This is a genomic window from Rhizobium etli CFN 42, from assembly GCF_000092045.1.
GTDB lineage: Bacteria > Pseudomonadota > Alphaproteobacteria > Rhizobiales > Rhizobiaceae > Rhizobium > Rhizobium etli.
In genome coordinates this window covers 3977501-4033161 of record NC_007761.1, presented here as the reverse complement: position 1 = coordinate 4033161, position 55661 = coordinate 3977501, and the positions used below count along the sequence as shown (strand labels likewise).

Annotated in this window: 56 protein-coding genes and 1 tRNA gene (1 of these 57 cut by a window edge); 29 read left to right on the top strand and 28 right to left on the bottom strand. The window is 61.4% G+C overall.

Going from position 1 to position 55661, the window contains the following annotated elements; all coding sequences use genetic code 11:
- Positions 1-278: the 5' portion of a DUF2125 domain-containing protein gene (locus RHE_RS19465; RefSeq protein WP_011427006.1), read on the bottom strand. 739 nt of this gene lie to the left of the window's left edge; only the first 278 of its 1017 coding nucleotides appear in the window; the start codon lies at positions 276-278; its stop codon lies off the left edge, out of view.
- 50 nt (positions 279-328) lie between these two features.
- On the opposite strand from RHE_RS19465, the gene RHE_RS19460 reads away from it, so the two are divergent.
- Positions 329-859, top strand: a complete 531-nt coding sequence (locus RHE_RS19460) for a gamma-glutamylcyclotransferase (RefSeq protein WP_041678768.1) — start codon at positions 329-331, stop codon at positions 857-859.
- Here the strand turns inward: RHE_RS19460 and RHE_RS19455 are convergent, their stop codons facing one another.
- The 4 genes from RHE_RS19455 to ftsE form a co-directional block, all read right to left on the bottom strand.
- The gene (locus tag RHE_RS19455; protein WP_011427004.1) at positions 860-1657 is read right to left on the bottom strand and encodes a lysophospholipid acyltransferase family protein; all 798 of its coding nucleotides are present in this window, start codon (positions 1655-1657) and stop codon (positions 860-862) included.
- 198 nt (positions 1658-1855) lie between these two features.
- Complete coding sequence (locus RHE_RS19450) at positions 1856-2572, bottom strand: YdcF family protein (protein ID WP_187331699.1); 717 nt, start codon at positions 2570-2572, stop codon at positions 1856-1858.
- A gap of 63 nt (positions 2573-2635) precedes the next feature.
- Positions 2636-3655 (bottom strand): cell division protein FtsX, encoded by a 1020-nt coding sequence (locus RHE_RS19445; RefSeq protein ID WP_041678767.1) that lies wholly within the window; start codon positions 3653-3655, stop codon positions 2636-2638.
- Positions 3648-4307, bottom strand: a complete 660-nt coding sequence (ftsE, locus tag RHE_RS19440; RefSeq protein ID WP_041678766.1) for a cell division ATP-binding protein FtsE — start codon at positions 4305-4307, stop codon at positions 3648-3650. Before ftsE ends, RHE_RS19445 begins: the two co-directional genes overlap by 8 nt.
- A gap of 206 nt (positions 4308-4513) precedes the next feature.
- On the opposite strand from ftsE, the gene RHE_RS19435 reads away from it, so the two are divergent.
- The 3 genes from RHE_RS19435 to RHE_RS19425 all read left to right on the top strand — a co-directional run bounded on the left by RHE_RS19435 (position 4514) and on the right by RHE_RS19425 (position 6333).
- Positions 4514-5167 carry a membrane protein gene (locus RHE_RS19435; protein ID WP_011427000.1) on the top strand — a complete coding sequence of 218 codons (654 nt, stop codon included), beginning with the start codon at positions 4514-4516 and terminating at the stop codon, positions 5165-5167.
- Between the two features lie 129 nt (positions 5168-5296).
- Positions 5297-5839, top strand: a complete 543-nt coding sequence (gene hpt / locus RHE_RS19430; RefSeq protein WP_011426999.1) for a hypoxanthine phosphoribosyltransferase — start codon at positions 5297-5299, stop codon at positions 5837-5839.
- A 134-nt stretch (positions 5840-5973) separates the two neighbouring features.
- Positions 5974-6333, top strand: a complete 360-nt coding sequence (locus tag RHE_RS19425) for a response regulator (RefSeq protein ID WP_010028815.1) — start codon at positions 5974-5976, stop codon at positions 6331-6333.
- A 33-nt stretch (positions 6334-6366) separates the two neighbouring features.
- Here RHE_RS19425 and RHE_RS19420 read toward each other — a convergent pair whose 3' ends face one another.
- The 4 genes from RHE_RS19420 to argH all read right to left on the bottom strand — a co-directional run bounded on the left by RHE_RS19420 (position 6367) and on the right by argH (position 12326).
- Entirely contained in the window at positions 6367-9027 is a 2661-nt protein-coding gene (locus tag RHE_RS19420; RefSeq protein WP_011426998.1) for a TIGR02302 family protein, read from the bottom strand.
- Between the two features lie 268 nt (positions 9028-9295).
- Complete coding sequence (lysA, locus tag RHE_RS19415; RefSeq protein ID WP_011426997.1) at positions 9296-10564, bottom strand: diaminopimelate decarboxylase; 1269 nt, start codon at positions 10562-10564, stop codon at positions 9296-9298.
- 12 nt (positions 10565-10576) lie between these two features.
- On the bottom strand, positions 10577-10771 hold the full coding sequence (gene lptM, locus RHE_RS19410) for an LPS translocon maturation chaperone LptM (RefSeq protein WP_003582619.1): 195 nt from the start codon (positions 10769-10771) through the stop codon (positions 10577-10579).
- A 151-nt stretch (positions 10772-10922) separates the two neighbouring features.
- Positions 10923-12326 (bottom strand): argininosuccinate lyase, encoded by a 1404-nt coding sequence (argH, locus tag RHE_RS19405; RefSeq protein WP_011426996.1) that lies wholly within the window; start codon positions 12324-12326, stop codon positions 10923-10925.
- Between the two features lie 24 nt (positions 12327-12350).
- Here argH and tlpA point away from each other — a divergent pair, with 24 nt between their 5' ends.
- Positions 12351-13013: a thiol:disulfide interchange protein TlpA gene (tlpA, locus tag RHE_RS19400; RefSeq protein WP_011426995.1), complete on the top strand. Its 663-nt coding sequence runs from the start codon at positions 12351-12353 to the stop codon at positions 13011-13013.
- A gap of 177 nt (positions 13014-13190) precedes the next feature.
- Here tlpA and RHE_RS19395 read toward each other — a convergent pair whose 3' ends face one another.
- The 7 genes from RHE_RS19395 to RHE_RS19365 all read right to left on the bottom strand — a co-directional run bounded on the left by RHE_RS19395 (position 13191) and on the right by RHE_RS19365 (position 18782).
- A complete protein-coding gene (locus RHE_RS19395; protein ID WP_011426994.1) occupies positions 13191-14072 on the bottom strand; it encodes a 3-hydroxybutyryl-CoA dehydrogenase in 882 nt (293 codons plus the stop codon).
- Between the two features lie 147 nt (positions 14073-14219).
- A complete protein-coding gene (locus RHE_RS19390; protein ID WP_011426993.1) occupies positions 14220-15149 on the bottom strand; it encodes an electron transfer flavoprotein subunit alpha/FixB family protein in 930 nt (309 codons plus the stop codon).
- Between the two features lie 25 nt (positions 15150-15174).
- A complete protein-coding gene (locus RHE_RS19385; protein ID WP_011426992.1) occupies positions 15175-15924 on the bottom strand; it encodes an electron transfer flavoprotein subunit beta/FixA family protein in 750 nt (249 codons plus the stop codon).
- Positions 15925-16108: 184 nt separating this feature from the next.
- The gene (locus RHE_RS19380) at positions 16109-16891 is read right to left on the bottom strand and encodes a rhomboid family intramembrane serine protease (RefSeq protein WP_011426991.1); all 783 of its coding nucleotides are present in this window, start codon (positions 16889-16891) and stop codon (positions 16109-16111) included.
- Between the two features lie 32 nt (positions 16892-16923).
- Complete coding sequence (locus RHE_RS19375) at positions 16924-17502, bottom strand: cob(I)yrinic acid a,c-diamide adenosyltransferase (RefSeq protein ID WP_011426990.1); 579 nt, start codon at positions 17500-17502, stop codon at positions 16924-16926.
- A gap of 228 nt (positions 17503-17730) precedes the next feature.
- Positions 17731-17934 (bottom strand): twin transmembrane helix small protein, encoded by a 204-nt coding sequence (locus RHE_RS19370; RefSeq protein ID WP_011426989.1) that lies wholly within the window; start codon positions 17932-17934, stop codon positions 17731-17733.
- A 14-nt stretch (positions 17935-17948) separates the two neighbouring features.
- Positions 17949-18782, bottom strand: coding sequence for an SDR family oxidoreductase (locus RHE_RS19365; RefSeq protein ID WP_011426988.1), 834 nt, complete (start codon positions 18780-18782; stop codon positions 17949-17951).
- 75 nt (positions 18783-18857) lie between these two features.
- On the opposite strand from RHE_RS19365, the gene RHE_RS19360 reads away from it, so the two are divergent.
- Positions 18858-19781 carry a YihY/virulence factor BrkB family protein gene (locus tag RHE_RS19360; protein WP_011426987.1) on the top strand — a complete coding sequence of 308 codons (924 nt, stop codon included), beginning with the start codon at positions 18858-18860 and terminating at the stop codon, positions 19779-19781.
- On the opposite strand, the gene gluQRS is transcribed toward RHE_RS19360, so the two are convergent.
- Positions 19746-20627, bottom strand: a complete 882-nt coding sequence (gluQRS, locus tag RHE_RS19355; RefSeq protein WP_011426986.1) for a tRNA glutamyl-Q(34) synthetase GluQRS — start codon at positions 20625-20627, stop codon at positions 19746-19748. The genes RHE_RS19360 and gluQRS overlap by 36 nt on opposite strands.
- On the opposite strand from gluQRS, the gene RHE_RS19350 reads away from it, so the two are divergent.
- Entirely contained in the window at positions 20626-21318 is a 693-nt protein-coding gene (locus tag RHE_RS19350) for a DNA-3-methyladenine glycosylase family protein (protein ID WP_011426985.1), read from the top strand. The two genes, gluQRS and RHE_RS19350, sit on opposite strands and share 2 nt — an antisense overlap.
- A gap of 111 nt (positions 21319-21429) precedes the next feature.
- Positions 21430-21987, top strand: a complete 558-nt coding sequence (locus tag RHE_RS19345) for an HNH endonuclease (protein ID WP_011426984.1) — start codon at positions 21430-21432, stop codon at positions 21985-21987.
- 10 nt (positions 21988-21997) lie between these two features.
- Here RHE_RS19345 and RHE_RS19340 read toward each other — a convergent pair whose 3' ends face one another.
- Entirely contained in the window at positions 21998-22513 is a 516-nt protein-coding gene (locus RHE_RS19340) for a disulfide bond formation protein B (protein ID WP_011426983.1), read from the bottom strand.
- A gap of 22 nt (positions 22514-22535) precedes the next feature.
- Positions 22536-23132, bottom strand: coding sequence for a YqaA family protein (locus tag RHE_RS19335; protein WP_011426982.1), 597 nt, complete (start codon positions 23130-23132; stop codon positions 22536-22538).
- A 196-nt stretch (positions 23133-23328) separates the two neighbouring features.
- Here RHE_RS19335 and RHE_RS19330 point away from each other — a divergent pair, with 196 nt between their 5' ends.
- Positions 23329-23619, top strand: coding sequence for a hypothetical protein (locus tag RHE_RS19330; RefSeq protein WP_011426981.1), 291 nt, complete (start codon positions 23329-23331; stop codon positions 23617-23619).
- Positions 23620-23646: 27 nt separating this feature from the next.
- On the opposite strand, the gene RHE_RS19325 is transcribed toward RHE_RS19330, so the two are convergent.
- On the bottom strand, positions 23647-25392 hold the full coding sequence (locus RHE_RS19325) for a cation:proton antiporter domain-containing protein (protein WP_011426980.1): 1746 nt from the start codon (positions 25390-25392) through the stop codon (positions 23647-23649).
- A 209-nt stretch (positions 25393-25601) separates the two neighbouring features.
- Here RHE_RS19325 and RHE_RS19320 point away from each other — a divergent pair, with 209 nt between their 5' ends.
- Entirely contained in the window at positions 25602-25883 is a 282-nt protein-coding gene (locus RHE_RS19320; RefSeq protein ID WP_042119051.1) for a hypothetical protein, read from the top strand.
- Between the two features lie 167 nt (positions 25884-26050).
- A complete protein-coding gene (locus RHE_RS19315) occupies positions 26051-26338 on the top strand; it encodes a hypothetical protein (RefSeq protein WP_011426978.1) in 288 nt (95 codons plus the stop codon).
- A gap of 203 nt (positions 26339-26541) precedes the next feature.
- Here RHE_RS19315 and RHE_RS19310 read toward each other — a convergent pair.
- Positions 26542-26626: transfer RNA gene (locus RHE_RS19310), tRNA-Leu, on the bottom strand.
- Between the two features lie 124 nt (positions 26627-26750).
- Entirely contained in the window at positions 26751-28046 is a 1296-nt protein-coding gene (locus RHE_RS19305) for an MFS transporter (protein WP_011426977.1), read from the bottom strand.
- 126 nt (positions 28047-28172) lie between these two features.
- On the opposite strand from RHE_RS19305, the gene RHE_RS19300 reads away from it, so the two are divergent.
- A complete protein-coding gene (locus tag RHE_RS19300; protein ID WP_011426976.1) occupies positions 28173-28751 on the top strand; it encodes a TetR/AcrR family transcriptional regulator in 579 nt (192 codons plus the stop codon).
- Positions 28752-28818: 67 nt separating this feature from the next.
- On the opposite strand, the gene RHE_RS19295 is transcribed toward RHE_RS19300, so the two are convergent.
- Positions 28819-29799: an aldo/keto reductase gene (locus tag RHE_RS19295; RefSeq protein ID WP_011426975.1), complete on the bottom strand. Its 981-nt coding sequence runs from the start codon at positions 29797-29799 to the stop codon at positions 28819-28821.
- A 196-nt stretch (positions 29800-29995) separates the two neighbouring features.
- Between RHE_RS19295 and RHE_RS19290 the strand changes: the two genes are divergently transcribed.
- On the top strand, positions 29996-31648 hold the full coding sequence (locus tag RHE_RS19290; RefSeq protein ID WP_011426974.1) for an AMP-binding protein: 1653 nt from the start codon (positions 29996-29998) through the stop codon (positions 31646-31648).
- On the opposite strand, the gene RHE_RS19285 is transcribed toward RHE_RS19290, so the two are convergent.
- The 3 genes from RHE_RS19285 to secA form a co-directional block, all read right to left on the bottom strand.
- Positions 31623-32900, bottom strand: coding sequence for a GNAT family N-acetyltransferase (locus RHE_RS19285; RefSeq protein ID WP_011426973.1), 1278 nt, complete (start codon positions 32898-32900; stop codon positions 31623-31625). The two genes, RHE_RS19290 and RHE_RS19285, sit on opposite strands and share 26 nt — an antisense overlap.
- Positions 32901-34316, bottom strand: a complete 1416-nt coding sequence (locus RHE_RS19280; protein WP_042119049.1) for a lipopolysaccharide biosynthesis protein — start codon at positions 34314-34316, stop codon at positions 32901-32903.
- A gap of 177 nt (positions 34317-34493) precedes the next feature.
- Positions 34494-37208 (bottom strand): preprotein translocase subunit SecA, encoded by a 2715-nt coding sequence (secA, locus tag RHE_RS19275; protein WP_011426971.1) that lies wholly within the window; start codon positions 37206-37208, stop codon positions 34494-34496.
- Positions 37209-37454: 246 nt separating this feature from the next.
- Between secA and RHE_RS19270 the strand changes: the two genes are divergently transcribed.
- The 6 genes from RHE_RS19270 (at position 37455) to RHE_RS19245 (ending at position 41678) form a co-directional block, all read left to right on the top strand.
- Entirely contained in the window at positions 37455-38336 is an 882-nt protein-coding gene (locus tag RHE_RS19270) for a peptidylprolyl isomerase (RefSeq protein ID WP_011426970.1), read from the top strand.
- Positions 38337-38449: 113 nt separating this feature from the next.
- Positions 38450-39691: a bifunctional glutamate N-acetyltransferase/amino-acid acetyltransferase ArgJ gene (gene argJ / locus RHE_RS19265; RefSeq protein WP_011426969.1), complete on the top strand. Its 1242-nt coding sequence runs from the start codon at positions 38450-38452 to the stop codon at positions 39689-39691.
- Positions 39672-40478, top strand: coding sequence for a GNAT family N-acetyltransferase (locus tag RHE_RS19260; RefSeq protein ID WP_011426968.1), 807 nt, complete (start codon positions 39672-39674; stop codon positions 40476-40478). The genes argJ and RHE_RS19260 overlap by 20 nt, the downstream gene beginning before the upstream one ends.
- Complete coding sequence (gene mutT / locus RHE_RS19255; RefSeq protein WP_011426967.1) at positions 40475-40888, top strand: 8-oxo-dGTP diphosphatase MutT; 414 nt, start codon at positions 40475-40477, stop codon at positions 40886-40888. Before RHE_RS19260 ends, mutT begins: the two co-directional genes overlap by 4 nt.
- A gap of 222 nt (positions 40889-41110) precedes the next feature.
- Positions 41111-41428 carry a hypothetical protein gene (locus tag RHE_RS19250; RefSeq protein ID WP_011426966.1) on the top strand — a complete coding sequence of 106 codons (318 nt, stop codon included), beginning with the start codon at positions 41111-41113 and terminating at the stop codon, positions 41426-41428.
- A gap of 82 nt (positions 41429-41510) precedes the next feature.
- A complete protein-coding gene (locus RHE_RS19245; RefSeq protein ID WP_020922387.1) occupies positions 41511-41678 on the top strand; it encodes a Flp family type IVb pilin in 168 nt (55 codons plus the stop codon).
- Positions 41679-41693: 15 nt separating this feature from the next.
- Here the strand turns inward: RHE_RS19245 and RHE_RS19240 are convergent, their stop codons facing one another.
- Positions 41694-42578 (bottom strand): methyltransferase domain-containing protein, encoded by an 885-nt coding sequence (locus tag RHE_RS19240; RefSeq protein WP_011426965.1) that lies wholly within the window; start codon positions 42576-42578, stop codon positions 41694-41696.
- A 76-nt stretch (positions 42579-42654) separates the two neighbouring features.
- On the opposite strand from RHE_RS19240, the gene RHE_RS19235 reads away from it, so the two are divergent.
- Genes RHE_RS19235 through RHE_RS19220 form a run of 4 tightly spaced genes read left to right on the top strand, consistent with a single transcriptional unit; the run spans position 42655 to position 45013 of the window.
- Positions 42655-43431, top strand: coding sequence for a ComF family protein (locus RHE_RS19235; protein ID WP_011426964.1), 777 nt, complete (start codon positions 42655-42657; stop codon positions 43429-43431).
- A gap of 31 nt (positions 43432-43462) precedes the next feature.
- Positions 43463-43720: a glutaredoxin 3 gene (gene grxC, locus RHE_RS19230; protein ID WP_042119047.1), complete on the top strand. Its 258-nt coding sequence runs from the start codon at positions 43463-43465 to the stop codon at positions 43718-43720.
- A gap of 10 nt (positions 43721-43730) precedes the next feature.
- Positions 43731-44588 (top strand): carbon-nitrogen hydrolase family protein, encoded by an 858-nt coding sequence (locus tag RHE_RS19225; protein WP_011426962.1) that lies wholly within the window; start codon positions 43731-43733, stop codon positions 44586-44588.
- Positions 44585-45013 carry a DUF1178 family protein gene (locus RHE_RS19220; RefSeq protein ID WP_011426961.1) on the top strand — a complete coding sequence of 143 codons (429 nt, stop codon included), beginning with the start codon at positions 44585-44587 and terminating at the stop codon, positions 45011-45013. Before RHE_RS19225 ends, RHE_RS19220 begins: the two co-directional genes overlap by 4 nt.
- Before the next feature lie 57 nt (positions 45014-45070).
- Here RHE_RS19220 and ubiG read toward each other — a convergent pair whose 3' ends face one another.
- Positions 45071-45817: a bifunctional 2-polyprenyl-6-hydroxyphenol methylase/3-demethylubiquinol 3-O-methyltransferase UbiG gene (ubiG, locus tag RHE_RS19215; protein ID WP_011426960.1), complete on the bottom strand. Its 747-nt coding sequence runs from the start codon at positions 45815-45817 to the stop codon at positions 45071-45073.
- 296 nt (positions 45818-46113) lie between these two features.
- Here ubiG and RHE_RS19210 point away from each other — a divergent pair, with 296 nt between their 5' ends.
- The 6 genes from RHE_RS19210 to clpB all read left to right on the top strand — a co-directional run bounded on the left by RHE_RS19210 (position 46114) and on the right by clpB (position 55634).
- Positions 46114-47388: an aspartate kinase gene (locus RHE_RS19210; RefSeq protein WP_011426959.1), complete on the top strand. Its 1275-nt coding sequence runs from the start codon at positions 46114-46116 to the stop codon at positions 47386-47388.
- An 89-nt stretch (positions 47389-47477) separates the two neighbouring features.
- Positions 47478-49745 (top strand): phosphoenolpyruvate--protein phosphotransferase, encoded by a 2268-nt coding sequence (gene ptsP / locus RHE_RS19205; RefSeq protein WP_011426958.1) that lies wholly within the window; start codon positions 47478-47480, stop codon positions 49743-49745.
- A 28-nt stretch (positions 49746-49773) separates the two neighbouring features.
- Positions 49774-50853 carry a peptide chain release factor 1 gene (gene prfA, locus RHE_RS19200; RefSeq protein WP_020922380.1) on the top strand — a complete coding sequence of 360 codons (1080 nt, stop codon included), beginning with the start codon at positions 49774-49776 and terminating at the stop codon, positions 50851-50853.
- Positions 50850-51710, top strand: coding sequence for a peptide chain release factor N(5)-glutamine methyltransferase (prmC, locus tag RHE_RS19195; protein WP_011426956.1), 861 nt, complete (start codon positions 50850-50852; stop codon positions 51708-51710). Before prfA ends, prmC begins: the two co-directional genes overlap by 4 nt.
- 343 nt (positions 51711-52053) lie before the next feature.
- Complete coding sequence (locus tag RHE_RS19190; protein WP_011426955.1) at positions 52054-52782, top strand: DUF4167 domain-containing protein; 729 nt, start codon at positions 52054-52056, stop codon at positions 52780-52782.
- A 251-nt stretch (positions 52783-53033) separates the two neighbouring features.
- Complete coding sequence (gene clpB / locus RHE_RS19185) at positions 53034-55634, top strand: ATP-dependent chaperone ClpB (RefSeq protein ID WP_011426954.1); 2601 nt, start codon at positions 53034-53036, stop codon at positions 55632-55634.
- Positions 55635-55661: the final 27 nt, after the last annotated feature.

Below are 55661 nucleotides of genomic sequence, written 5' to 3'. Positions count from 1 at the left end.
GCGGAGACGCCGTTGACATTGTCGTCGACATCGATCTTGGAGCAGAACAGACCAATGCGGAAGGGATAGCCGCGGAATTCGATATCGGAGCATTCGCCGGTGACGCCTGCCTGATCGCGCGGCGTGATTGCTTTCAGCACCGTCGTTTTCAAAGCCGATGCGGCATAGAACCAGCCACCGGTATAAAGCGCGATCACCAGGAGGATGCCTCCGCCCAGCAACCAGAATTTCTTGCTGTTGGGGGTTTGGCTGCTGCCGGATCGGCTTGACGCTGCCATGATGTTCTCCAATGGTGAATCGCAAATGTGATTCCGGTCTGGCGTGCGATATGGACGAATTTTGGGTGTTTGGCTACGGCTCACTGATGTGGAATCCGGGCTTCGAGTTCCTGGAGCGGGTAGAAGCTCTGGTGCATGGTTATAGGCGTTCGCTGTGCGTCCGATCCTTCGTCCATCGCGGCACGCGCGACAATCCCGGCCTGGTTCTCGGCCTTGACAGGGGTGGAGCTTGCCGCGGCATGGCGTTCCGTATTTCGGCGCACAAATGGGACGAGGTGATCGATTATCTCCGCGCCCGCGAACTTGTCACCAATGTCTATCTGGAGCGCCGGGTTCGGCTGCAGTTTGCCGGCGGTCGCCGAACGGAAGCGGTTACCTACATCGCTGATCGCGACCACGAGCAATATGCCGGCACGCTCGATGCGCTTGCGGCCGCGCGGGTAGTGAACGAGGCCAGGGGGCAGTCAGGCCCGAACGACGCCTATGTCTTTAACACGCTTGCGCACCTGAGACAGATGGGCATTCGCGACCCCTGGCTGGAGCAGGTCGGCAACGAGGTAGAGCGGCTGCGGGCCGGCTGATCAGGCCGTCGCCGCCTTCACTTTGCGCAGCTCGGTCAGCCGAGCGACCGCCGTTGGCGGCAAAGGCAGATGCGGATTGCGCTCGACGGTATCGATGAGGAGCTCGTCGCTCGCCCGCTCCGTGACCTCGATCAGATGAGCGAAGAAGGCATCCGGATCCATTCCCGGCATGATCGGCGGCAGAATCCTGACCTTGAAATGGCCGGGATAGCGGCGGATGCTCCGTCGCGGCCAGAAGAGGCCGGGATGCATCGCAACCGGCACGACCGGAATGCCAAGATCGCGGTACATGCGGGCGATGCCGTATTTATAAACCGGCTCCGCACCCGGAGGGCGGCGGGTGCCCTCAGGATAGATGATCAGCTGGCGGCCGGTCGAAAGCTCTTCCCTGGTGCGTTTCAGCACTTCTACCATCACCTTGCCGCGGGCGCCGCGGTCGACCGGGATCATGCGCTGCTTCTTCGCATACCAGCCAAAGAGCGGAATCCACATCAGCTCGCGCTTCAGGATATAGACCGGGTCCTTGAGGTTGGGCAGCAGTGCATAGGTGTCCCAGAAGGACTGGTGCTTCGGCGCCAGGATAAAACTGCCCTCAGGCAAGTTCTGCAACCCCTCGATCTCGAAGGTCGTGCCGACGATCATGCGCATCAGCCAATGATTGGAGCGCGCCCAATTCTTTGGAATTGCATAGGCCGTAAGCCGCGGCACCACGAAATAATAGGGCGAGAGCACGATCATCCGAATGATGAGATTGGTGTAGAAGATCGTGTTGAAGAGGACGGAACGCAGGGCGATCATGAAATTATCCCGAGGCATGCTCATGCGACCGGCCTACACGATATTGACCGTCATAAAAAGCGTTTGATGCCGCCCCAGAACAGGATTCAGATTTTAGGCCGAACCTAGAATCTGAATCCTGTTCTGAATTAAAGAGTTAGAGCATGATGTCGTCCGAAAGCCGCTCACACATTTCAGCATCAATGCTCAAGCAAAAGTTCAGTCTGAGGCGGATACGCTTGCCGAGCGCAGTCCGGTGTGACGGCCGAAACCGGTGATGTTGCGGGCGCCTGTTAACAGAACTTTTGCATATTCGGCGAGCATGACGCGCATTGCGTTGGGATCGGTAAACCAGTTGCGGGTCTTCAAATCCGAATTGACCACCGGGTAGGGGATGAATTCGATGTCCGGATCGACATAGGAGAGTTCTGCGAGGCTGCGCGGCATATGATAATTGTTGGTGACGACGAGAACGCTTCTGTATCCCTTGGCGTGGATCCAGTTGGAGGTTTCCTCTGCGTTGCCGATCGTGTCTATTGCATCATGGCCGATATCGACGCAGCAGGAGAAAAGATCGGCCGAGCCTTGCGTCATCTTGCGAATCTGCGCCGGCGTCGTCGTCGGATGGACGCCGGAGATCAGCAGTCGTTTGCCCGCTCCCTTCTGCAGCAGCTCCACGGCCTGGTCGATGCGCTGGTAGCCGCCTGTCAGCACGACGATCGCGTCCGCCTTCGGCTCGACCGGCGGCTTGAGCGTTGTCACGGAATCGGCAAACCGCAGGAAGCCGCCGAACACCAGGGCGATCGCCAGAACGCAGCCAAAGCCGCCCCAGCGGAGCAGGCGGCGGATCGGACCGCGCCGCGGCGGCAAGCCGACCGGATGATCAAGCTCCGGGTCCTGCCGAATCGGGTTGCGTGTCGTATCGCCCATCGTCATGAATCGTGATTATACGCTGATTGCGGCGCGGAACAGACGCTTTCACGATAAAACGGCATGGCATCAACTTGCGATGCCGTCTGTGCGTGTCGGGTCCGAACGCAATGTATCGATTTCATAGATCGTCCGCATGACGGTCAGCCGCGCCGTGACGGTCGTCAAGAGCGCGATGACGATCATCGTCGCGAAGATGCCCGCATAGCCGAGAACGCCAACGGAGAAGGTGCCGAACAGCGCCGTCGCCTGATCCGTTTCTGGCGTTGCCAGCGTGCGGCTCTGCCAGAAGCCGGCGGTGGCGAAGAAAAGAGCGGCAAGCGCGCTGCCGATCGCCGAGCCCTTGAGGCTGATCTTCAGGAAATGCTTCTGAAATTCGGTGGCGACGAAGGAGCTCTCCGCTCCGACAAAATGCAGCACTTCGACAATGTGGCGGTTGCCCGACAGCGCGCCGCGCGTGGCGAAGACGACAGTGAGCACCATTGCCGAAAAAACCAGAAGCAGAACGCCGGTGCCGATCAGCACCGTCGTGTGCGCCATGGAGACCAGCCGGTCGACCCAGGTGCGGTGATCGTCAAGGCTCGCCTGCGGGATGCTGTCCTTCAGGAGGCCTCGCATCGCATCGAAATCCGGCGGATTGTTTTCGTCGATGGTGATGACGACGAGACGGGGAACCGGCAGATCCTTGAGATCGAGACCGGGCCCGAGCCAGGGTTCGAGCAACCGGGCGGTGGCTGCCTCATCGACGATCTGGCCGCTTTTGGTGCCGACGAAAGTCAGCGCGAGGTCGCGCGCCTGCGTCAGCGCCTTTTCCATGTCGAAATTGTCGTCCGGCTTGATCTGGATGGTGATCTCGCGGGAGATCTGGCTCTCCCAGCTTGCCGCCGTCGAACGCACCATGCTGACGCCGCCGAGCGTCAGGCAGGCGAGAAAGGCCATGATCGATATGACCACCATCAGGGCATTGCCCTGGATATTGGAGGGCGGCAGAATCGGCGCGGTCGGGCGCACGCGCATTTCCGGGCGCTTCTGCTGGGCTGCAGGCTGGGCCGGCGCCTTCTCTCGGTTCCTGGACGGGGGCTCAGTCATAGATATCGAGATGCCCCTCCGAGAGGATCATACGGCGGGCTTCCACCTGTTCCATCAGCGTCAGGTCATGGGTGGCGATGACGACCGCTGTACCAAGCCGATTGAGTTCGAGGAAAAGATTGAGCAGGCGCCTGGCCATCGGCGGGTCGACATTGCCCGTCGGTTCGTCAGCCAGCAGGACTTCCGGCCGGTCCATCAGCGCCCGGGCGATGGCGGCGCGCTGCTTCTCCCCGCCGGAGAGGACCGGCGGCAGCACGTTGATGCGTTCGCCGAGCCCGACCCATTTCAAGAGTTCCAGAACGTCGGTCTTGTAGGAGCTTTCCTCCTTGCCGCGCACCCGCAAGGGCAAAGCGACATTCTCATAGGTCGTGAGATGGTCGAGCAGGCGAAAATCCTGGAAGACGATGCCGACGCGGCGGCGCAGCAGCGGCAGTTCCGGCCGGGGAATTTCGGAAATATCGCGGCCGAACATGCGGATCAGGCCGCGCGTCGGCTGCAACGACATGAAGAGCATCCGCAGAAGCGACGTCTTGCCGGCACCCGACGGGCCCGTCAGGAACTGAAAGGACTTTTTCGGAATGTCGAAGGTCAGGTCCCGGAGGATTTCCGGGCCCATGCCATAGCGCAAACCGACATTCTCGAAGTGGATCAACGGGCAGCTCAGTCTGTTCTTGGTTTCACCGCGTGACTTGTTAACCAACACCGTTAACAGCCGGTAAATTTTGCCGGAAAGACGCCCGTTTGATGGCAATCTTTGCGAAGCATTAACCATTAAAATTTACGACTGAGAAGGATTCGTTTCAATGCCCAGATTTCTTGCGGCAGCGAAACCATGTGGACATCTGCGAGGCAGCCACCATGGAAGCATCCTCCTTCAGCCGCCGGACACCGGGTCAGGCCTATGATTTCCTGCCGCCCGAACCCGCACGCCGCCAGTATCGTTCGACACGTCCTGCCGATGTTTCCGACGCCGAATTCGTGACGGTCGGCAAAACCCGGCCGAAGGACTTCAGCCCGAAGATCCATAACGACAACAGCAGCCGCATGGCGGCAGCGCGCGCCGTACGGCCGCCGCTCCTGCTGGCGATGGCGGCTTCCGCTCTGCGAAGGGCGGAATCCTGGCTGCAGCGGGCGTCGCTGCGCAGCTTCGCGGTGCTGGTACTGGCGCTCGCCGTGCTTGTTTTCGGGCTCGCAGGCGGCTTTTCCGGCCTTTCCGCGGCGGGCGCCTCCTCCGGAGCGCCGCTGCATTTCACCCATGTCACCGTGACGCCGCGTGATGCGAACGGCATGCGTGTGCTCGTCGTCAACGGCATCATCGAAAACGAAAGCGGCACCACGCAGACGGTGCATCCGATCCGCGCCGATCTGGTGACCGACGAACGGCTGACGGCAAGCGTCGTCATTGATCCGCCCGCCGACGTCATCTATGACGGCCAAAGCCGCGGCTTTTCAGCCCGCGTCCAGCACGTCGGCGGAAAATTGCCGGAGGTTCGGCTTTCCTTCCTGCCGTAGAAATAATGCGATTCGCGATGGCTTTCCGCCACAGGACCCGCCAATCCCGTTGATTTCCTGACCGGCGAGGCTGTTTCAGGCGCGCATATGTGCTAACGGCTTACCCTTCATTTCACGGAGCAAGCCCTTATGCCTGTCGTGCGCGGAAAAAATATCGAGCCGCTCTTCACCGCCGAGCAGATCGCGGAGCGCAATCATGCGATGGCGCGGGAGATCGCCAACGGGCCGACCAAGGACCTGCTCGTCATTGCGGTGCTCAAGGGCTCCTTCATCTTCGCCGCCGACCTGATCCGCGCCCTGCATCACACCGGGCTTGCCCCGGAGGTCGAGTTCATCACGCTGTCGAGTTACGGCACCGGCACGGTTTCCCAAGGCGTGCGCATCGTCAAGGATATCGACAGCGACGTGCATGGCCGAGATGTCCTCCTAATCGACGATATTCTCGAGTCCGGCCGGACGCTGCTTTTTGCCAAGGAACTGCTTTTCGAACGTGGCGCCCGCAACGTGACGATCGCCGTGCTGCTCGACAAGCGGGTGAAGCGCAAGGAAAAGCTGGAGGCCGATTATGTCGGCTTCGAATGTCCCGATTACTTCGTCGTCGGCTACGGCATGGACGTTGCCTATGCGTTTCGCGAACTGCCCTTCGTCGGCGTGGTGACCGGCGACGCTTGAGGATGCTGGCATCACTTCCTTGCCGGGTGAAGACGGGTTGTTAACCATCTCGCCCATCGCTTCGCCATCTTTACCGATCGAAAAGGAAAGTCTGGTGATTTCCGTCGCGGGGCTGAAGACGGAGCAATGCACATATGGCAAGAATTCTGATTACGGAAGACGAGGATTCCCTGCGGTCTTTCGTAGCCCGGGCCTTGCGGCTCGACGGTCACGAGACCGATGAAGCGGCCGACGGCGCCGAGGGGCTGGAGAAGCTGAAGGACGGGGTCTACGATCTGCTGCTGTCGGACATCCGCATGCCCGTCATGGACGGCATCGAACTCGCCCATCAGGCGAAAGACGCCTTCCCTGCTTTGAAGATCCTGCTGATGACAGGATATGCTGAGCAGCGCGAGCGCGCCGACGACCTCGCAGAAAAGATCATCGACGTCGTCGCCAAGCCATTTGCGCTTCCCGATATCCGCAAGGCTGTCGCCCGGGCACTCGTCGCTTAGAGCGCGCGCCTGTCTTTGACGGCGGTATAAGGCTTACTGGATATCCAGAAGCCGTTCGAGATACCGCCGTTCCATTTCTTGTGGCGGATTGTTGCCGAGCTTCTCGCGGATCGCATCAAGAATTTCGCGTGCGCGCTGAACGTCGATTTCGTCCGGTACCTTCACGCCGTCGTCATCCATATAGCTCTTGCTCATGCGTGGCCGCCCCAGCGGATCCCGGCCGTTCTGATCGCCCTGGCCGACCTGGCCGTTCGGGCCCTGTCCCTGCTGGCCCCGCTGCGCCTGCATCATCTGGTTCATCATGTCGCGGGCGCCCTGGCGAAGGGCTTCCAGCGCACGGCCTTGGTTCTCGACGGCCGTGTCGCCGCGGCCCTGGCCGAGTTCGCGGCCGGCGCCGTCCATCTCGCGTCGAGCCTGGCCAAAGCCCGCGCCGGGCTTCATGCCCATTTCGCCAAGTTTCTTCTGCAATTCGCCGAGCTGCTTGCCGAGGGCATCCTGCTGGGCGCGCAACTGTTTCAGCGCTTCCCTGAGCTGCTCGGCCGTCATCTGCTCGGAAGGTTGCTGGCCCTGACCTTGCTGGCCCTGGCGTTGCTGCCCTTGCTGCTGGTCCTGCGGCTCGCCATTCTCTCCAGGCATCATCTCGTCGAGCAACGGATCGTTTTCGCCCATATCGGATTCGCCGCGCTGCATGCGGTCCTTGAGCTGCTGATCGAGGCGGAAGGTTTCTTCCATCAGCTTCTGCTGATCGCGCAGGATCTCGCCGAGCTTGTCGATCTGCTTGCGGGCTTCGCTGTTTTCCTGACCCCGCTGCGGTCGGCCGGCCTGCAGGTTGTTCATCATGCGCTGCAATTCCGACAGCATCTGCTGCGCCGCGTCGCGATTGCCGGAGCGGGCGAGATTTTCGATCTGGTCCATCATCCGTTCCAGATCCTGCTGGCGCAGGATGTTCTGCGCATTCTGGTTCGGCTGCATCGTCGGGGCGTTCTGCATCCGCTGGGCAAGCTCGCTCAGGTAATCCTGCATCGCCTTGCGCAGCTCATCCATCAGCTTCTTGATCTCTTCGTCGGGCGCATTGCGGTTCAACGCGTCGGCAAGCTTCTGCTGGGCTTCGCGCAGCTTGCGCTCGGCAAGCGAAAGATCGCCGTCCTCCATGCCGAGCGCAATCTCCCAGAGATATTGGGCCGTATCCTTCAGCGCCTCCTCGCCTTTTGCCAGCTTCATGCGGGCCAAGGCCGATTCCAGTAACAGGTAGTTGGTGAGCTTGGGGATGGTCTCCTCGGGACGGATGGTCAGCGCCTCGTTTAGGGCGATCGCCTGCGGCATCTTACGGGTATCGAGCGCGAAAACCTGTCGCTCCTCGGCGACGGCTGCGGCAAGCGGCTCGTTGAAGGGCCGCGACGGCAGCGCCATCTCGTAGGGCGGGCTGCGGCCGGTCTGGCCTGCGGCATCCTTGGCAACGAGGGTAATGCGCACCGGCTTGCCGGCAAGCGGATGTTCGGTCAGATTCCGGCTGGTCACGCCCTTGGCGTCGCGGGCGTTGCGGCGGGGAATATCCAGCCGGTACTCCGGCAGCGGATAGAGCGGCGTCGCCGTCGGATCGTTTTCCAGAGGAACGATCTCCGCATGGGCTTCCTGGACGCCGTAGTCGTCCCTGACGGTGAAGCCGATTTCCAGCGCCCCGTTGACGCTTACCTTCGGCATGCCGTCAAAGGCGATTTCAGGCGCCTTGTCAGGCAGCACGTCGAAGCTCCAGCGGCGACCATTGACCTCGAGCGCACCGTTTTCCTCAAGCTTCATCACATGCGTCTGCGCGACGAGGGCATTGTTGGCAGGCGCGCCGGCCGTCGGCTGCTCGCCGGCAGGTTCGGTTGCCTGCCGCGGCCTTGCGTCGGCCTGTACGGCGATATCCCGCGCCTCGCCGTTCGCTTTGCGGAACACGACCTTCTCGGCCGTCTTTCCGCCGCTGACGCGCACGGTTAGACCGGAGAACTGCGGAATGCCGATCGACGCCTGTTCGCTGCCATCGGTAGTCAAGTAAACCGGCGCGCGACCGGTATAGGAGGGCGGCGTCACCCAGGCATCGATGCGCACCGCCGGATCGACCGCCACCCGCTCTGGCGCTGCCTGCAATGCGTCGCCAATCGAGCCGCCGTTGAGCGACAGTGAATAGCCAAAAGCGGTGACGAGCAGCAAAGCAGGGATGGCGCGCAGGGCGAAGCGGTCACGTGCGGCGATATCGGGCCGCGGCATGCCGGCATCGAGTGCTGCGATTTTTTCGGCCATGCGCACCTGGTGCTCACGCCAAAGTGCCCGCGAAAAGGGCGTGTCGTGGGCCGGCTCGTCTTCCTGGACGGCAACTGGCTGGTGCGGCAGGCCGTTGCGCTCTTCCAGCATGCGATCGGCTTCAGCGGTTTTCGGCCAGCGCAGATGGCGGAAGGGGACAAGCGAAGCGAGGAACGCCGCGGCAAACGCGATCAGCAGCAGGATACGCAGCCAGTCCGGCACGTTGCGGAAGATGCCGAACCAGGAGGCTGAGAGATAAATGGCGACGATGCAGAGGACCGACATCAGCAGCGGCAGCAGCTGCTCGAAGAAAAGCACGGTGCGCGCTAGCAGGCGTTTCGTCGTTACCAGCCGGGCAAGCGAGGGACGGAGCGCAAATGCACCCTTCCTCTGCCTTGATGGGCTTGTCATCGGTCCGGTCTCCGCGATCTGGCGTTCTGGTACAGAGGGCGCTTCCGGCGATTGCGGGGCAATACGCTCATGAACGAAAGGATAACACTCTTTGTGGCGAAGGCGAGGGCGAACGGGCAGGAATACCGCCTTTTCACGTTTATTCGCCGAAAAGTGATTTTGCCGCTAAAGCGTGCCGCGATCGTTCGGAGGATCTTCTTGCGCTTTAGCTTTTTGTTTTACGCATGTCGTTAACCCAAAACCGCTTCACACTTTTGCGCGACATGCTCTAGTCGAGCCAGGCCGGAACGGAATCGAGGCTGATCAGCTCCGCATAGGTCCTGCGCGGACGAATCACATGAAAATCGCTGCCCTTGACCAGAACCTCGGGCACCAGCAGACGGCTGTTATAGGTGCCTGCCTGCACCGCGCCATAGGCGCCGGCAGTGCTGACGGCCATCAGGTCGCCGGGCTTCGGCATCGCCATTTCGCGGTCGAGTGCCAGATAATCGCCGGTCTCACAAACGGGGCCGACCACGTCGGCGCGGATGCGCGGCGCGTTCGCTGCCGAAATCGTCACCGGACGGATCTCGTGATAAGCCTCGTAGAGTGTCGGGCGAATGAGGTCGTTCATCGCGCCGTCGACGATGACGAAGGTCTTCTCGCCGCCGTCCTTCACATAAAGAACTTCGGTCACAAGGATGCCGGCATTGCCGACGATCAGGCGACCGGGTTCGGTGATGATCTTGCAGTTCAGGCCGCGCAGCTGGTTCTTGACGATCGCGGCATAGGCATCGGGCAGCGGCGGCGGATTGTTGTCGTCCTTGTAGGGAACGCCGAGGCCTCCGCCGATGTCGACGTGATGGATGGAGTGGCCATCGGCGCGCAGCGTCGCGACGAGGTCGCTGAGCAGCTTGAAGGCGTCGTCGAAGGGCTGCAGCTCGGTGATCTGGCTGCCGATATGCATGTCGATGCCGGTGACTTCAATGCCGGGCAGTTTGGCGGCATGGGCATAGATGGCGCGGGCGCGATCCCAGGAGATGCCGAACTTGTTTTCCTTCTTGCCGGTCGAGATCTTCGCATGCGTTTTGGCATCGACATCAGGATTGATACGGAAGGAGACCGGTGCCGTCTTGCCGGCGTTGACGGCGCGCTGATTGAGAATCTCGAGCTCAGGCTCGGATTCGACGTTGAAGCAGTAGATGCCGGCCTCAAGCGCGAAATCCATCTCCTGCGGCGTCTTGCCGACGCCCGAAAACATGATGCGGTTCGCCGGAATGCCGGCGGCAAGCGCACGGCGCAGTTCGCCTTCCGAGACGACGTCGATGCCGGCGCCAAGGCGCCCCAAGGTCTTCAGCACGGCTTGGTTCGAATTCGCCTTCATCGCATAGCAGACCATGGAGTCGACATCGGCGAAGGCTTCCGAGAAGACGCGATAGTGGCGCTCCAGCGTTGCCGTGGAATAGACGTAGAACGGCGTGCCGACCGCCTTGGCGATCTCGGGAACGGGGACGTTCTCGGCGTAAAGGATGCCGTCGCGATAATCGAAATGGTTCACGGGGTGCGCGCCTTAAAGGAGGGGGTCAAGAAGGAAGGGCTTGTCAACGGTGCCGGGCTGTTTCGTCGGCTTGGAAACGTCACCTTCCTTCGTCGCCGCAGCACTCGGCGGATCGAGATCGCCCTTGCGTCCGCATCCGGCAACGGCAAGGCCGATGACGGCGAGCACCGCCGTCAGGCGGATGAGGTGCGGTAAGCTCTTCTGCATGGATATCCTCTTGTGCGGCGCATGGCTGAATCATTCATGTCGAATGACGGGATCTTCATAGCGAAGTTTATCCGCCTTGTGCACCCTGATTGATGGGCGGCCTTCCCGCGCTTGCAGGAAGGGGAGGCGGCTTTCACCCGCCAGGTCTCTCTCAATTGCGGGCGCGCCAGAAGGCGATCTGTTTGCGCACTTCAGAGGGCGCCGTGCCGCCGAAGCTCTTGCGGCTGGCGACCGAGGCTTCTACCGTCAACACGTCGTAGACCTTGTCGGTGATTGCGGAATGAATCGCCTGCAGGTCAGAGAGCGGCAGCTCGGCAAGATCGCAGCCCTTGCTTTCGGCGAGCGCCACGGCGCGGCCGGTGACGTGATGGGCGTCACGGAAGGGCAGGCCCGCTTCGCGCACCAGCCAGTCGGCAAGATCGGTCGCCGTTGAAAAGCCGGAGCCGGCCGCCGCCTTCATGCGTGCGGTGTTGACGGTCATGTCGCGCACCATGCCGGTCATGGCGGCGATCGCCAGTTCCAGGCTCTCGGCTGCGTCGAAGACCTGCTCCTTGTCTTCCTGCATATCCTTGGAATAGGCGAGCGGCAGGCCTTTCATGATCGTTAGCAGTGCGATCAGCGAGCCGTTGATGCGGCCGGTCTTGGCGCGCACCAGTTCGGCCGCATCGGGATTCTTTTTCTGCGGCATGATCGAGGAACCGGTCGAGAAGGCGTCGGACAGGCGCACGAAGCCGAATTGCGGCGTCGACCAGATGACGATCTCTTCCGCGAGGCGCGACAGATGCATGCCCGCTATTGCGGCGATCGCGAGGAATTCGATGGCAAAGTCGCGGTCGGAGACCGTATCGATGGAGTTGCGGGTGGGCTCGCGGAAACCCAGCGCCTTGGCCGTCATGTGGCGGTCGATCGGATAACCGGTGCCGGCCAGCGCAGCCGCGCCGATCGGGCTTTCGTCCAGATGTTCGATCGCGTGGCGCACCCGCGAACGGTCGCGGCCGAACATTTCGACGTAGGCCATGCAGTGATGGCCGAAGGTGACGGGCTGGGCGGTCTGCAGATGGGTGAAGCCGGGCATGACGCTTTCGGCATGTTCCTCGGCGCGGTCGAGGAAGGCGGCGATCAGACCGGTCAGCATCTGTTCGGTCTTCTGCAGTTCTTCCTTCACCCACAGGCGGAAATCGAGCGCCACCTGGTCATTGCGCGAGCGGGCGGTGTGCAGCCGGCCGGCGGCCGGACCGATCAGGGTCGCCAGGCGTGCTTCGACGTTCATGTGGATGTCTTCGAGCTGGCGGGAGAATTCGAAATTGCCGCTTTCGATTTCTGACAGGATCGTGTTTAGCCCGTGAACGATCTTGTCTTTATCGTCTGATGAAATGATCCCCTGATGGGCGAGCATCGTCGCATGGGCAATGGAACCACGGATATCCTGCGCGAATAGCTTCTTGTCGAAACCGATCGAGGCATTTATCTCCTCCATGATCGCGTCCGGGCCGGAGGCGAAGCGCCCACCCCACATCTGGTTGGAGGATTTGGTGTCCGTGTTGTTCTCGGCCATAAGATGCCCGTCCTGGAGAATGAAATGACGACGAAAAAACCCTTCGGCCTGCCGTCCGGAAAACTGATCGCAATCGCCGCCGTCGCAGGTGTCGTTGCAGGTGCGGCAGCGGTATACGTGAAGGAGACGGGCATTGGCAATGGCATCGGCAGCAGCGCTTCGGCCGAATGCGCGCTGGCAAAGGAGCGCGCCGCCAATCTGACGCCGCTCATGAGGGGGCAGGTCGCCGCCATGGTTGCCGCCAACGAGCCGCGCAAGCTCGCCGCGGTTTCCTTCAACGGGCCGGACGGCAAATCAGTGGGGCTCGATCATTTCGCCGGCAAGACCGTGCTGCTCAATCTCTGGGCGACATGGTGCGTGCCCTGCCGCGAGGAGATGCCGGCGCTGAACGCTCTGGAAAAGGAGATGGGCAGCGACAAGTTCCAGGTCGTGCCCGTCAATATTGACAGCGGCGACGATGAAAAGCCGAAGACTTTCCTTGCCGAGATTGGTGTCGATGCGCTGCAGCTTTACCGCGACAATACGATCGGCGTCTTCAACAGCCTGAAGAAGGAAGGCCTCGCTTTTGGCCTGCCGGTGACGCTGCTGCTCGACGACAGGGGCTGCCTGATTTCCGCCATGAACGGGCCTGCTGTCTGGGACAGCGAAGATGCGAAGGCGCTGATCAAGAGTGCGATCGGGTCGTGAGGATATCGCTCAGGAGTCCCCATCTCCTCTTATGAGGAAGACGCCCGCGAGCCCGATCAGGACGCAGCATTGCAGCAGGAACATGGGTGTTTCGGTCGACATGGCATTCCTCCCGTTCCCGGCAAGGAAAGCATTTCGCGGGCGTGCGGTCCATTCGCCCTTTCTGATGATGTCTGCTTACCGCGTCGGGACGGGCACTTCGCCGCGATAGTCGTAGAAGCCGCGGCCGGATTTGCGTCCGAGCCAGCCGGCTTCGACATATTTCACCAACAGCGGGCAGGGGCGATACTTCGAGTCCGCCAGGCCGTCATGCAGCACCTGCATGATCGACAGGCAGGTGTCGAGACCGATGAAATCGGCAAGCTGCAGCGGCCCCATTGGATGGTTGGCGCCGAGCTTCATCGCCGTATCGATGGCGTCGACGGTGCCGACACCTTCGTAGAGCGTATAGATCGCCTCGTTGATCATCGGCAGCAGGATGCGGTTGACGATGAAGGCTGGGAAGTCCTCGGCGACGGTGACGGTCTTCTCCAGCGAGCCGACGAACTCCTTGGCGGCGGTGAAGGTCTTCTCGTCGGTCGCAATGCCGCGCACCAGTTCGACCAGCTTCATCACCGGCACCGGGTTCATGAAATGTATGCCCATGAAGCGCTCGGCGCGGTCGGTGGCGGCAGCAAGACGGGTGATGGAAAGCGAAGAGGTGTTGGTGGCCAGCAACGCTTCCGGCTTCATCACCGGACAAACCTGGCTATAAATCTTGCGCTTGACGCTTTCGTCCTCGGTGGCCGCCTCGATGACGAGATCGGACGGGGCGAGATCGTTGACATCGGCGGAGCCTGATATGCGCGACAAGGTCGCCTTGCGTTCCTCGTCGGTCATCTTGCCGTTCGTCACCAGGCGGGCAAGATTGCCATTGATGGTGGCGAGGCCGGATTCGATGCGGTCCTGTGACAGATCGTAGATGTGGACCCGGTAACCTGCGGCGGCCGAAACATGCGCGATGCCGCAGCCCATCTGGCCGGCACCGATGATACCAATATTCTTCAACACCGCACTCATCTCCAAACCCCCGCTCGCCATTCGCCCCCGCGCTGCCGCATTATTAGCAATACTGCCGGACGAAGGATCGCCCGGCAGTAAGTAGTAGACCGATAAAAGACAATTTTCCAGTCATTCGCAAGTGCGAAAGAAAGGCATTTGCCTCGCTCAGAGCGCCTTTTGCAGTTCCGGCAGGGCGTCGAAGAGGTCGGCGACGAGGCCGTAGTCGGCGACCTGGAAGATCGGCGCCTCCTCATCCTTGTTGATGGCTACGATCACCTTCGAATCCTTCATGCCGGCCAGATGCTGGATGGCGCCGGAGATGCCGCAGGCGATATAGAGATCGGGCGCCACCACCTTGCCGGTCTGGCCGACCTGCCAGTCGTTGGGGGCATAACCGGCATCGACGGCCGCACGGCTGGCGCCGACGGCGGCACCGAGCTTGTCGGCAACCGGCAGGATGACCTCCCTGAACTTCTCGGCCGAGCCGAGCGCCCGGCCGCCGGAGATGATGACCTTGGCCGAGGTCAGTTCCGGACGTTCCGACGCCGACAGCGCATCGGAGACGAACCGCGACAGACCCGGATCGGAGACGGCCGGGATCGCCTCGACAGAGGCAGAGCCGCCTTCAGCCGCAGAGGCAAACGAGGCGGTTCGCACGGTGATCACCTTCTTGGCGTCGCTGGCCTGCACCGTCTGGATGGCGTTGCCGGCATAGATCGGCCGCTTGAAGGTATCGGGGCTGACGACTTCGATGATCTCCGAGACCTGGGCGACATCGAGCAGGGCGGCGACGCGCGGCAGCACCGTCTTGCCGACCGAGGTGGCGGCCGAGACGATGGTGTCGTAGGAGCCGGCGAGCGAGACGATCAGATCGGCCAGCGGCTCGGCGAGATTGTTGGCAAGCGCCTCGCTTTCGGCCAGCAGCACCTTGGAGACGCCGGAGAGTTTTGCCGCCTGATCGGCCGCAGCCCTGGCGCCCTTGCCGGCAACCAGCACATGCACATCGGAGCCGATCTGCGAGGCTGCCGTCAGCGCCTTGGCGGTCTGGTCAGAAAGATGATTGCCGTCATGGTCGGCCAGAAGAAGAATGGTCATGATAGTTGCTCCTGTTCCAACCCGATTACAGCACGCCGGCTTCGTTCTTCAGCTTGTCGACGAGTTCGGCGACCGACTTGACCTTGACGCCGGCCTTGCGGCCACTCGGCTCCTCGGTCTTCAGCACCTTCAGCCGCGGCGTCGTGTCGACGCCGAAATCGGCAGGCGTCTTCTTGTCGAGCGGCTTCTTCTTCGCCTTCATGATGTTCGGCAGCGAGGCATAACGCGGCTCGTTGAGACGCAGGTCGGTGGTGATGACCGCCGGCAGCTTGATCTCGATCGTCTGCAGGCCGCCATCGACCTCGCGGGTGACCTGAGCCTTGCCGTCACCGATCTCGATCTTCGAGGCGAAGGTCGCCTGGGCCGAACCCAGCAATGCCGCCAGCATCTGGCCGGTCTGATTGCTGTCGTCGTCGATCGCCTGCTTGCCTGATATGATCAGCCCCGGCTGCTCGGCATCGGCGACACCTTTGAGGATCTTGGCGACGGCGAGCGGCTCGACTTGATCGTCGGTCTCGACCAGGATCGCCCGGTCGGCGCCCATGGCGAGTGCCGTCCTCAGCGTCTCCTCGGCCTTGCCAGGGCCGATCGACACCACCACCACTTCCTCCGCCTTGCCGGCCTCCTTCAATCGCAGCGCCTCTTCCACCGAGATCTCGTCGAACGGGTTCATCGACATCTTCACATTGGCAAGCTCGACACCCGTGCCATCCGGCTTAACCCGGATCTTCACGTTGTAGTCGACAACCCGCTTGACGGGCACGAGAATCTTCATGGGGGCCTTCCTTCAAGAGAAACTGGTTTCACGAGTTTTTTGAAAAATGCGCGCTCAAGCGCCGCTTCGATTGTCGAATGGCGACATGGATACGCGTTTTTCCTCCAAATACAACGCTTGCATGACGCCGGCAGGGAATCGCCCCGGCAATATATTTACGTTTACGTATACGTCAACAGATCGGTCAGCGCCGATCTCGACCCCAGGGAAGACGCGCCTCGCTACGGCCGCCAGTGCCGGCCGCAACGGCCCCGGCTCCATCCCTTACGGCGCGGGGCGTTACGATTTCCCGGTCGAACAGCGGCACGCCTGGACGACGCAGAACGAGGATCAGCAGGGCACCGGCAAGGATGCCGCCGACATGGGCGCCCCAGGAAACATCGCCATCCGGCGCAATCGCCAGCATGAAGAATTGTTGTCCAATCCACAAAAGCAGCGGCACGAAGGCGGGCAGGGGCAAGGGCACACGCAGGAACACCAGCACCCAGACCCTGACGCGCGGATGCAGCATGACATAAGCGGCAACGACGCCGGAGATCGCCCCGGAAGCTCCGACCAGCGGCGCTTCCGATGTCGTCGTCAACAGACCGTGGCAAAGGGCGCCGGCAGCCGCGCAGAGGAGGTAGAAAAGCAGGAAGCGCATATGCCCCATCGCATCCTCGACATTGTCGCCGAAGACCCAGAGGAAGACCATGTTGGAGGCCAGATGCCAGAAACCCGCATGGATGAAGGCATAGGTGAGATAGGTCAACGGCTCCGGCACGATTTCCAATCCCGGTGCCAATTGCGCGTGGCCGAAGGCGATCGCCGGAATAAAGCCGAGACCAACCGTCGTCGCCTGGGCAGCCAGTTCGCTCTCCAGACTGGTGAAGAGCCAGACCGCGACATTCAGGATGATCAAGGCCAGGGTCACCCACTGGACCTTGATGTGCTTCAGTGTATTGGCATCGTGAAGTGGTATGAACATAAGGCCCCCCGGCGATCGTGATCGCGGCAAACCTATCTGTTTTTCCCCGGAACCCAAAGCACATCCGCACGACCCTGGCCATTTGCATGGCGGGCCGCGACGAAGAGGAAATCCGAGAGCCGATTGATATATTTCATCGCGATCTCGCCGACGATCTCACCGTCCGTTCGCCCAAGCGTGACCATCAGGCGCTCGGCCCGGCGCGCGATCGTCCGGGCGAGATGCAGATGCGCGGCGGCCGGGCTGCCGCCTGGTAGGATGAAGGATTTCAGCGGATCCAGATCGGCGTTCAGCCGGTCGATATCGCGTTCGATCCGCTCGACCTGCGTCTCGACGATCCGCAACGGCTCATAGGCCGGGGGCTCGCCGGTGTCGGGAGTGGCGAGATCGGCGCCGAGGTCGAAGAGATCGTTCTGGATCGAAATCAGCATCGCGTCGAGCTCGGGCAAGCCTGTCGTGTAAAGCCGCGCCAGGCCGATCGCGGAATTGGCCTCGTCGATCGTGCCGTAGGCGGCGACGCGCAGGTCGTCCTTCCTCCGGCGCCGGCCGGAGGCCAATCCGGTCGTGCCGTCGTCGCCTGTTTTAGTGTAGATCTTGTTGAGCTTTACCATATTGCACCGCCGGTCGACGGAAGAGTGGCGACGTCAACGCGTCCTCCCTCATTCCTGTGCTTGTCACAGGAATCCAGTGCGCCCAAGTCCTTGGGCGCTGGAGACACTTTTGACCGTCGGATTTTGTTATTCATCGCGCTGACGCGCGGTGGCTGCATTCCTGTGACAAGCACAGGAATGAGGGAGGATCTGTTTGCGCGTATCATCAAAATCCGCTCCACGGTTTCCTCAACTCGGACGGCCGCCGCCGGTGATCCAGAGTGTCAGCATGATCAGAATGACGGCGACTGCCTGCAACAGGACACGAAGCTGCATCAGCTTGTTGGAAATATTGGCGTCGCCACCCTTCATCATGTTGAAGAGGCCGCGAATCAGCACGAGGGCGACGATGCCCATGACGATGATCGCAAGAATATAGGTGACCGTAGACATGGCGTTCAGCTTTCTCAGTCCGTCCAGCGCATCAGATTGTAGAAGAGGTCCGCCGGAAGCAGCCGCTTCAGGAGCATGCCCTGTTTAGCCGGAGTCGTTACAGGATAATGTGGCTTTGGATTTTTCGCGGTCAATGCGTGTCTCAACACCGAATAGACCGCCTCGGGGCCAAGTTTATGGCGGTTGACCGGCCCCGAACCCTCAAGCCTCGCCAACTGCCTGATATAATCGGCCGCGTGCGGCGAGTTCTCGACGTCGATATTCTCCTTGATCTTTGCGAGCGCATTGGCGGTGAAACGTGTGGCGATCGGTCCTGGCTCGATCAGGCTTACATGGATGCCGCTGCCCTGCAACTCCATGCGCAGGGTAATGCTGAGGCCCTCGAGCGCGAATTTGGAGGCGGTGTAGGCGCCGCGATAGCGATAGGGGACCAGGCCGAGAATGGAAGAGCATTGCACGATCCGGCCCTGCCCATGTCTGCGCATCGAAGGAATCAGCTGCCGCGTCAATTCGTGCCAGCCGAAGAAATTCGCCTCGAACTGCGCGCGCAGCGCTGCCGTCGAAAGATCCTCAACGGCGCCCGGCTGGCCATAGGCGCCGTTGTTGAAGAGTGCGTCGACGCGACCGCGGCTGCGTTGGAGAACCGCGCCGACCAGCTCGGTGATCGTCTCGGCCCTGGCATAGTCCATCAAAAAGGCTTCGATGCCGTCGGCTTCCAGCGCCGACAGATCAACCGCCTTGCGCACCGTCGCAAAGACACGCCAGCCATCGGTTTTCAGCGCCCGGGCGCAGTAAGCGCCGATGCCGGAGGAACAGCCGGTGACGACGATTGTGCGCTGTTCCGCCATGGAATGATTCCTGTACAAAATGGGACTCGTTTCCCATATTCGGCCAGAGGATACAATCTGGAAGCCGGGGACGGAATGCGGAAGGTGCTGCGCACGATCTACGACGTGGTCTATGACGCGATCTGTCACATGGTCGAGGATGACGGATTCGCCATGGCGAGCCACGTGGCGCTGTCGAGCCTGCTCGCAGTTTTCCCATTCCTGATCTTCGGTACCGCACTTGCAAGCTTCCTAGGCGCCGATCAGTTTTCCTCTACCGCCATTCACCTGATCTTCGACACCTGGCCTGAAGCGATCGCCAAGCCGCTCGCCGACCAGGTGCTGCAGGTCCTGACCATTCAGCGCGGCGGGCTGCTGACGATCTCGGTGCTGGCGGCTGCCTATTTCGCCTCGAACGGCGTCGAAGCGCTGCGCATCTCGCTCAACCGTGCCTATCGGGTGCAGGAAACGCGGCCGTGGTATTTCACGCGCCTTGCCAGCCTCGGCTATGTGCTGATTGCCGTCATCATCTTCGCGGCGATCAGCATTCTGCTGGTCGCCGTGCCATTGGCTCTCGACTATGCCCGGAAGTGGCTTCCGCTGTTTGCCGATACGCTCGACGTCGTCTTCAGCTGGCGCATCTACGGCACCCTTGTCGTGCTCACCATCGGCCTGCTGGTCATGCATCTGTGGCTGCCGGCCGGCAAACGGCGGGTGTTCGACGTAATTCCGGGCGTGCTGCTGACGCTGCTCCTGTGGCTCGCCGGCGCGTTGGTCTTTGCCTATTATCTCGCGACCTTCGCCAATTACACCGCGACCTATGCCGGTCTCGCCTCGGTGATGATCGTGCTGATCTTCCTCTACATGGTCGGCGTCATCTTCATCATCGGCGCAGAGATCAACGCGGCGCTGATCAAGTTCCGCGTCTTCCGGATGTTCTCGCACACGCTTTCGATCGTCGGCAGAGAGCGTGTCAAACGTAGATCAGAGCCCGACAAGGCGGCGAATATCGGCCCCTGACATGCCTCGGGCACGCAATTCGGCAAGTCCACTGTCACCTTCGCTTTTCGAAAGCTTGCGGCCATCGGCGTCGAGGATGAGACGATGATGGTGATAGAGGGGCTGCGGCAGGCCGAGCAACACCTGCAGCAGCCGGTGCACCGATGTGGCGTGGAAGAGGTCGAGCCCGCGCACCACATGGGTGACGCCCTGCAGCGCATCGTCGACGACGACCGAAAGATGGTAGCTCGAGGGGGCATCCGAGCGAGACAGGATGACGTCTCCCCAGACCTCGGGTTCGGCGGCAATCTCCCCGGTCCTGCCGTCGCCGGTTTCGGTCCAGAACAGCAGTTCGCCGATCAGGTCGAGCGCCTTGCGCATATCGAGCCGCCAGGCATGTTTTTTCCCGGAGGAAAGGATATCCCGCCATTCGGTCTCCGGCCGCTCACGGTCAATCGGCGGGTAGTGCGGCGTGCCATCGGGATCGCGCGGCCAGGATTGCCCCGTTGCCTCGTAGGCGGAGACACGCGCCTTCACCTCGCCGCGCGTCAGGAAGGCCGGGTAGACCAGGCCGCGTTCAATCAACGCGTGCAACGCCGCCTGATATTCCGGGAAATGTTCCGACTGGCGCCGCACAGGGCTCTCCCAGTCGATGGCAAGCCAGTCGAGGTCCCTCAGGATGCCGGCCTCGAACTCCGGCGTGCAGCGCGTCTGGTCGATATCCTCGATGCGCAGCAACACGCGACCATTCCAGGCGTCGGCCATGTCGCAGTTCAAAAAGGCCGACAACGCATGGCCGAGATGCAGCGGCCCGTTCGGACTCGGCGCAAAACGAAAGACAGGTTTTTGACGCTCGCTCGTGGTCATGCTTTCTTCTGCCACGGATTTCAGTTTCGAACCACTGGGAGGACGCGTGCAGATCATCCGCAACGACGATGACGTCAGGCTGGGGCTCGAAGCATTGCTGCGTCTCGATCCGCGCCTTGCACCAATCGCGGCGGAGGCAGGGCCTATTCCATTGCGGCTGCGCGAACCCGGTTTTGCCGGCCTTGCCCATATCATCGTGTCGCAAATGGTCTCGCGCGCCAGCGCCGAGGCGATCTGGCGGCGCATGCTGCCGGCGGACGGGCCGCTGACGGCCGAAGGTTACGTGCTGCTTGCACCCGAGGCCTGGCGGGAATTCGGCCTATCGCGCGCCAAGGCCGACACGTTGTCGCGGGTTGCGGAAGCCGTTGCCTCCGGCCACCTCGATCTTTCCGGTCTCTGCCTGAAGCCACCGGACGAAGCGCTTGGCGAACTCACCGCCTTGAAGGGCGTCGGTCCATGGACGGCGCAGGTCTATCTGATGTTCTGCGGCGGCCACGCCGATGTCTTTCCGGCCGGCGATGTCGCGCTGCAGAACGCCGTTGGCGCTGCGCTTGGACTTGCGGCGCGGCCGCAGGCAAAGCCGCTCGCCAGGCTTGCGGAAATCTGGTCACCATGGCGCTCGGTGGCGGCCCGGCTTTTCTGGGCCTATTACGTCACGAAAATGCGGCGCGACATGGTGCCGATCGGCTGATCGGCCACACTCTTCAAATTGCCTTTATCCTCTGAATTTATTGGACTTCACAATCCTGTAACAACCGGCCTAATATACAGGAGCAGATGCCGAATCGATCAGGAGAGTCCCTTGACGATTGCAGTCTCCCCGCAGGCCCTGCCGGCGCTCGTCCTGAACGCTGACTATCGGCCGCTGAGTTATTATCCCTTGTCGCCCTGGTCCTGGCAGGACGCGATCAAGGCGGTATTTCTCGACCGTGTAAACATCATCGCGGAATATGAACATTCGGTTTCCTCACCGAGCTTTTCGATGCGGCTTCCCAGTGTCGTGTGCCTGAAGACTTACGTTCAGCCATCCCGCAATCCGGCTTTCACCCGGTTCAATGTCTTCCTGCGCGACAGGTTCGAGTGCCAGTATTGCGGCTCGAACGACGACCTGACTTTCGACCACGTCATCCCGCGTGCCCATGGCGGCGAGACGACGTGGGAGAATGTGGTGGCGGCCTGCTCGCCCTGCAATCTGCGCAAGGGCAGCAAGCTTCCGAAGCAGGCGGGCATGTTCCCGGCGCAGAAGCCCTATCAGCCGACGGTGCAGGATCTGCACAATAACGGCCGGCTGTTTCCGCCCAACTATCTGCATGAAAGCTGGCTCGACTATCTCTACTGGGATACCGAACTGCAGCCCTGATAGGCTTGCCTCACGCAGATTTGCGGACGCCGACGAAGGCGAAAACTGCGAGCAGGATGCCGGCGATCACGTTCCAGCCTGCAAAGGACAGTCCAAGCACCCGCAGCGCTGCATCGGTGCAGGATGGTCCTTTGATCGTATTGAGCTCGGTCAGTAGATCGCCGGCATTGCTCGTCATGCTGTTTGCGGTCGTCGAGCAGGTCGCCGGTCCCGCCCAGAAATGCCATTCCACGCCGGCGTGATAGACGCCCATGCCGGCCGTCACCAGCATCAGGATGCCGGCCGCAAGCAGCATTGCACGGGAAATCCAGTTCGGCAGACCGGCAAGCTCGCAGATGGCAGCGAGAATGGCGATCGGGATGGCATAATAATAGGGCTGGCGCTGCAGCAGGCAGAGTGCGCAGGGAATATAGCCGCCGATATATTGGAACCCGAGCGCGGCGCCGACCACCGCCGCCATGCCGATAGCAAGGGATATGGAATAGATAAAGCCGGGGCGGGCGAGCGGCGAGGAAGTGGCAGTCATGGCGGAACTCCGCAAAGTGGGCCTAGTGAGCAAGTAGTTTGTAGGCGATACCGAGCATAATCAGCACGGCAGCACCGACGCCTACGATCTGGCCGAGACGCTTCTCGATGAAATCGCGGATCGGTTCGCCATAGCGACGCAGCAGCCAAGCCAAAAGTAGGAACCGGGCGCCGCGAGCGACAATGGCGGAAATGACAAAGAAGCTCAGATTTATACCGATGGCGCCCGCCATAATGGTTACGACCTTGATCGGCGGCAGATGGGCCAAGCCGGAGGTCACCAAAAACAGCAGCAAAATTTCCCATTCGCCATGGATCGAGTTTCGCAGCTGTTCGAAATCATCGAATTTGCCGTAGAATTCGAGAATCGGCCGCGCCACCGTCTCGTAGGCGTAATAGCCGAGCGCCCAGCCGGCAATGCCGCCGAGCACGGAAGCAACGGTAGCGATCAGTGCATAGCGATAGGAGCGTTCCGGCTTGGCAAGTGCCATCGGCAGGAAAAGCACGTCGGCGGGAACGAGAAAGACGGAGCTTTCGACGAAGGCGATGACGGCGAGCCAGACTTCAGCCGATTTGCGCGCGGCCAGAGACATGGTCCAGTCATAAAGTCTACGGAGCATTCCATTCCTTTCCTGTTGCGGTGCAAAAAGCTTTAGGTGTCGTGCGAGGCGCTGTAAATGCTTGCCCGTGTCCTTCGCGCCACCGCGGCTCAAAAAAAATCGTGATCGGCGGCATTCCGCCCTTTCCAAGGTTTCATGGGATGGCGAATCGGCCATTGTGAGGCGGGTTATTTTTTCGGCCGCAGGGTGGCGTGAGATGAAATTCAAAGTGATCGAGGGCGGCCGCGGGCAGGTCGCTCGGGTGGAAGTATGTCCTGAGGCGGGTTGCGGGCCAAGCCGCGACGATGTGCGCCGGGAGGCGGCGCGACGGCTCGATGCAAGCGGCTATCATACATCCCGCGTCCGGGAATTTGCGACCGGCGCGCCGATGCCGGGAGCGCTGAGATATTTGTCGCTGCAGCTCGATTTCGTCGCCGAGGCGCTGTCGAGGCTCGATCCCATCCCTTTGGATTTTCGCTCGGATGCTTACTGGCCAGCCTTTTCTTGAGATAGCCAGCGCAGTGTGATCGCCGTTTCAGGACAGATCCATCGACTTTTCCCATTGCTGACGCAGAACGTTCATTTCCGTGCGTTTCTGCGCCATTTCGCTGACGATGGCGCGCAGATTGGGATGATGCGACATGAACATGTTGAAATCGCGCCGCTCGAGCACTTCGAATTGGCAGAAGTCGACGGCGATGACGTCTGCCGTGCGCCTTCCGCCGCTCAGCAACGCCATTTCGCCGAAGAACGCGCCCGGTTCCAGGCGGATCGCACCGCTGGCAAGCCGCACTTCGACCGCGCCTGAGGAAATGAAATACATGCTGTCGCCGCGATCGCCGCGACGGATGACACGTTCGCCGGGCGGAGCCGACTTCGCCTTGAAGAGCAGCAGCAGCTCTTCCTGCGCATCCTCCCCGACCTGGGAGAACAGCGGGAAGGTTTCGATCAGCTGCTGCATCTTCAGCTGATGCTGGCGTTCGCGTTCTTCGCCGAGCGCCCTGATCTTTTCCAATTCTTTGCCAAGCGTCTTTTGCCTCTTTCTGCCGAAGCTTTCGAATAGGGAGGGCCATTGCGCATGGATATATTTCTTCAGGCCGTCGGTTGCGACGATCACGATCGGGTTGAATGTGATCGACAGGATCGCTGCGGCAAGGATCAGATCCTGGCCTTCATGCGGCAGAAGCCCGAGCGAGACGCCGAGGCCGGCGAGGATGAAGGAAAATTCGCCGATCTGGGCAAGGCCGCCCGCCAAGGTCAGCCCCATGCCGATCGGATATCGCAGCAGCATGACGATGGCGAAGGTGATGACGGCCTTGCCGAGAATGACGAGCGCCAGGGCGCCGATCACGGCCAGCGGCTGGCGCACCAGGATCGAGGGGTCGAAGAGCATGCCGACCGAGACGAAGAACAGCACGGAGAAGGCGTTCTGTAAGGGCAGCGAATCGGCCGCTGCTCTGTGGCTGAGCTGGGATTCGCTCATGACGACGCCGGCGAAAAAGGCGCCGAGTGCAAAGGAGACGCCGAAAATCGCCGCCGAGCCGAAAGCGATGCCGAGCGCGATCGCCAGCACCGTCAGCGTGAAGAGTTCGCGCGAGCCGGTGCGGGCGATCATCGTCAGCAGCCAGGGCACGATACGGGGACCGAGGAAGATCGCCATGGCGGCGAAGGCCAGCACCTTGAACAAGGTCAGTCCGATCGTCAGCACCAGCGGCAGCTCACCGAGGCCGTGATTGGTATCGAGGGCGTGGCCGCCGAGAAGCTCTGCCAGCGCCGGCAGCAGCACCAGGGCCAGCACCATCACCAGGTCCTCGACGATCAGCCAGCCGACGGCGACGCGCCCGCTCGGCGCATTGACGAGATTGCGTTCCTCCAGCGCCTTCAGGAGCACGACCGTACTCGCCACCGAGAGGCTGAGCCCGAAGACGACGCCTGCGCCGAGGCTCCAGCCCCAGAGCATGCAGAGACCGATGCCCAGCAGAGTGGCCAGGATAATTCGGCCGATCGCGCCCGGCACGGCGATCCCGCGTACAGCGAGCAGGTCGGAGGCGGAAAAGTGCAAGCCGACGCCGAACATCAACAGGATGACACCCATTTCGGCGAGCTGGCCGGCAAGGGCGGTATCGGCGACGAAGCCCGGCGTGAACGGGCCCATCAGGATACCGGCCATCAGATAGCCGACGAGCGGCGGCAGCCGCAGCCGGTCGGCGCCGTAACCGAGGACAGCCGCGAAAACAAAACTGACGGCGACCGTCGCAATGAGTCCTACTTCCTGATGCACGTCTGCCCTCGCCGGATGGTAACGGTCGCCACCTTGGACGAAGCGCAAGCAAAATTAAACAGTTGATTTGCGTTTTGCGACTGCTCTGGGAGGTGTCGGTTTAGTCGCGAACAATAAATTCCGCTTCCATTCCAGGATGCCAGGTTTGCCGCTGGTGTCGGAACCACTTCCCTTTTGCTTCGTTGGCCCTTTAGACAAGGAGAAACGACATGAGAAAGATGATTCTGAACTGTGCCGTGACGGCCCTTGCCGCCTGCTCGTTTGCAGGGCCTGTTTTCGCCGACAGCGTCTATGTCAGGGAGCGTTCCTATGACGATGACTATCGTTACGAGCGGGTGCGGCCCGGCATCACCATCAGCGAGCGCGGCGTGACCTTCGGCGTTCGCGAACGCGAGCATCGCCGCTACCGACATGATGGCTGCGAAACCAGGAGCGTCACCCGTCAGACCGATGAAGGCGAGGTGACCAGGACGGTCAGGCGCTGCTATTGACGAAAATTCGCGACAAAGACGAAACCCGGCTCCCGCAAGCCGGGTTTTCGCCTTTCGCGTGGCACGAAGCGCAATGCGGTGGTGGAAGTGATCAGGCGGTGTTATGAGCACCCCTTCGTTCGAAGCGCATTTTCGGCGCACAGAACCCCGCACAGGAATTATTCAGTATGATTGAGCTTACCCCATCCCAGATCGTTGCACTCAAACTCGCCAAGGATGGAGATCTCTATCCTCAGCCGGCGAATAAATGGACGCATCAGAACGCGACTGTGACCTACGCAAAGACCGACCGCTGGAAAGAGCGGCCGCAGAAGGTGAAATCGATCACGGCAAAGACGTTGGGCGAGTTGAAAGAGCCGGGCTTGCTCGAGCGGCGGCACCTCGACGATGACGCATCAAAAGATGTCTACGGCATCACGATGGCCGGCAAGATGTGGCTGCTGAAGAACAAGTAGTTTCGAGCAGATGTGAATTCGTTCCGTGCTTCCGCGTCAGCTTGATGGTGCGGAGGCGCGACACAATTGTATTCGGGACGATGGTGCCGCTAAGCGGAGCATAATCGAACCAGTCCTCCCTCGTTCCTGACGGAACTGCGGCGCGACGCCTCCGCTTGGCTGCTCTCCTCGGCTCGCCGAGTCGAAGCTCACACATCGGAGGCTGGTGCCCCATGCCGGGGTCGAACCAGCACTTCTTTCGAAACTCGATTTTGAGTCGAGCGCGTCTACCAATTCCGCCAATGGGGCAACGGATCCAGACGAGGCGGGTGTCTAACATGCGAGCGGGCGCGCGCGCAAGACGGGCGGGCGAAGTTATCGCGGCAATGCAGCGGGAAATCCGGCCTCGTTACGAGGCCGGGTCCTGTCGATCTCAACGAGCGGCGGCAGGTGCCGGGTTGGTCAGGCCGGACTTCTTAAGCGTGATTGCCAGGAGCGAAGCCAGCAGGCAGAAGGCGCCGGCGACGAAGAAGGCGGGCAGGTAGCTCGACAGCTCCGTGCGCGACAGGCCGGCCCCATAGGCGGCGGTGGCGGCGCCCAGCTGGTGGCCGGCAAAGACCCAGCCGAAGACGAGGCCGGCCTTTTCGCGGCCGAAGCGGTCGGCGGCAATCTTGACGGTCGGCGGCACGGTGGCGATCCAGTCGAGACCGTAGAAGATGGCAAAGACGGAGAGGCCGTAGAAGCTGAAATCGCTGAACGGCAGATAGAGCAGCGAGAGACCGCGCAGGCCGTAATACCAGAAAAGCAGCCAACGATTGTCGAACCGATCGGACAGCCAGCCGGAGCCGATGGTGCCGAAGAAATCGAAGATGCCCATGACGGCAAGCACGCTGGCGGCGGCCACCGGCACGATGCCGAAATCACCGCAGAGGGTGACGAAATGCGTCTGGATCAGACCGTTGGTGCTGAGGCCGCAGATGAAGAAGGTGGCAAACAGGATCCAGAAAGTCGAGGTCGTCGAGATTTCGCGGAGCGTGGTGATCGGCGTCGTCAGCGCAGCGCTGAGCGTCGTGCGGGCCGGTGCCGGCGCGACATGGGCTTCTCCCAGGGACGGCAGGTTCACGTCCGAAGGGCGGTCACGCATGAAGAGAAGGACGAGAAGGGCGGCAAGCATGATCATGGCGCAGACGAAGAATACGGTGGCACGCCAGCCGTAACGGTCGGTGAGTTCTGCCATCAGCGGCAGGAAGACGAGCTGGCCGGTTGCCGAACTTGCCGAAAGCATGCCGACGACAAGGCCGCGGTGCTTGACGAACCAGCGCGTCGAAACCGTTGCCGCCAGCACCATGGCCGTCAAGCCGGTGCCAAAGCCGACGACGATGCCCCACAGCGCCAGCAGATGCCAAAGCTCGGTCATGAACAGCGAACCAACGAAGCCTGAGCCGATCAGCGCCATTGCAAAGACGATGACCTTTCGCACGCCGAAATAATTCATGAAGGCAGCTGCGAACGGACCCATGAAACCGAAAAGGAGCAAGCGAATAGCCAGTGCGGAGGAAATCTGCGACGTTTCCCAGCCGAACTCGTCCTGGAGTGGCTTGATGAGGACGCCGGGCGCGCCCATGGCGCCTGCCGTCACCAGCATGGTCAGGAACGTCGCGGCAACGACGACCCAACCGTAATGAATGTTGCGCCGCGCAAGGGAGGAGGCAAGAACTGCTGAAACCATGAGGGGATTCCATTCGAATTCAGGTGGGGAAGATACAGAGCCGCTTTACATGATGGTCATCATATTTGTTGCTTATTGATGATGGACATCATATATTTTGTCAAGAGATGATTTCTGGAGATGAAGATGCGGGTCAGCCGCGAAAAATTTGCCGAGAACCGCGAGAGAATCCTCACTGTTGCCGGCGTGCTCTTTCGCGAGAACGGTTTCGACGGTGTCGGCGTCGCCGACATCATGAAGGCGGCGGGGCTGACTCATGGCGGCTTCTACGGCCACTTCGGTTCGAAGGACGAGTTGGCGCTTGAGGTCAGCCGCAAGCTGATCGACAAGGTCGAGAGGCGCTGGAAGGAACATATTGCCGAGTCTCCGGACAGGCCGCTGCAAGCGCTTCTCGACCATTATATCCACTGGCGCACTGTTGACGATCCAGGCGGCAGTTGCGTCTTCGCCACCTTGATCCAGGAGGTGAGCCGCAGCCGCGGCGCGGTCCGCGCGGTCTTCAGCGACGGTCTGTCCGTACTGGTCGACACACTTGCCGGTATCGTTCCCGGCGAGACCGAAGAGGAGCGCCGCGCCAATGCCGCGACGACGCTCTCATCGATGATGGGGGCCGTGATTCTTGCGCGCGCCGTCGAGGACAGGGGACTTGCCGAGCAGTTCCTGGTGACGATGCGTCGGCAGCTCGATCCCGCCAGCCGGAGATAGTCCCGAGCGCCGAAGCCGAGGGCCCGACCCTCTCCACGCCAGTGTCTGCCGATCGAGATGCCGGCGGCTATTTGAAGCCGGCGATGGCGTGCGGGATGTAGGGCGCTTCGAGTGCCGCGATTTCCTCGGTGGTGAGTTTGACCGATAGCGAAGCGACGGCGTCCGTAAGGTGGTTCGGTCTGGTTGCGCCGATGATCGGCGCAGTGACCACCTTCTTCTGCAGGATCCAGGCCGTGGCGACCTGGGCGCGGGAAATGCCGCGGGCTCCGGCGATTTCGGCGACGGCATTGACGATCTTGCGGTCGGCATCGACGGACTGAGTGTAGAGCGTCTTGCCGAATTCGTCGGTTTCGCTACGCGCCGTCGTCTCGTCCCAGTCGCGGGTCAGGCGTCCGCGGGCCAGCGGGCTCCAGGGAATAACGGCGATCTTCTGGTCTTCGCAGAGGGGCAGCATTTCGCGCTCTTCCTCGCGGTAAAGCAGGTTCAGGTGGTTCTGCATGCTGACGAACTCGGTCCAGCCGTTCAGCCGGGAAACGTAGAGCGCCTTGGCGAATTGCCAAGCATACATCGATGAGGCGCCGATATAGCGGGCCTTGCCCGATTTGACGATGTCATGCAGCGCTTCCAGCGTTTCCTCGATCGGCGTCGTATAGTCGAAACGATGGATCTGGTAGAGGTCGACATAGTCGGTGCCGAGGCGGCGCAGGCTGTTGTCGATCTCGTCGAAAATCGCTTTGCGCGACAGACCGGCCCCGTTCGGGCCCGGCCGCATGCGGTTGAACACCTTGGTCGCAAGCACGATGTCCTCGCGTTTAGCGAAGTCTTTGATGGCACGGCCGACGATCTCCTCCGAGGAGCCATTGGAATAGGTGTTGGCGGTGTCGAGGAAGTTGATGCCGAGGTCGATCGCCTGCTTGATCATCGTCCGGCTTTCCTCTTCCCGCAGGCTCCAGGCATGATTGCCGCGGCCAGGATCACCGAAGGTCATGCAGCCGAGGCAGACTTTCGAGACTTCGAGCCCGGTCTTTCCGAATTTGACGTATTCCATGAAACGCTCCAAGACTTGAGATAACCCCGCGCGGCGTTTCATGATCTAGTGCGCAACCGCCAAAGTCGCAGGGGCTGAATGAACAATCTGCGGACTATTCGGACAATGGTGCGTGATCGGCCACCGTTTTTCACTGCGGCTTGCGCATCCGCGCCGCAAGGTGTTAGCTGGTGCAGCATTTCACCGGAATTCGACTATGCGACTGCCGTCCTTCGATCGTTATGGCGATCTCTACCGTGATTTTTCCTGGCGGATTCCGGAAGATTTCAATATCGGCCGCGCCGTCAGCGACGAATGGGCGGCGCGAGATCCGGAGCGCGTCTGTCTGGAGCATTTCAGCCCGAACGGCGACCATCTTTCACTGACCTATGGTGAACTTTCCGCGGCCTCTTCGATGTTCGCCAATGCGCTGGCATCGCTCGGCATCAAACGTGGCGATCGCGTCGCTCTGCTGGTGCCCCAATCCTTCGAGACTGTGATTGCGCACGTCGCAATCTATAAAATCGGCGCGATCGCCCTGCCGCTGGCGCTGCTGTTCGGCGTCGAGGCGCTTGAATATCGGCTCAGAATCTCAGGCGCGGCGGCAATCATCACCAATGATTTTGGCCTTGATCGGGTCCGGCAAATCCGCGATCGCCTGCCGGAGCTGCGACATGTGATCAGTGTCAGCGACGCTGCCGACGCCCTCTCCTTTGCCGATCTGATCGCCTCGCATGCGTCGGTCTTCGAAGGAGAGAAGACGACGCCCGACGATGCGGCGCTGATGATCTTTACCTCGGGTACGACGGGGCCGCCCAAGGGCGCATTGCATGGCCACCGTGTTCTGCCCGGGCATATTCCCGGCATGCAGTTCGCCCATGAAGGGTTTCCCAAGGTAGGCGACAAGGTCTGGACCCCGTCCGACTGGGCTTGGGCCGGCGGTCTGCTCAATGCGTTGCTGCCGAGCCTTCTGCTCGGCGTTCCCGTCGTCTCGTCGCCGGCGCAGAAATTCGATGCAGACACGGCCTATCGGATCATGGCGGAGATGAAGGTGCGCAATGCCTTCATCCCGCCGACGGCGCTGCGGCTGATGCGTTCGGTTTCCGATCCGCGGTCGAAATATGATCTGGTGCTGCGCACCGTCGGTTCGGCGGGAGAAGCGCTCGGCCGCGAGACCTATGACTGGGCGCGGCGCACGCTCGGCATCACTGTCAACGAATTCTACGGCCAGACGGAATGCAATTTCGTGCTGTCGTCGAGTGCCGCCTTTGGCGTCACCAAGGCGGGCGCCATCGGACGCGCGGTGCCCGGCCATCGCGTCGCGATCGTCAGCGAGGCCGGCGACGAACTGCCGGCAGGCGAATCCGGTCAGATCGCCATCGCCAGTCCCGATCCCGTCATGTTCCTCGGCTATTGGAACGATGCGGCGGCGACCGAGCGAAAATTTCTTCACGGCTGGTTGCTTACCGGGGACATCGGCCGGCAGGACGAAGACGGCTATGTCACCTTCGAAGGCCGCGACGACGACGTCATCACCTCGTCCGGATATCGCATCGGCCCGGCCGAGATCGAGGATTGCCTGACCGGCCATCCCGCTGTGCAGCTTGCCGCGGCCGTCGGCAAACCCGATGTGGTGCGCACCGAGATCGTTAAGGCCTACATCGTGCTGTCACCCGGTCATTCGCCGAGCGAGGCGCTGGCGGCCGAAATCAGGGAATGGGTGAAGATGCGGCTTTCGATGCACGAATATCCCCGCGAGGTGGAATTCGTCGAGTCATTGCCGCTGACGACGACCGGCAAGGTCATCCGCCGGCTGCTGCGGGAGAAAGCTGCGGCGGAAAACTCTAACCCCGGCCGGCGAGCGACATGATCTTCTCGCGCAGCATCTTCGCCACGTTCCGCGTGCTGCGATACATGTGGAGCTGGGCGGCGGCCTGGCGCATGTCGCGGTCACCGTTCTGAGTCAGGCCGATGACCAAAGTTCCCATCTCCTCGCGCTCCTGCCAGAAACGGCTCATGATCGGATGATCGGAGACGGCGCAGGAATCCGAGCGCACGATATTGGCGTCATCGAGGTGCCATTCCGTGAGTTCGCTCATCAAGAGCTTGCCCGGCGAATAGCGGGCATAATTTTCATCATAGGCGGTCTTCCAGGTATAGGCTTCGCCGCCCATCATCAACACCACGATGGCGGCGATCGCTTTGCCGTTGAGATCGATCGTATGGATGCGCACGGCGTCGACGGCGGCAAGGTTTGAGACGGCCTCGCGCGCGAAGGCGGTATGATAACGATCGGTCACGAGAGCGCTTCGCCGTTTGCCCTTCCAGCCGCCGGCCTCCATCGCCAGGAATTCTTCGAAACGGACGTGGATGTCGCGCGGCTGGCGGGCGACGGCATAGACCACCGTTCCCTGCTCCTCCAGCAGGCGCCACTGGCGACGCATCTCGCGCATATGTGACGACGAGATGGTTTTGCCGAGATAGGCGGGCGCCTCCTCCTCGCTTTGCAGCATCGGGCGCAGATAGGGATTGGTCACGGTGAGCGGAAGGTTGCGGCTGAGCGCCACGGCCTTAAGCATGCGCACGAAAATGCCGTTCAATCTCAGATCCGGCAAGACCAGCGTGCTCGGCAGGTTGAGATCGGGAACGATCAGTCCCTCGAAGAAATTGTCGAGCGTTTCGGCCGCATCTTCGCTGTCGACGAGCGGCGTTCCGAGCGGGCCGAAGCTGTTCGACCAGCCGCGGATGATGGAAGGCCCGACGGCAAAACCTGGTCTGTCGACGGAAAACGGCAGGAGGAAGCGCATGCGGCTGCGGCCGGCGCCGTGGTCGCGGATGAGGGCGAAATTGACCTGCCGATCTTCGATCCGCGGCATGGCGGGCGCAAGGAAGCGGCCGGAGAAAAAGACGTTTGGTTCCATCGCCCGGTTGGACAGGAAGTCGAGCTCATCCTGAAGTTCGTAGCCGAGCTTGCCGGGATAGAGGCAGAGCTCGCGCCCCGGCCGGCCGATCTCGGTGCGGGCTTCGGCCTGCGGCGCTTCGAAATGCAGCGCCGCGAGATCATGGATCATGCGGTTGGTGATGCTGTCTGTGCTTTCGGTGACGGGGGGCAGTCGCACCATCTATCGAACTCTCATTTCTGGCGTTGCGGCGGAGGGGCTGGCGAAGGCGAACAGGACGAAGCCGAGCGTGCGGCGGACGGCAACATGCAGGAGGATAGCCTCGACTGCCATGGCCGAGGCCGTGGCGACGGCGGTGCCCTCGATGCCGTAGTGCGGGATCAAAGCAAGGTTGAGGCCGACATTGGCGGCCAATGCGGCGGCGTAGAGCGCCACACAGAGGTTCTGCTTGCCCGCCATCATCAGCAGCGTTTCGGCCGGGCCGACCAGTGACTTGGCAAGGATGCCGGCGAGCAGGATCGCCATGACAAGATAACCTGACATAAAGGCGCCGCCGAACAGTGACAGCAGCAGATGGCCGGCCGCGAGCACCGCGAGACCGACCGCCAGCGCCGGCCAGAAGGTCCAGCGGGCGGCGTCGGCAGCGGCGTTGGCGAGCTGGGATTGATCGCCTTCGGCAATGATCGAGGAAAAGCGCGGGCCGGAAGCGGCCTTGACCGAGAAATTGATGAAATGCACCAGCGCCATGGTCTTGGCGGCGGCGAAATAGATAGCGACGTCGTGCGGTTCAAGGAAAATGCCGACAACGATGACATCGGAATTGGTGAGCAGGAAACTTACGCCCTCAATGAGGAAGATCGGGAAGGCGACGCCCAGCCAGGCGAGGAAATCGACCTTGCTTGGACCTTTGTCATAGTGCCGGCGGAGGCGGAAGAGTGTCGCGCCATACTGGCCGAGAGCGGTGACGAAGGTCGCGACAAGCGCTGCCTGCATGGCAGTGACAGCCGTATGCTCTGCACCCCTCGCAATCGCGATCAGCATGAAGGCGATAATAAGGATCGGCCGGATGATATAGACCGGGCTCAGCGCCATCACCGGCCAATGGTTCGCCCGTGACGTGCCCTCCAGAATATCGCCGAGCGCGATCATCGGCATGGCAAGCAGGCCGATGAAGATCGGAACGAGATAATAAGCTTCGATCATATCGCCGAAGAAATGCAGCCCGATCATGCCGGCGGCGAGCATCACCGTGCCGGAAAGCAGCGCGAAGGTACGCGCCGTGCCGGTCAGGCCGCGGATCTCCTCGAAAGCGCCCGCCGCCTTGTACTGCGGCAGGAAGCGGACGATGGCGGTGTGGAAGCCGAGACAGGAGAGATCGCCAACGACGACGATCAGCACCCAGACGAAAACGAAGATGCCATATTCATATTCGCCCATCAGCCGTGCGAGCACGATCTGCGAGATAAAGGCCAGCGCGGCGCTGAGGATGCGGATCGAGAAGGCCGTCAGCGCCATGCGCCGGGCCGCGGCCTTTTCTCCGCGTTCAGTGAGCATGGCGGCAAACATGCGCAGCATACGGCCGCCGATCGGGCGCAGGCCCGCGGGCAGCAGTTTCTCCGCTGTTTCTATGACCGCCATGATGAACACGCAAAACTCTAAAGGTCAGGCAAATCGTCCCTGAAGTCTTGACAGGACAGGGTTAAGAAACGGTTCCAGATCGGCCGCCATTCGGCCGGGAGGCCCGAGTTTTCGGGGCTGCCGCAGAAAAGAAAATGCCGCCTTGAAGGCGGCATTTCTAGCTTCTCGCGATTTGCCTCAGACCTGCTCGAAAGCGCCGTGGCAATGCTTGTATTTCTTGCCGGAGCCGCAAGGGCAGGCCTCATTGCGCCCGACCTTGCCCCAGGTGGTAGGGTCCTCCGGATTGCGGTTTTCAGGCGAGACGATGACTTCGGAGGCCTGGTAGATCGGGGCGAAATCGTCCTCCCCGGTCGTCGGATCGAGATGATGGGCCTGCATCAGCGGCGGTTCCGGCTCAGCCGGCGCCTGCTGCACCAGCTCGACGCGCATCAGCTGGGCGGTGACGGCCTCGCGCAGATTGTTGAGGAGGCCGGTGAAAAGTTCGAAGGCTTCCGACTTGTATTCCTGCAGCGGATCGCGCTGGGCATAACCGCGGAAACCGATGACGGAGCGCAGATGGTCGAGGTTGACGATATGCTCGCGCCAGAGATGATCGAGCGTCTGCATGACGATCGAGCGTTCGACATAATGCATGATGTCGTCGCCGAAGCGCTCGGCCTTTTCGGTAAAGGCGGCGTTGGCGGCTTGCGTCAGGCGCTCGCGAATGTCGTCTTCGCCGATGCCTTCTTCCTTGAACCACTCCTCGATCGGCAGATCGAGGTTCAGGATATTTGCAACGCCGGTCTTCAGGCCGACGGCATCCCACTGTTCGGCATAGGCGCGCTCGGGGATATGCTTCTCGACCAGATCCTCGATCACTTCGCGGCGCATGTCGGAGACGGTCTCGGAAATATTGGTCGATTCCATCAGTTCGAGACGCTGCTCGAAAATCACCTTGCGCTGATCGTTGAGGACGTCGTCATACTTCAGCAGATTCTTGCGGATATCGAAGTTGCGGGCTTCGACCTTCTTCTGCGCGCGCTCGAGAGCCTTGTTGATCCAGGGATGGACGATCGCCTCGCCCTCCTTGAGGCCGAGCTTGGTCAGCATGCTGTCCATGCGGTCGGAGCCGAAGATGCGCATCAGGTCGTCCTGAAGCGAAAGGTAGAATTTCGAGCGGCCGGGATCGCCCTGGCGGCCGGAGCGGCCGCGCAGCTGGTTGTCGATGCGCCGGCTCTCGTGGCGTTCGGTGGCGATGACGTAGAGACCGCCGGCGGCGAGCGCCTTCTGCTTGAGCTCCTTGATCTCCTCGACGATCGCCTGGACCCTGGCGTCGCGCTCCGGACCGGCTTCGAGTTCGCCGAGCTCGCGCTCGATGCGCATATCAAGGTTGCCGCCGAGCTGAATGTCGGTGCCGCGGCCGGCCATATTGGTGGCGATCGTAACGGCGCCCGGCACGCCGGCCTGGGCAACGATATAGGCTTCCTGCTCGTGGTAGCGAGCGTTCAGCACCTGGAAATCGTTGAAGCCCTGCTTGCGCATACGCTCGGCGAGCAGTTCAGACTTCTCGATCGAGGTAGTGCCGACGAGCACCGGCTGACCGCGCTTGTGAGCGTCGAGGATCTCCTCGATGATGGCCTTGAACTTCTCGTCGAAGGTTCGATAGACCTCGTCGTCCTCATCGATACGCTTGATCGGCAGGTTGGTCGGGACCTCGATGACGTCGAGATTGTAGATGTTACCGAATTCTTCCGCTTCCGTCTGCGCCGTACCCGTCATGCCGGCGAGCTTGTCGTACATGCGGAAGTAGTTTTGGAAAGTGATAGACGCCAGTGTCTGGTTTTCCGGCTGGATCTGCACCTTTTCCTTGGCTTCGAGCGCCTGGTGCTGGCCTTCCGAATAACGCCGGCCCGGCATCATGCGGCCGGTGAATTCATCGATGATGACGACTTCGTCGTTGCGGACAATATAGTCCTTGTCGCGCTGGAAGAGTTTGTGGGCCTTCAGCGCATTGTTGATGTGGTGGACGATCGCGACGTTCTCGATGTCGTAGAGCGCGTTACCTTTGAGAAGGCCGGCCTGACGCAGCAGGTTTTCCAGCTTCTCGGTCCCCTCCTCGGAGAAGTTGGCGGAACGCTGCTTCTCGTCGATCTCGTAATCACTGGGCGCGAGCAGCGGAATGAAGGCGTCGATCGTATTGTAAAGCTCGGAGCGGTCGTCGAGCGGACCGGAAATGATCAGCGGCGTGCGCGCCTCGTCGACGAGGATCGAGTCCACTTCGTCGACGATCGCGAAATTGTGGCCGCGCTGGACCATCTGGTTCTTCTCGTACTTCATATTATCGCGCAGATAATCGAAGCCGAGTTCGTTGTTGGTGGCATAGGTGATATCGCAAGCATAGGCCGCGCGGCGCTCCTCGTCGGAGAGGCCATGGACGATGACGCCGGTGGTCATGCCGAGGAAGCCGTAGACGCGGCCCATGGTCGCGGCATCGCGCTGGGCAAGATAGTCGTTGACGGTGACGACGTGCACGCCCTTGCCGGAAAGCGCGTTCAGGTAGACCGGCAGGGTGGCGACAAGGGTCTTGCCTTCGCCGGTCTTCATCTCGGCGATCGCATTCGAGTGCAGGATCATGCCGCCGATCAGCTGTACGTCGAAAGGTCGCAGACCGAGAACGCGGCGCGAGGCCTCGCGCACGACGGCGAAGGCGGGAATCAGGATGTCGTCGAGCGTCTTGCCTTCGGCGAGGAGGGCGCGGAATTCGACGGTTTTTGCCGCGAGCTGCTCGTCCGTCAGCGCCTTCGTCTTCTCTTCGATGGAGTTGATCGCGGCGACGTTCGGCTGGTAGGACCGCACGCGGCGATCATTGGACGACCCAAATAACTTGCGGGCTATACCGCCAAAGCTGACCATATGACTGGTCCTTTCTCAATATTCATCCGCGACGTTTCTTGTTCGCGGCCCAGCCGAAAATAAGGCGCACGCCTTGAAACGCCCGGAAACTGTTCTGGACGCGAGGTTGCGTGACAGATAAGAGGGGGGTCGAATGATGTCAACGGATTTGGCGGATACAGAAAGGCCACAATCCGGTGTTGATGGCTATTTTGAGCTGGAATAGGCGATGCTGAAGCCGGCGATGTAACTGTGAAGGGTTATTTGATGTTGAGCACCAATAAATTCGCCGTGCTGGCGTTTGCAACTTTTGTTGCATTCCAGGCTCCTGCCCATGCAGAGGACGCCGTCGTCGCCAAGGTCGGCAATCTGGAGATCCACCAGTCTGAGCTCGATCTCGCCGTCGCCAACCTCGATCCGCAGCTGGCACAGCTTCCAGACGACCAGAAGAAGGTCGCAGCGCTGTCCGCCGCCATCGATGTGAAGCTGCTTGCGGCCGGCGCGACGACGGAGAAGCTCGAGCAGACCGACGAATTCAAGAAGCGCATGCAGTATCTCACCGACCGCGAGCTTCACAATGCCTATTTCAAGAAGCACGTCGTCGACACCGTGACGCCTGACGAAATCAAAGCTCGTTACGACAAGGAAGTCGCAGCCCTGCCGAAGCAGGAGGAAGTCCACGCCCGCCACATCCTGGTGAAGACCGAGGATGAAGCCAAGGACATCATCAAGCAGCTCGACGCCGGCAAGGATTTCGCCGAACTCGCCAAGGAAAAATCCACTGATCCGAACAAGTCGGAAGGCGGCGATCTCGGCTATTTCTCGCGCGGCCGCATGGTCAAGGAATTCGAGGACGCAGCCTTTGCGCTCGAGAAGGGCGCCTATTCCAAGACGCCCGTCAAGACCGATTTCGGCTATCATGTCATCAAGGTCGAGGACAAGCGCGACGCTCCGCCGCCGCCTTTCGACCAAGTGCAGGACCAGGTTCGTCAGCTCGTCATGCGCGACAAGTATCTTGCCCTCCTCAACCAGGCCAAGTCGTCTGCCAAGATCGAGATCTCGGACGAGACGCTGCGCAAGGGTTACGACGAGGCCAACAAGCAGCCGGAGCCAGGCAGCGAGCCCCCCCAGCCGGCGCCGAAGCAGTAATATTCGCATCAGGGCCCGGTTCTTCCGGGCCCTTCGCTATCGTTGTTGTCGCATTTCCGGACGGCGAGCCGGTTCTTTCAGTCGCCGGGAAATGCTCATTGGCAGGTTTCATCATGTCCGGTTCCGTTTCGCCGCTCGCCCCGAAATCCTTCGTTCCGATGCCTTCGCTGCGCGGCGTGCGCATGGCGACGGCTTCGGCCGGCATCAAGTACAAGAACCGCACCGACGTGCTGATGATGGTCTTCGATAAGCCGGCATCGGTCGCGGGCGTCTTCACCCGATCCAAATGCCCCTCCGCGCCAGTCGATTTCTGCCGTGCGAACTTGCCGCACGGCACTGCGCGCGCCGTCGTCGTCAACTCCGGCAACGCCAATGCCTTTACCGGCATGAAGGGCCGCCAAGCGACTGCGCTGACGGCGAAGTCGGCTGCTGCGGCCGTCGGCTGCGGCGAAAACGAGATCTATCTGGCATCGACCGGCGTCATCGGCGAGCCGCTCGACGCCACCAAATTCGCCGGCGTTCTTGACAGGATGCAGGCCGAGGCGACTGGCGATTTCTGGTTCGAAGCCGCCAAGGCGATCATGACGACCGATACCTATCCGAAGGTTTCGACCCGCAGCGCCGAGATCGGCGGCGTGGCCGTGACGATCAACGGCATTGCCAAGGGCGCCGGCATGATTGCGCCCGACATGGCGACGATGCTCTCCTTCGTCGTCACGGATGCCGACATCGCGTCCGAAGCGCTGCAGGTGCTTTTGTCCGACGGCGTCGGGCCGACCTTCAATTCCATGACCGTCGACAGCGACACGTCCACCTCCGATACGCTGATGCTGTTTGCGACGGGGGCTGCGGCCGAGGACGGCCAAGCCCGCATCGAACGCGCCGATGATCCGCGCCTTGCTGCTTTCAGGGCGGCCCTGAACGAAGTGCTGAAGGACCTGTCTCTGCAGGTGGTGCGCGACGGCGAAGGCGCCACCAAGATGCTCGAAATCACTGTAACGGGCGCCGAGAGCGATGCCGCCGCCAAGCGTATTGCGCTGTCGATCGCCAATTCGCCGCTCGTCAAGACGGCGGCCGCCGGCGAAGACGCCAATTGGGGCCGTATCGTCATGGCGGTCGGCAAATCCGGCGAGATGGCCGACCGTGACCGGCTCGCCATCTGGTTCGGGGACATCAGGGTCGCCGTCAACGGCGAGCGTGACCCGGATTATTCCGAGGCAGCCGCCTCGAATGTGATGAAAGCGCAGGATATCCCCGTTAAAGTCGATATCGGCCTCGGCACTGGGTCGGCAACCGTCTGGACCTGCGACCTCACCAAGGAATATGTTGCAATCAATGGCGACTATCGGAGCTGATCGTCCATTGGTGCAGGCATCCATATCTTCAAAGAATCTGCCGTTGGTCCGCAGGCTGGAGGCCGTCGGCTTTCGCGCCTGGCCGGCGGCGTCCGTGCAATATGATGGCAGCTGGCAGGTGCGGCTGACGGCGGGCCACCCGTCCAACCGGCTGAACTCCATCGTACCGCTCGACCCCTCGGACCATCGCGACGTCGAGATCCGTCTGGAAAAGGCGAGCCGGAAGTTCGAGGCCTATGGCCGCGCCGCCGTGGTCCGTCAGACGCCGCTCGCCTCACCGGTGCTGATCGAGCTTCTCAGCGCCCGGAACTGGACGCGGTTCGACGAGACCGTGGTGATGACCTGCGATCTCGCCGAGGCCGAGCTGCCGGATACGCTCGATCATCTGCCAACCCATGATGTCGGCCGTTTCGTCGATGCCAACCTCGCGGTCGACAGGGGGCCGCTGAGCTTGAAGCCGGCGCTTGCCGAAATCATTTCGGCGATCAAGCCGCCGTCGGGTCTGTTCATGATCGAGAATGCCGTGGAGGGACCGCTCGCAACCGTGCTCTGCGTCCAGGACAACGATCTTGCCGGCATCATGTCGCTTTCAGTCTGCGAAACGAGGCGGCGCGAGGGGCTCGGCACCGAAATCCTCACCTCGGCGCTGCGCTGGGCGCGCATGCGCAGCGCCCGCTCGGCCTGGCTGCAGGTCAGGCTTTCCAATCGGCCGGCCATCGCGCTTTACGAGCGCCTCGGTTTTCGCGACGCCTATCATTATTGCTATTGGCAGCGAGAGGCGCGATGAGCGAGGCAGGCCGAAAAATACTGCTGGTCGCCGCCTGTGCGTTGATCGATGCAGATGGGCGTATCCTATTGGCACAGCGTCCGGAGGGAAAGTCGCTGGCGGGGCTCTGGGAATTTCCCGGAGGGAAAGTCGAGCCCGGCGAGACTCCGGAAGAGACGCTGGTGCGCGAGCTCGAGGAAGAGCTTGGTGTCAAGACCAAGATCGCGTGCCTCGCGCCGCTGACCTTTGCCAGCCATTCCTACGACACGTTCCACCTGTTGATGCCGCTTTATATCTGCCGGCGCTATGAGGGGACTGCCCAGGGCCGTGAGGGGCAGGCTTTGAAATGGGTGCGTGCGCAGGCGCTGCGCGACTACCCCATGCCGCCGGCCGACGAGCCGCTTATCCCGATGCTGCAGGATTTGCTTTAAAACGCGCCCGTTGAACTTGATCGGGGGCGTGATGCGCTTATAGCATTGCATGTCGTTATCCTGAAACCGCTGCACGCTTCCGGGCAAGATGTATTAGCATTAGCTGATTATTATTGCGGCGCGGCGTTTTCGGCTGTGGATATTAATGGATCGTTTAACACCTTCTGCCAAAGATCGGCCTCAATCAAGCATCTGGCGTGCGTGTATAAAAGGCTTGACGTCATGGACGATGATTTCTGGAAAGCTGTCCGGGAAAAGGAACGGGCCTCGTCTGCCTCGCGCAGGACGGGTGCGCTCAATATCGCCCTTCTGTTCGGCACGGCGGTGGTCGCGCTGACGTTGATTCTGACGCCCATGCTTGCGGATTCCTCGAAGAAAAGCGTGTTTGCGAGCGCACCGGTCGATTTCGATACGATCACGACCGGATCGATTCCGAAGAACGAAAGCGGCAAGCACTATACGATTCGTCGTAGCGTCCTTCAGGATACGCCCGGTTCGGTCTGCGTCGTCCAAGGCTACGGCGTCGGCGTCGGTTGCTGAAGCCGGATGCTTGGAATGACGGCCATCGCCCGGTGGCCGTGGAATTGATGGTTGTCAGGCGGTTCACGCAGAAGGTTGGGGTATGCGTCTTTGGAAAGCATTTCTTGCGGACGACACAGGCGCAACGGCGGTGGAATACGGCCTGATCGCCGCCATCATTTGCACAGCGCTTGTCTCCGGTCTCGGCATCTTCACCGGCAGCCTGCAGAACGTCTTCAACGTGGTCACCAACAATATCACCGTCAATTGACGAAGGTGCCGACGATCACTGCCTGACCTTGTGTTCGTCCACTTTCAGCGCGTCGGCAAGGCGTGCTTTGGCCGAGCCCGGCTGGAGCGGCTTCTGCTGGCTGTCATGCGGAGCCCATCCGGAGACATAGATGATCGAGAATGTCGCGCGAATACGTCCGTCGGGATCGGAATAGCGCTCGGCGTAGATCTCCGCCGCGCGCAGGAAGAAGGCGCGCGTCAGCGGCATGCGACTGCGGGCTGCAAGCGGATTGCTCATGCCCATCGCCCTGAGATCGTGCATGAGCGGAAAGAGCGAGTCATACCGGACCGTATAGTTCTCAGCATCGATCACCGGAAGGGTGAAGCCGGCGCGCTGCATCAGACTGCCGACATCGCGCACATCGGCGAATGGGATGACGCGCGGGCTTGCACCGCCCGTCATCTCGACCTCGGCTGCCAAGAGTACGTCGCGCAGTTCCTGCAGCGTGCTAGCGCCGGGGATGGCCGCCAGGAACAGGCCGTCCGGCTTCAGGGCGCGGCGAATCTGGATGAAAACACCCGGCGTGTCGTTGGTCAGATGTAGGCTGAGCGGCGCGAGGATAAGATTGGCCGATTGCGGCGCAAGCGGCACCTCCTCGAGAGGCGCCTCGATCAAGGTTTCGCCCGGGCCCGCATAGGCCTTCTCGCTCTCGACGCGGATCATCGTGCCGATCTTGCCCGTCGTCATTGCCGCGCGGGCGGCTGCACCGGTCATGCCATGCAATTCAACGGCGGTTTCGAAGCGCCGCTCGACGACATCAAGTCTCTCGGCCATTTCCTCGGCCGCGATGTCGAGCAGGAAAGCGGCTTTCAGGTCGTTGTTGACAAGCGCGCGATGGCGATGTGCGGCGATCAGAGCTCTGTCGAAGATCGTTTCCATGGGATGTCCATAGTCCCGGCTCGCTGAAGCGGCAAGGCGATTTTCCTTTCGAAGAGAACAGGCTAGTCTCGACTTTATGAAACGGATCGATTCCGAATGGCCGGCAGATTTGCTCCGGGCGCATCTCCTGCGGCCGTTTTCGGCGCTTGCCGATTTTCTCTATCCGCCCGCCTGTTCCGTCTGCGGCATTTCGACCGGCGGCCATCGCGGACTGTGTGCGAAATGCTGGTCCGGCATCCGATTCATCGAGCGGCCCTATTGCGAAGTGCTCGGCATTCCCTTCTCACATGATCTCGGCGCCGGCATCCTCAGCGCCGAGGCGATCGCCAATCCGCCGCCTTTCGACCGGCTGCGGTCAGCGGCGACGCACGACCATGCCGTCCGGGATCTCGTTCACGGGTTGAAATATCGCGATCGCACCGATCTGGCGCCGATGATGGCCGGCTGGATGCTGCGCGCTTCCGATGGGACGGTCGAAAGCTGCGATGCGCTGATTCCGGTGCCGCTGCACCGCACCCGCATGCTGGCCCGCAAGTTCAACCAGGCTGCCGAACTTGCCCGCGATATGGCGAGGCTATCGGGCAAGCCGCTGTTTGCCGCAACGCTCATCCGCGTCAAGCGCACCAGTCAGCAGGTCGGCCTTGGCGCCAAGGCGCGCGAGGACAATGTAAGAGGCGCTTTCGCGATTGCCAAGGGTCGCGAGAACGACATTTCCGGCAAACGCATCGTCCTTGTTGACGACGTCTATACGACAGGGGCGACGGTTGCCGCCGCAAGCCGAACGCTGCGCAAGGCGGGTGCGGCCGAGATAACGGTTTTGACCTTTGCAAGGGCTCTCTCCGAGCCTATATGACAGAAATACCCGGCATCCGTCTGGAGATATCATGGTACCCGTCACGATCTATACACGGCAGTTCTGCGGCTATTGCAGCCGCGCCAAGTCCCTTCTTGAAGAAAAGGGCGTCGACTACGTCGAGCACGACGCGACCTATTCCGCGGACCTTCGCCAGGAGATGATCGGCAAGTCGAACGGGCGGACCACCTTCCCTCAGATTTTTATCGGCACCGAACATGTCGGCGGCTGCGACGATCTCTTTGCCCTCGACCGCGCCGGCAAGCTTGATCCGATGCTGGCGGCGTGAGGAAGAATCGATGAGTTTCAAGGCTGCCGCCATCCAGATGTGCTCCGGGGTCGATCCGGTCAAGAATGCTGCCTCCATGGCGCGGCTGGTGCGCGAGGCTGCCGCCCAAGGCGCGACCTATGTGCAGACGCCCGAGATGACCGGCATGCTGCAGCGCGACCGGGCCGCGGCGCGCGCCGTGCTCGCAGACGAGGCGCATGACATCATCGTCAAGACCGGTTCCGAGCTTGCCAGGGAGCTCGGCATTCATGTGCATGTCGGCTCAACGGCGATCGCGCTTTCCGACGGCAAGATCGCCAATCGCGGTTTCCTGTTCGGTCCCGACGGCAGGATTCTCAACCGCTACGACAAGATCCATATGTTCGACGTCGACCTCGACAATGGCGAGAGCTGGCGGGAAAGTGCGGCCTACACGGCGGGCTCGGAGGCGCGCGTCCTGTCGCTGCCCTTTGCCGAAATGGGTTTCGCGATCTGCTACGATGTGCGCTTTCCCGCCCTCTTCCGTGCCCAGGCGGTTGCCGGCGCCGAGGTGATGACGGTTCCGTCCTCATTTAGCCGGCAGACGGGCGAAGCACATTGGGAGATCCTGCTGCGCGCACGCGCGATCGAGAATGGTGTCTTCGTCATCGCCGCGGCGCAGGCCGGCCGGCACGAGGACGGGCGCGAGACCTTCGGTCACTCGATAATCATCGACCCCTGGGGCACGGTGCTGGCCTCGGCCGGCGCCACCGGCGAGGCGGTCATCCTCGCCGAGATCGATCCCGGCGCGGTCAAGGCTGCGCATGACAAGATCCCGAACCTGAGGGACGGCCGGGAATTCTCGGTCGAAAAGATTGCGGGGGCAGTCGCAGGAGGCGTCGCCGCTTGATTCGCTATTCCCTCACCTGCGACAATGCCCATGAATTCGAAGGCTGGTTTTCGGAAAGCGCCGACTTCGACCGTCAGGTCGCGACCGGTTTCCTGACCTGCCCTGTCTGCCATTCCGCCACCATCTCCAAGCTTCTGATGGCGCCTTCCGTTTCGACGGCGCGCAAGAAGGACGAGAGGCAGACCCTGGCGATGGACGCGATGCGGCAGGAGGCCCTGCAAAAACTGAAAGAGGCCGTCGCCGCCGTCAAAGCCAATTCCGAGGATGTCGGCACGAAGTTTCCCGAGGAGGCCCGCAAGATCCATTATGGCGAGGCGGATGCCCGCGGCATCATCGGCCAGGCGACGTTGGACGAGGCGCAGGCGCTGGTGGAAGAAGGCATCGAGATCGCTGCTATTCCGGTTCTGCCGGAGGATGTGCACTGAAGTTCAACCGGCGCATTGGCCCCAATGCCGAAATGTAGCCGGCTTATGAATGCCGGATCAAGCTGGCCGTTTCGCCAGCAGCATATAGTTCACGTCCATATCTCTCGACAGTTTCCACTGGTTCGACAGCGGATTGAAGAAGACGCCGGTGCGGTCGGTGATCTCGAGACCACTTGCGGCAAGCGGCTTTTCCAGCTCTTCCGGGCGCACCAGCTTTTCATACTGGTGGGTGCCGCGCGGCAGCCAGCGTAAGATGTTCTCGGCGGCGAAGATGGCAAGGGCTGCCGCCTTCATCGTGCGGTTGATGGTGGCAACGAAGATCAGGCCGCCGGGGCGGACCATCTTTGCGCAGGTCGTCATGAAGAGTTCGACGTCGGCGACGTGTTCGACCACTTCCATGTTCAAGACGATATCGAAAGTCTCGCCGGCTTCGGCGAGCTCTTCGGCGGTGACGGCGCGATAGTCGACCGAAACCCCGGAAGCCTTCGCATGGGTCGAGGCGATGCCGATATTTTTCTCGGAAGGATCGGCGCCGACGACGGAGGCGCCCATGCGGGCGACCGGTTCGGACAACAGGCCGCCGCCGCAACCGATATCGAGCACGCGCAGACCTTCGAGCGGCCGGGCGCTTTTCGGATCACGGCCGAAATTCTCGCAGGCCTTGTCTCTTATGTAGCCGAGACGGACGGGGTTGAATTTGTGCAGCGGCTTGAACTTGCCGGTCGGGCTCCACCATTCTGCCGCCATCGCCGAGAAGCGGTTCACTTCGCCCTGGTCGATCGTGCTCCTGGCGCCTTCCGTCATCGTCTTCTCCTTGCGTTTGTGACAAGTGAAGTCGGACGATCGGGGGCATAAGTCAAGGGCGGAGGTTATCGAGGAGCGACGGGCGTGGAGACGCTCGGCAATTGCTTTATATCGTGCGCTTGCCTCCCCCCGCCAAACTCGCTAAGAGACGCCGCAACTTGGGGCCTTCAGGGCCTGGGCTGTTAGAGCGGTTCCAGAAATTGGGAGTCCGGCTCTTTCGCCACGCGGTTCGCCCCAGAGCTTTCGTGATGCCGGGTCGGGTTTCCGCTGTCCGGCGCCAGTCGTGGTAGAGGCATATGGCACGCATCGTAATGAAATTCGGCGGCACGTCCGTCGCTGACCTGGACCGCATCAAGAACGTTGCCCGCCACGTGAAACGCGAAGTCGATGCCGGCCACGAGGTCGCGGTGGTGGTTTCGGCCATGTCCGGCAAGACCAATGAGCTGGTCGGATGGGTGCAGGGCACGCCGAAGGTGATCGGCGCCAACTCTCCGTTTTACGATGCGCGGGAATATGACGCGGTCGTCGCCTCCGGCGAGCAGGTGACCTCGGGGCTGCTCGCGATTGCGCTGCAGGCGATGGATATCAATGCGCGCTCCTGGCAGGGATGGCAGATCCCGATCCGTACCGACAACGCCCATGGTGCGGCGCGCATCCTGGAGATCGACGGTTCCGATATCATCAAGCGCATGGGCGAGGGGCAGGTTGCCGTCATCGCCGGCTTCCAGGGATTGGGACCCGACAACCGCATTGCGACACTCGGGCGCGGCGGGTCTGATACATCGGCGGTGGCCATCGCGGCCGCTGTCAAAGCCGATCGCTGCGATATCTATACCGATGTCGACGGCGTCTATACGACCGATCCGCGCATCGTGCCGCAGGCGCGCAGGCTGAAGAAGATCGCTTTCGAAGAAATGCTCGAGATGGCCTCGCTGGGCGCCAAGGTGCTGCAGGTGCGCTCGGTCGAGCTTGCCATGGTGCACAAGGTGCGTACCTTCGTGCGCTCGTCTTTCGAAGATCCCGATGCTCCGGGCATGGGCGATCTGTTGAACCCGCCCGGAACGCTGATTTGTGACGAGGATGAAATCGTGGAACAGGAAGTAGTCACCGGCATCGCCTATGCCAAGGATGAGGCTCAGATCTCGCTTCGCCGTCTTGCCGACCGGCCGGGCGTCTCCGCGGCGATCTTCGGGCCGCTTGCCGAATCCCATATCAATGTCGACATGATCGTCCAGAATATTTCCGAGGATGGATCGAAGACCGACATGACCTTCACCGTGCCGTCAGGCGACGTCGAGAAGGCGATCAAGGTGCTCGGCGACCATAAGGAGAAGATCGGCTACGATGTCGTGCAGAACGAATCGGGGCTGGTGAAAGTCTCAGTCATCGGCATCGGCATGCGCAGTCATGCCGGCGTGGCGGCGACCGCGTTTCGTGCACTTGCCGAAAAAGGCATCAACATCAAGGCGATCACCACCTCCGAGATCAAGATTTCCATCCTGATCGATGGTCCCTATGCAGAACTCGCTGTCAGGACTTTGCATTCCTGCTACGGTCTGGATAAGAATTGATTCCCAGTGGGCGGCCTGCCCCTTCAGGTTGAGTAGACGAGGGCCGGCCTGCCGGGACTGAGTGCGTTGTTTCGGGAGCTTGAGACGCCATGAGAGACCTTTCCGGCGGTCCGCGCGTGCTGCTCAGGCGGCTGCGCGAGTTAATGGCAGAGCCGCTGGAGCCGCAGGATCGTCTTGACCGGATCGTCCGCCAGATTGCCAGCAACATGGTGGCGGAAGTCTGCTCCGTCTATGTGCTGCGCGCCGACGGTGTGCTCGAACTCTACGCGACCGAGGGCCTCAACCGCGAGGCGGTGCACCTGGCGCAGCTGAAGATGGGGCAGGGCCTCGTCGGCACGATCGCGGCCTCGGCGCAGCCGCTGAACCTTTCCGACGCGCAGTCGCATCCGGCCTTCCGCTACCTGCCGGAGACGGGCGAAGAAATCTACCATTCCTTCCTCGGCGTGCCGATCCTGAGGACCGGGCGCTCGCTCGGCGTTCTCGTCGTCCAGAACAAGGCGAGCCGCAACTATCGCGACGAGGAGGTGGAAGCGCTCGAAACGACGGCGATGGTGCTCGCCGAGATGATTGCCACCGGCGAACTCAAGAAGATCACCAAACCGGGCCTCGAGCTCGACCTGACGCGTTCGGTGACGATCGACGGCGACACCTATAATGACGGCATCGGTCTCGGTTATGTCGTGCTGCACGAGCCTCGCATCGTCGTCACCAACCTGCTGAACGAGGATGCGGAGAAGGAAATTCGGCGACTGGCTGAAGCCATGGGCTCGCTCAGGATCTCGATCGACGACATGCTGTCGCGCCGCGACGTGTCGATGGAAGGTGAGCATCGCGAAGTGCTCGAAACCTATCGGATGTTTGCACATGACCAGGGCTGGGTGCGCAAGCTCGAGGAGGCGATCCGCAACGGCCTGACGGCAGAAGCGGCGGTCGAAAAAGTGCAGAGCGATACCAAGGCGCGCATGATGCGGTTGACCGACCCTTATCTGCGCGAGCGCATGCATGATTTCGAGGATCTGGCGAACCGGTTGCTCAGACAGTTGACGGGTTATACCGGGCGGACGACCGCCGAAGGCTTTCCCAGCGACGCCATCATCCTGGCGCGGGCCATGGGAGCGGCCGAACTGCTCGATTATCCCCGAGCCAATGTACGCGGACTGGTGCTGGAAGAAGGAGCAGTGACGAGCCATGTGGTCATCGTCGCGCGCGCCATGGGCATTCCAGTCATTGGCCAGGCGGCCGGCGTGGTGGCACTCGCCGAGAACGGTGATGCCGTCATCATCGATGCGGACGAGGGACATGTGCACCTGCGGCCAATGGCCGACCACCGCCGTTCCTACGAAGAAAAGGTCCGCTTCCGGGCCAGGCGGCAGGAGCAGTTCCGGGCGCTGCGAGCTATCGAGCCGGTCACCAGAGACGGGCAGCGGATTTCGCTGATGATGAATGCCGGACTGCTGGTGGATCTGCCGCAGCTGTCGGAATCGGGTGCAGAGGGCATCGGCCTCTTCCGCACCGAACTGCAGTTCATGATCGCCTCCACCATGCCGAAGGCGGACGAGCAGGAGCAGTTCTATCGCAATGTCATCAAACAGGCGGCGGGCCGCGTCGTCACCTTTCGCACGCTCGATATCGGCGGCGACAAGGTCGTGCCCTATTTCCGCGGCCACGAGGAGGAAAACCCCGCACTCGGCTGGCGCGCCATCCGGCTGTCGCTCGACCGCCCGGGATTGCTGCGCACCCAGCTGCGCGCGCTGCTGAAGGCCTCGGCCGACACCGAGCTGAAGCTAATGGTGCCAATGGTGACCGAGGTGTCCGAGCTCAAGACGGTGCGCGAACTCTTGCAGAAGGAAGTGCAGCATCTGTCGCGCTTCGGCCATGGGCTGCCGCGCAAGCTGCAATTCGGCGCGATGCTGGAGGTGCCTGCGTTGCTCTGGCAGCTTGATGAGCTGATGGCGGCGGTTGATTTCGTCTCTGTCGGTTCGAACGACCTGTTCCAATTCTCGATGGCCGTCGATCGCGGCAATGCGCGCGTGTCGGACCGCTTCGATCCGCTCGGCAAGCCGTTTTTACGCATCCTGCGCGACATTGTGCGCGGGGCTAACAGGAACAAGACGCCGGTGACGCTCTGCGGCGAGCTTGCCGGCAAGCCGCTTTCGGCAATGGCGCTGCTTGGCATCGGCTTTCGGTCGATCTCGATGTCGCCGGCCTCGATCGGCCCGGTGAAGGCGATGCTGCTTGGGCTTGATGTCGAAGCGTTGGCGAAGGTGATGGACGAAGTGCTGGACGATCATCGCAGCACGGTGCCGATGCGCGAGGTGCTTGCCCGCTTCGCCGAGAGCCACAATATTCCCCTTTAGAGAAATATAAGAAGAATCGGAGTGAAGGGTGGCGAAGCTTCCCGTTGAAAAGATGCGCGAGCTGGAACGCCGATTCGGCGAGATCGAGGCGCGCATGTCGGCCGGCCCGGCCGCCGATGTCTATGTGAAGCTCGCATCCGAGTATTCCGAGCTGCAGCCTGTCGTGACGAAGATCCGCGCCTATGAGAAGGCTGTCGCCGAGCTTGCCGATCTCGAAACGCTGCTTGAGGACAAATCGGTCGATCGTGAGATGCGCGATCTCGCCGAACTCGAATTGCCCGAAGTGAGAGCGCGGATCGAGGCGCTGGAGCAGGAAATGCAGATCCTGCTTCTGCCGAAGGACGCAGCCGATGAAAAGAGCGCGATCCTGGAAATCCGTGCCGGTACCGGCGGGTCGGAAGCTGCCCTTTTTGCTGGCGATCTCTTCCGAATGTACGAACGTTTCGCGTCGGAAAAGGGCTGGAAGGTAGAGGTGCTCTCGGCAAGTGAGGGTGAAGCCGGCGGCTACAAGGAGATCATTGCGACGATCACAGGCCGGGGGGTCTTCGCCAAGTTGAAGTTCGAATCCGGTGTGCACCGTGTGCAGCGCGTACCGGAGACCGAAGCAGGCGGGCGCATCCATACCTCGGCCGCGACGGTGGCGGTGCTGCCGGAAGCCGAGGAGATCGACATCGAAATTCGGCCGGAAGACATCCGCATCGATACGATGCGCTCTTCGGGCGCAGGCGGCCAGCACGTCAATACGACGGACTCGGCGGTACGCATCACTCATCTACCGACCGGCATCGTCGTCACCAGCTCGGAAAAATCACAGCATCAGAACCGCGCCAAGGCGATGCAGGTCTTGCGCTCCAGGCTCTATGACGCCGAGAGGCAGCGGGCCGATAGCGAGCGCTCGGCCGATCGCAAGAGTCAGGTCGGCTCCGGCGATCGGTCGGAGCGCATCCGTACCTATAACTTCCCTCAGGGGCGCGTCACGGACCATCGCATCAATCTGACGCTTTACAAGCTCGACCGGATGATGGAAGGCGAGATCGAAGAGGTCGTCGACGCACTGATGGCCGATTATCAGGCAAGCCAGTTGGCGCAGCTCGGCGAGCAACAATGAGCGCTACGCTCGCCGATATGCTTGCCGAAGCGCGCCGTCGTTTCACAGAGGCGGGCATTGTCGATCCGGTGACCGATGCGCGGCTGCTTGTCGCAGGCCTTTTGAAACTGTCGTCGACGGAGCTTTTGACGCGGTCGGCCGAGAAGCTTTCACCTGAGCAGATTGAAGTGATTTTCAAGGCGGTGGAACGCCGGCTCGGCCATGAGCCGGTGCATCGTATTCTGGGCGAGCGGGAATTTTACGGACTGCCGCTTGGCTTGTCGTCGGGAACTTTGGAGCCGCGCCCGGATACGGAAATCCTGGTCGATACGGTGCTTCCTTATCTGAAGGACCTTGCAAAGGCGCAACGCCATCTCCATATTCTTGATATCGGAACCGGGAGTGGGGCGATATGCCTCGCGCTCTTGAGCGAATGTCCCGCGGCGTCAGGTATCGGCAGCGACATATCGGCTGATGCACTTAGGACGGCGAAGTCAAATGCAGAAAGAAACGGGTTGCAGGATCGTTTTCAGGCCGTGCAGTCGAAATGGTTCGAGAACATCCAGGGCTCCTTTCACGCGATTGTCTCAAATCCGCCCTATATTGCCTCCAATGTCATTCACGATCTAGCTCCCGAAGTGACGAAATTTGATCCGGTGGCAGCGCTGGATGGCGGCCCGGATGGGCTTGACGCTTACAAAGCCATAGCCAAGGATGCGGTAAGGTTCATGAGGCCCGATGGGATCCTCGGACTGGAAATCGGCTACGATCAGCGAAACGATGTGACGGCGATCTTCGAAGCGAAAGGCTTCAGGTGCCTGAAATCCGTGAAAGATTATGGTCAGAATGACAGGGCGCTCGTTTTCGCGCTCGCGTAAAAGGCGATAATTGCGGCATCGGGCGGGACATTATTGTTATTGCGAAGAAAAGGCTTGGATTTCCCAGGGAAGCAATATAGGTTGCGGACACGTGTTGGGCAGATAGGAATGAACGAGATTCGTTCGGTACTTGGTTTGCCTCGGGGGTCCGCTCTTTTAAACGAGAGTTTCAACGGTTGAACACGACCCAACGCGTGAATCAGTCAAACTGACTTGAGAACCAAGCGGCAGGTCGGCGCAAAGGCGCAGTATGCTCGCGGCACAAAGGTCCTGACGCGGTTTTCCGGTCATGGCGGTTGGTGCCATGTATCCATCACAAACAGAGAATTCAGGTGAACGATCTATGAGGCCAGGACAGCAAAACAAGCGCGGTCGAGGGCGTGGTAACAACAATAACAATGGCGGCGGCGGAAATAACAATAACAACAATTTCAACCGCAAGGGCGGCAACCCGCTGACCCGGACCTATGACAGCTCCGGCCCCGATGTGAAGATTCGCGGTACTGCACAGCATATCGCCGAGAAATATGCGCAGCTTGCCCGTGATGCCCAGAGCTCCGGCGACCGTGTGATAGCTGAGAATTATCTTCAGCACGCCGAACATTACAATCGGATCATCGCCAGCGCTCAGGCGCAGATGCAGGAGCGGTTCCAGCGCGATGACCGCAGCGACTTTAATGAGCGCGACGCGGTGGATCGCGATAGCGACGAGATCGATACCAGCGACAATGACGGCGACGATGTCGTCGTCGTCCAGCCGCCGCAGAGCAGGCAGCATCAGCCGCAGGCACAGCCAAAGCCAGCGCCGGCACCCGTTGCGGCGCCTGCCCCGGCACCCCAGCCCGAAATCATCGACGGAACCGGCCCGCAGCCGGAGATCGAAGGCATTCCTGCCGAGGTCGCCATGGACGAGGAAGGCTCTGCCGGCCAGTCACGCGAACGCCAGCCCCGTCGTCGTAGCCCCGGCAACCGTCCCCGTCGCCCGCGTCGCGGCGCAGACGGCGATGCAGCCTCCGAAGGCGAGGGCGCTTCCGCAGAGGCGCCGGTTCTGGCGGATGTCGCATCGGAATAAGGGATCTGGCCACTCTTTTCGGAGAGCCGGGCCCCCATGCCATCTGTTCGAATTTCCTTGAAAATCCCCGGCCCTCCTGCCGGGGATTTTCGTCTTATAGGCTCTTTAAACTCCCGAAACAGCGTACCATATTCTCCTCGACTGCTTCGCCCAAATCTCAGACGGGCCAGGCGCGGCCTGCCTTTTCAGGGGGTCGATCTCAATCATCGGTCTGCGCCTCGTAAGGGCAGGGCGATCAATGGAGGTAGAATATGAATATCGAGAAATATTCCGAGCGGGTGCGCGGTTTCATCCAGTCGGCCCAGACCTATGCGCTGGCGCAGGGGCATCAGCAATTTTCACCCGAACATGTGCTCAAAGTCCTGCTCGATGACGATCAAGGCATGGCGGCGTCGCTGATCGAGCGCGCCGGCGGCGATGCCAAGGCTGCCCGCCTTGCCAATGACGCGGCCCTTGCCAAGTTGCCGAAGATATCCGGCGGCAACGGCAACATCTATCTGGCGCAACCGCTTGCCAAGGTGTTTTCGACCGCTGAAGAGGCGGCAAAGAAGGCCGGCGACAGTTTCGTCACCGTCGAACGCCTGCTGCAGGCGCTGGCGATCGAAACCACGGCTTCGACCTCCTCGACGCTTAAGAATGCAGGCGTAACCGCCCAGGGCCTCAACCAGGTTATCAACGATATCCGCAAGGGGCGGACGGCGGATTCCGCCAATGCCGAGCAGGGTTTCGACTCGCTGAAGAAATATGCGCGGGATCTCACCGGCGAGGCCCGCGAGGGCAAGCTCGATCCGGTGATCGGCCGCGACGATGAAATTCGCCGTACCATCCAGGTCCTGTCCCGTCGCACCAAGAACAATCCGGTGCTGATCGGCGAGCCGGGCGTCGGCAAGACGGCGATCGTCGAAGGTCTGGCTCTGCGCATCGTCAACGGCGACGTGCCGGAATCGCTCAAGGACAAGAAGCTGATGGCGCTCGACATGGGCGCGCTGATTGCCGGCGCGAAATACCGCGGCGAATTCGAAGAGCGGCTGAAAGCGGTCCTCAATGAAGTTCAGGCGGAAAACGGCGAGATCATACTGTTCATTGACGAGATGCACACGCTGGTCGGCGCCGGCAAAGCGGACGGTGCGATGGATGCCTCCAACCTTCTAAAGCCTGCGCTTGCCCGCGGCGAGCTGCATTGCGTCGGCGCAACGACGCTCGACGAATATCGTAAACATGTCGAGAAGGATCCGGCGCTTGCCCGCCGCTTCCAGCCTGTCGTCGTCGACGAACCGACGGTCGAAGATACGATCTCGATCCTGCGCGGACTCAAGGAAAAATACGAGCAGCATCACAAGGTTCGCATCGCCGATGCGGCGCTGGTCGCGGCCGCGACGCTGTCCAACCGCTATATCACGGATCGCTTCCTGCCCGACAAGGCGATCGATCTAATGGATGAGGCGGCGGCGCGACTGCGCATGCAGGTGGATTCCAAGCCGGAAGAACTCGATGAACTCGACCGCCGGATCATCCAGATGAAGATCGAGCGTGAGGCGCTGAAGAAGGAAACCGACGTTGCTTCCGCCGACCGGCTGAAGCGGCTGGAGACCGAACTCACCGCGCTTGAAGAGGAAGCCCATGCGCTGACGGCCCGCTGGCAGGCGGAAAAGCAGAAGCTCGGCCTTGCCGCAGATCTCAAGAAGCAGCTCGACGACGCCCGCAATGAACTGGCGATTGCTCAGCGCAAGGGTGAATTCCAGCGCGCCGGCGAGCTCACCTACGGCGTCATTCCGGATCTCGAAAAGCAGCTGGTCGAAGCGGAGAAGCAGGATGGCGAGCGCGGTGCGATGGTGCAGGAGGTGGTCAGCCCCGACAATATCGCCCATGTCGTTTCCCGCTGGACCGGCATTCCGGTCGACAAGATGCTGGAGGGTGAACGCGACAAGCTGCTTCGGATGGAAGACGAGCTGGCGAAATCTGTGATCGGCCAGGGCGATGCGGTTCAGGCCGTGTCGCGCGCCGTCCGCCGCGCCCGCGCCGGTCTGCAAGATCCGAACCGGCCGATCGGCTCGTTCATCTTCCTCGGCCCGACCGGCGTCGGCAAGACGGAGCTTACCAAGGCACTCGCCCGCTTCCTCTTCGATGACGAAACGGCGATGGTGCGCATGGACATGTCGGAATACATGGAGAAACACTCCGTCGCCCGACTGATCGGTGCGCCTCCCGGCTATGTCGGCTATGACGAGGGCGGAGCGCTGACGGAAGCTGTGCGCCGCAGGCCTTATCAGGTCGTCCTATTCGACGAGATCGAAAAGGCGCATCCCGACGTCTTCAACATCCTGCTGCAGGTGCTGGATGACGGACGCCTGACGGACGGCCAGGGCCGGACGGTCGATTTCCGCAACACGATGATCATCATGACCTCGAACCTCGGCGCCGAATATCTCACACAGCTGCCGGACGGCGAGGACAGCGACTCGGTTCGCGAGCAAGTGATGGAGGTCGTGCGCGGGCATTTCCGGCCGGAATTCCTGAACCGTATCGATGAAATCATCCTCTTCCACCGCCTGAAGCGCGAGGAAATGGGCGCGATCGTCGACATCCAGCTGAAGCGGCTGGTGGCGCTGTTGTCCGAACGCAAGATCGTCATCGATCTCGACGAGGAAGCCCGCCACTGGCTGGCGAATAAGGGTTACGATCCGATTTACGGCGCCAGGCCGCTGAAGCGGGTGATCCAGAAATTCGTGCAGGACCCGCTGGCCGAGCAGATCCTGTCCGGCCAGGTGCCGGATGGATCGACGGTGAAGGTGACGAACGGTTCGGACCGGCTGCAGTTCAGGACGCGGCAGACGGTGAGCGAAGCCGCGTAAAGCGGTTTGTGCGATAAATGAGAAATG

Excerpts from the sequence above, each read along its gene's own strand:
- RHE_RS19460 (WP_041678768.1), top strand. The coding sequence starts at position 329 with ATGGACGAATTTTGGGTGTTTGGCTACGGCTCACTGATGTGGAATCCG.
- RHE_RS19455 (WP_011427004.1), bottom strand. The coding sequence starts at position 1,657 with ATGATCGCCCTGCGTTCCGTCCTCTTCAACACGATCTTCTACACCAAT.
- RHE_RS19450 (WP_187331699.1), bottom strand. The coding sequence starts at position 2,572 with ATGACGATGGGCGATACGACACGCAACCCGATTCGGCAGGACCCGGAG.
- RHE_RS19445 (WP_041678767.1), bottom strand. The coding sequence starts at position 3,655 with ATGACTGAGCCCCCGTCCAGGAACCGAGAGAAGGCGCCGGCCCAGCCT.
- RHE_RS19435 (WP_011427000.1), top strand. The coding sequence starts at position 4,514 with ATGGAAGCATCCTCCTTCAGCCGCCGGACACCGGGTCAGGCCTATGAT.
- hpt (WP_011426999.1), top strand. The coding sequence starts at position 5,297 with ATGCCTGTCGTGCGCGGAAAAAATATCGAGCCGCTCTTCACCGCCGAG.
- RHE_RS19425 (WP_010028815.1), top strand. The coding sequence starts at position 5,974 with ATGGCAAGAATTCTGATTACGGAAGACGAGGATTCCCTGCGGTCTTTC.
- RHE_RS19420 (WP_011426998.1), bottom strand. The coding sequence starts at position 9,027 with ATGACAAGCCCATCAAGGCAGAGGAAGGGTGCATTTGCGCTCCGTCCC.
- lptM (WP_003582619.1), bottom strand. The coding sequence starts at position 10,771 with ATGCAGAAGAGCTTACCGCACCTCATCCGCCTGACGGCGGTGCTCGCC.
- argH (WP_011426996.1), bottom strand. The coding sequence starts at position 12,326 with ATGGCCGAGAACAACACGGACACCAAATCCTCCAACCAGATGTGGGGT.
- tlpA (WP_011426995.1), top strand. The coding sequence starts at position 12,351 with ATGACGACGAAAAAACCCTTCGGCCTGCCGTCCGGAAAACTGATCGCA.
- RHE_RS19395 (WP_011426994.1), bottom strand. The coding sequence starts at position 14,072 with ATGAGTGCGGTGTTGAAGAATATTGGTATCATCGGTGCCGGCCAGATG.
- RHE_RS19390 (WP_011426993.1), bottom strand. The coding sequence starts at position 15,149 with ATGACCATTCTTCTTCTGGCCGACCATGACGGCAATCATCTTTCTGAC.
- RHE_RS19385 (WP_011426992.1), bottom strand. The coding sequence starts at position 15,924 with ATGAAGATTCTCGTGCCCGTCAAGCGGGTTGTCGACTACAACGTGAAG.
- RHE_RS19380 (WP_011426991.1), bottom strand. The coding sequence starts at position 16,891 with ATGTTCATACCACTTCACGATGCCAATACACTGAAGCACATCAAGGTC.
- RHE_RS19375 (WP_011426990.1), bottom strand. The coding sequence starts at position 17,502 with ATGGTAAAGCTCAACAAGATCTACACTAAAACAGGCGACGACGGCACG.
- RHE_RS19370 (WP_011426989.1), bottom strand. The coding sequence starts at position 17,934 with ATGTCTACGGTCACCTATATTCTTGCGATCATCGTCATGGGCATCGTC.
- RHE_RS19365 (WP_011426988.1), bottom strand. The coding sequence starts at position 18,782 with ATGGCGGAACAGCGCACAATCGTCGTCACCGGCTGTTCCTCCGGCATC.
- RHE_RS19360 (WP_011426987.1), top strand. The coding sequence starts at position 18,858 with ATGCGGAAGGTGCTGCGCACGATCTACGACGTGGTCTATGACGCGATC.
- RHE_RS19350 (WP_011426985.1), top strand. The coding sequence starts at position 20,626 with ATGCTTTCTTCTGCCACGGATTTCAGTTTCGAACCACTGGGAGGACGC.
- gluQRS (WP_011426986.1), bottom strand. The coding sequence starts at position 20,627 with ATGACCACGAGCGAGCGTCAAAAACCTGTCTTTCGTTTTGCGCCGAGT.
- RHE_RS19340 (WP_011426983.1), bottom strand. The coding sequence starts at position 22,513 with ATGACTGCCACTTCCTCGCCGCTCGCCCGCCCCGGCTTTATCTATTCC.
- RHE_RS19335 (WP_011426982.1), bottom strand. The coding sequence starts at position 23,132 with ATGCTCCGTAGACTTTATGACTGGACCATGTCTCTGGCCGCGCGCAAA.
- RHE_RS19330 (WP_011426981.1), top strand. The coding sequence starts at position 23,329 with ATGAAATTCAAAGTGATCGAGGGCGGCCGCGGGCAGGTCGCTCGGGTG.
- RHE_RS19320 (WP_042119051.1), top strand. The coding sequence starts at position 25,602 with ATGAGAAAGATGATTCTGAACTGTGCCGTGACGGCCCTTGCCGCCTGC.
- RHE_RS19315 (WP_011426978.1), top strand. The coding sequence starts at position 26,051 with ATGATTGAGCTTACCCCATCCCAGATCGTTGCACTCAAACTCGCCAAG.
- RHE_RS19305 (WP_011426977.1), bottom strand. The coding sequence starts at position 28,046 with ATGGTTTCAGCAGTTCTTGCCTCCTCCCTTGCGCGGCGCAACATTCAT.
- RHE_RS19300 (WP_011426976.1), top strand. The coding sequence starts at position 28,173 with ATGCGGGTCAGCCGCGAAAAATTTGCCGAGAACCGCGAGAGAATCCTC.
- RHE_RS19295 (WP_011426975.1), bottom strand. The coding sequence starts at position 29,799 with ATGGAATACGTCAAATTCGGAAAGACCGGGCTCGAAGTCTCGAAAGTC.
- RHE_RS19290 (WP_011426974.1), top strand. The coding sequence starts at position 29,996 with ATGCGACTGCCGTCCTTCGATCGTTATGGCGATCTCTACCGTGATTTT.
- RHE_RS19285 (WP_011426973.1), bottom strand. The coding sequence starts at position 32,900 with ATGGTGCGACTGCCCCCCGTCACCGAAAGCACAGACAGCATCACCAAC.
- RHE_RS19280 (WP_042119049.1), bottom strand. The coding sequence starts at position 34,316 with ATGGCGGTCATAGAAACAGCGGAGAAACTGCTGCCCGCGGGCCTGCGC.
- secA (WP_011426971.1), bottom strand. The coding sequence starts at position 37,208 with ATGGTCAGCTTTGGCGGTATAGCCCGCAAGTTATTTGGGTCGTCCAAT.
- RHE_RS19270 (WP_011426970.1), top strand. The coding sequence starts at position 37,455 with ATGTTGAGCACCAATAAATTCGCCGTGCTGGCGTTTGCAACTTTTGTT.
- argJ (WP_011426969.1), top strand. The coding sequence starts at position 38,450 with ATGTCCGGTTCCGTTTCGCCGCTCGCCCCGAAATCCTTCGTTCCGATG.
- RHE_RS19260 (WP_011426968.1), top strand. The coding sequence starts at position 39,672 with ATGGCGACTATCGGAGCTGATCGTCCATTGGTGCAGGCATCCATATCT.
- mutT (WP_011426967.1), top strand. The coding sequence starts at position 40,475 with ATGAGCGAGGCAGGCCGAAAAATACTGCTGGTCGCCGCCTGTGCGTTG.
- RHE_RS19250 (WP_011426966.1), top strand. The coding sequence starts at position 41,111 with ATGGACGATGATTTCTGGAAAGCTGTCCGGGAAAAGGAACGGGCCTCG.
- RHE_RS19245 (WP_020922387.1), top strand. The coding sequence starts at position 41,511 with ATGCGTCTTTGGAAAGCATTTCTTGCGGACGACACAGGCGCAACGGCG.
- RHE_RS19240 (WP_011426965.1), bottom strand. The coding sequence starts at position 42,578 with ATGGAAACGATCTTCGACAGAGCTCTGATCGCCGCACATCGCCATCGC.
- RHE_RS19235 (WP_011426964.1), top strand. The coding sequence starts at position 42,655 with ATGAAACGGATCGATTCCGAATGGCCGGCAGATTTGCTCCGGGCGCAT.
- grxC (WP_042119047.1), top strand. The coding sequence starts at position 43,463 with ATGGTACCCGTCACGATCTATACACGGCAGTTCTGCGGCTATTGCAGC.
- RHE_RS19225 (WP_011426962.1), top strand. The coding sequence starts at position 43,731 with ATGAGTTTCAAGGCTGCCGCCATCCAGATGTGCTCCGGGGTCGATCCG.
- ubiG (WP_011426960.1), bottom strand. The coding sequence starts at position 45,817 with ATGACGGAAGGCGCCAGGAGCACGATCGACCAGGGCGAAGTGAACCGC.
- RHE_RS19210 (WP_011426959.1), top strand. The coding sequence starts at position 46,114 with ATGGCACGCATCGTAATGAAATTCGGCGGCACGTCCGTCGCTGACCTG.
- ptsP (WP_011426958.1), top strand. The coding sequence starts at position 47,478 with ATGAGAGACCTTTCCGGCGGTCCGCGCGTGCTGCTCAGGCGGCTGCGC.
- prmC (WP_011426956.1), top strand. The coding sequence starts at position 50,850 with ATGAGCGCTACGCTCGCCGATATGCTTGCCGAAGCGCGCCGTCGTTTC.
- RHE_RS19190 (WP_011426955.1), top strand. The coding sequence starts at position 52,054 with ATGAGGCCAGGACAGCAAAACAAGCGCGGTCGAGGGCGTGGTAACAAC.
- clpB (WP_011426954.1), top strand. The coding sequence starts at position 53,034 with ATGAATATCGAGAAATATTCCGAGCGGGTGCGCGGTTTCATCCAGTCG.